This is a genomic window from Sphingomonas sp. S2M10, assembly GCF_012650175.1.
In the GTDB taxonomy this organism is placed as follows: Bacteria; Pseudomonadota; Alphaproteobacteria; order Sphingomonadales; family Sphingomonadaceae; genus Sphingomonas.
In genome coordinates, this window is sequence record NZ_JAAILI010000051.1 from 1 (window position 1) to 56720 (window position 56720).

Annotated in this window: 52 protein-coding genes (1 of these 52 running past the window's edge); 29 read left to right on the plus strand and 23 right to left on the minus strand. The window is 66.9% G+C overall.

Features of this window, described 5'->3' with window-relative positions; translation table 11 throughout:
• The 7 genes from S2M10_RS12330 to S2M10_RS12360 all read left to right on the plus strand — a co-directional run.
• Positions 1–212: chemotaxis protein CheW (locus tag S2M10_RS12330; RefSeq protein ID WP_211091026.1), on the plus strand; the 212-nt coding region annotated here is incomplete at its 5' end.
• A 4-nt stretch (positions 213–216) separates the two neighbouring features.
• Positions 217–729 carry a chemotaxis protein CheW gene (locus S2M10_RS12335; RefSeq protein ID WP_168846342.1) on the plus strand — a complete coding sequence of 171 codons (513 nt, stop codon included), beginning with the start codon at positions 217–219 and terminating at the stop codon, positions 727–729.
• 157 nt (positions 730–886) lie between these two features.
• The gene (locus S2M10_RS12340) at positions 887–2932 is read left to right on the plus strand and encodes a methyl-accepting chemotaxis protein (protein WP_247650783.1); all 2046 of its coding nucleotides are present in this window, start codon (positions 887–889) and stop codon (positions 2930–2932) included.
• Positions 2929–3414: a chemotaxis protein CheW gene (locus S2M10_RS12345; protein WP_168846343.1), complete on the plus strand. Its 486-nt coding sequence runs from the start codon at positions 2929–2931 to the stop codon at positions 3412–3414. The genes S2M10_RS12340 and S2M10_RS12345 overlap by 4 nt, the downstream gene beginning before the upstream one ends.
• Positions 3415–3451: 37 nt before the next feature.
• On the plus strand, positions 3452–4318 hold the full coding sequence (locus S2M10_RS12350; protein WP_348770592.1) for a protein-glutamate O-methyltransferase: 867 nt from the start codon (positions 3452–3454) through the stop codon (positions 4316–4318).
• Positions 4315–5397 carry a chemotaxis response regulator protein-glutamate methylesterase gene (locus tag S2M10_RS12355; RefSeq protein WP_168846345.1) on the plus strand — a complete coding sequence of 361 codons (1083 nt, stop codon included), beginning with the start codon at positions 4315–4317 and terminating at the stop codon, positions 5395–5397. Before S2M10_RS12350 ends, S2M10_RS12355 begins: the two co-directional genes overlap by 4 nt.
• Before the next feature lie 21 nt (positions 5398–5418).
• Positions 5419–7164 carry a hypothetical protein gene (locus S2M10_RS12360; protein ID WP_211091027.1) on the plus strand — a complete coding sequence of 582 codons (1746 nt, stop codon included), beginning with the start codon at positions 5419–5421 and terminating at the stop codon, positions 7162–7164.
• A gap of 36 nt (positions 7165–7200) precedes the next feature.
• Here the strand turns inward: S2M10_RS12360 and S2M10_RS12365 are convergent, their stop codons facing one another.
• From S2M10_RS12365 to S2M10_RS12380, 4 genes are all read right to left on the minus strand, one after another.
• On the minus strand, positions 7201–8163 hold the full coding sequence (locus S2M10_RS12365) for an alpha/beta hydrolase-fold protein (protein WP_168846346.1): 963 nt from the start codon (positions 8161–8163) through the stop codon (positions 7201–7203).
• A gap of 93 nt (positions 8164–8256) precedes the next feature.
• Positions 8257–8595, minus strand: coding sequence for a hypothetical protein (locus S2M10_RS12370; protein WP_168846347.1), 339 nt, complete (start codon positions 8593–8595; stop codon positions 8257–8259).
• Positions 8592–9143: a transcriptional regulator gene (locus tag S2M10_RS12375; protein ID WP_168846348.1), complete on the minus strand. Its 552-nt coding sequence runs from the start codon at positions 9141–9143 to the stop codon at positions 8592–8594. Before S2M10_RS12375 ends, S2M10_RS12370 begins: the two co-directional genes overlap by 4 nt.
• Positions 9144–9187: 44 nt before the next feature.
• Positions 9188–9856, minus strand: coding sequence for a class I SAM-dependent methyltransferase (locus tag S2M10_RS12380; RefSeq protein WP_168846349.1), 669 nt, complete (start codon positions 9854–9856; stop codon positions 9188–9190).
• Positions 9857–9946: 90 nt separating this feature from the next.
• Between S2M10_RS12380 and S2M10_RS12385 the strand changes: the two genes are divergently transcribed.
• The gene (locus tag S2M10_RS12385; RefSeq protein ID WP_168846350.1) at positions 9947–10585 is read left to right on the plus strand and encodes a TetR family transcriptional regulator; all 639 of its coding nucleotides are present in this window, start codon (positions 9947–9949) and stop codon (positions 10583–10585) included.
• 13 nt (positions 10586–10598) lie between these two features.
• A complete protein-coding gene (locus S2M10_RS12390; RefSeq protein ID WP_168846351.1) occupies positions 10599–11030 on the plus strand; it encodes a DUF1810 domain-containing protein in 432 nt (143 codons plus the stop codon).
• Here the strand turns inward: S2M10_RS12390 and S2M10_RS12395 are convergent.
• The 5 genes from S2M10_RS12395 to rpiA form a co-directional block, all read right to left on the minus strand.
• The gene (locus tag S2M10_RS12395) at positions 11027–11836 is read right to left on the minus strand and encodes a Cof-type HAD-IIB family hydrolase (RefSeq protein WP_168846352.1); all 810 of its coding nucleotides are present in this window, start codon (positions 11834–11836) and stop codon (positions 11027–11029) included. The genes S2M10_RS12390 and S2M10_RS12395 overlap by 4 nt on opposite strands.
• Complete coding sequence (gene zwf, locus S2M10_RS12400) at positions 11833–13266, minus strand: glucose-6-phosphate dehydrogenase (RefSeq protein WP_168846353.1); 1434 nt, start codon at positions 13264–13266, stop codon at positions 11833–11835. Before zwf ends, S2M10_RS12395 begins: the two co-directional genes overlap by 4 nt.
• Entirely contained in the window at positions 13263–14249 is a 987-nt protein-coding gene (gene gnd / locus S2M10_RS12405) for a phosphogluconate dehydrogenase (NAD(+)-dependent, decarboxylating) (protein WP_168846354.1), read from the minus strand. The genes zwf and gnd overlap by 4 nt, the downstream gene beginning before the upstream one ends.
• Before the next feature lie 130 nt (positions 14250–14379).
• On the minus strand, positions 14380–16455 hold the full coding sequence (gene tkt / locus S2M10_RS12410) for a transketolase (protein WP_168846355.1): 2076 nt from the start codon (positions 16453–16455) through the stop codon (positions 14380–14382).
• A 58-nt stretch (positions 16456–16513) separates the two neighbouring features.
• Positions 16514–17212: a ribose-5-phosphate isomerase RpiA gene (gene rpiA, locus S2M10_RS12415; protein ID WP_168846380.1), complete on the minus strand. Its 699-nt coding sequence runs from the start codon at positions 17210–17212 to the stop codon at positions 16514–16516.
• Between the two features lie 305 nt (positions 17213–17517).
• Here rpiA and S2M10_RS12420 point away from each other — a divergent pair, with 305 nt between their 5' ends.
• Complete coding sequence (locus S2M10_RS12420; protein ID WP_168846356.1) at positions 17518–21207, plus strand: TonB-dependent receptor; 3690 nt, start codon at positions 17518–17520, stop codon at positions 21205–21207.
• 13 nt (positions 21208–21220) lie between these two features.
• Here S2M10_RS12420 and S2M10_RS12425 read toward each other — a convergent pair whose 3' ends face one another.
• From S2M10_RS12425 to S2M10_RS12435, 3 genes are all read right to left on the minus strand, one after another.
• A complete protein-coding gene (locus S2M10_RS12425) occupies positions 21221–21976 on the minus strand; it encodes an IclR family transcriptional regulator (protein WP_168846357.1) in 756 nt (251 codons plus the stop codon).
• A gap of 65 nt (positions 21977–22041) precedes the next feature.
• Complete coding sequence (locus S2M10_RS12430; protein WP_168846358.1) at positions 22042–23055, minus strand: LacI family DNA-binding transcriptional regulator; 1014 nt, start codon at positions 23053–23055, stop codon at positions 22042–22044.
• Positions 23056–23067: 12 nt separating this feature from the next.
• Positions 23068–24285, minus strand: a complete 1218-nt coding sequence (locus S2M10_RS12435; RefSeq protein WP_348770593.1) for an MFS transporter — start codon at positions 24283–24285, stop codon at positions 23068–23070.
• A 335-nt stretch (positions 24286–24620) separates the two neighbouring features.
• Here S2M10_RS12435 and S2M10_RS12440 point away from each other — a divergent pair, with 335 nt between their 5' ends.
• The 4 genes from S2M10_RS12440 (at position 24621) to S2M10_RS12455 (ending at position 32446) form a co-directional block, all read left to right on the plus strand.
• Positions 24621–26852, plus strand: coding sequence for a glycoside hydrolase family 3 C-terminal domain-containing protein (locus S2M10_RS12440; RefSeq protein ID WP_168846359.1), 2232 nt, complete (start codon positions 24621–24623; stop codon positions 26850–26852).
• 114 nt (positions 26853–26966) lie between these two features.
• Entirely contained in the window at positions 26967–30143 is a 3177-nt protein-coding gene (locus tag S2M10_RS12445; RefSeq protein ID WP_168846360.1) for a TonB-dependent receptor, read from the plus strand.
• Between the two features lie 69 nt (positions 30144–30212).
• On the plus strand, positions 30213–30920 hold the full coding sequence (locus S2M10_RS12450) for a SapC family protein (RefSeq protein ID WP_168846361.1): 708 nt from the start codon (positions 30213–30215) through the stop codon (positions 30918–30920).
• Between the two features lie 35 nt (positions 30921–30955).
• Positions 30956–32446, plus strand: a complete 1491-nt coding sequence (locus tag S2M10_RS12455; protein WP_168846362.1) for a tryptophan halogenase family protein — start codon at positions 30956–30958, stop codon at positions 32444–32446.
• Positions 32447–32459: 13 nt separating this feature from the next.
• Here S2M10_RS12455 and S2M10_RS12460 read toward each other — a convergent pair whose 3' ends face one another.
• Both S2M10_RS12460 and S2M10_RS12465 read right to left on the minus strand, forming a co-directional pair.
• Entirely contained in the window at positions 32460–36194 is a 3735-nt protein-coding gene (locus S2M10_RS12460; protein ID WP_168846363.1) for a LamG domain-containing protein, read from the minus strand.
• Positions 36195–36309: 115 nt separating this feature from the next.
• On the minus strand, positions 36310–36519 hold the full coding sequence (locus tag S2M10_RS12465; protein ID WP_245653543.1) for a hypothetical protein: 210 nt from the start codon (positions 36517–36519) through the stop codon (positions 36310–36312).
• 115 nt (positions 36520–36634) lie between these two features.
• On the opposite strand from S2M10_RS12465, the gene S2M10_RS12470 reads away from it, so the two are divergent.
• Both S2M10_RS12470 and S2M10_RS12475 read left to right on the plus strand, forming a co-directional pair.
• Entirely contained in the window at positions 36635–37369 is a 735-nt protein-coding gene (locus S2M10_RS12470) for an ABC transporter ATP-binding protein (protein WP_168846364.1), read from the plus strand.
• Positions 37366–38811: a hypothetical protein gene (locus S2M10_RS12475; protein ID WP_348770594.1), complete on the plus strand. Its 1446-nt coding sequence runs from the start codon at positions 37366–37368 to the stop codon at positions 38809–38811. Before S2M10_RS12470 ends, S2M10_RS12475 begins: the two co-directional genes overlap by 4 nt.
• Positions 38812–38826: 15 nt before the next feature.
• Here the strand turns inward: S2M10_RS12475 and S2M10_RS12480 are convergent, their stop codons facing one another.
• Complete coding sequence (locus S2M10_RS12480; protein ID WP_168846365.1) at positions 38827–39381, minus strand: hypothetical protein; 555 nt, start codon at positions 39379–39381, stop codon at positions 38827–38829.
• A gap of 248 nt (positions 39382–39629) precedes the next feature.
• On the opposite strand from S2M10_RS12480, the gene S2M10_RS12485 reads away from it, so the two are divergent.
• Positions 39630–40628, plus strand: coding sequence for a phosphatase PAP2 family protein (locus S2M10_RS12485; protein WP_247650784.1), 999 nt, complete (start codon positions 39630–39632; stop codon positions 40626–40628).
• A gap of 12 nt (positions 40629–40640) precedes the next feature.
• Here the strand turns inward: S2M10_RS12485 and S2M10_RS12490 are convergent, their stop codons facing one another.
• On the minus strand, positions 40641–41552 hold the full coding sequence (locus tag S2M10_RS12490; RefSeq protein WP_168846367.1) for a LysR substrate-binding domain-containing protein: 912 nt from the start codon (positions 41550–41552) through the stop codon (positions 40641–40643).
• 105 nt (positions 41553–41657) lie between these two features.
• On the opposite strand from S2M10_RS12490, the gene S2M10_RS12495 reads away from it, so the two are divergent.
• The 12 genes from S2M10_RS12495 to S2M10_RS12550 all read left to right on the plus strand — a co-directional run bounded on the left by S2M10_RS12495 (position 41658) and on the right by S2M10_RS12550 (position 52317).
• Entirely contained in the window at positions 41658–42503 is an 846-nt protein-coding gene (locus S2M10_RS12495) for an oxidoreductase (RefSeq protein WP_168846368.1), read from the plus strand.
• 465 nt (positions 42504–42968) lie between these two features.
• Entirely contained in the window at positions 42969–43898 is a 930-nt protein-coding gene (locus tag S2M10_RS12500) for an antitoxin Xre/MbcA/ParS toxin-binding domain-containing protein (RefSeq protein ID WP_168846369.1), read from the plus strand.
• The gene (locus S2M10_RS12505) at positions 43895–44434 is read left to right on the plus strand and encodes an RES family NAD+ phosphorylase (RefSeq protein ID WP_211091028.1); all 540 of its coding nucleotides are present in this window, start codon (positions 43895–43897) and stop codon (positions 44432–44434) included. Before S2M10_RS12500 ends, S2M10_RS12505 begins: the two co-directional genes overlap by 4 nt.
• A 1031-nt stretch (positions 44435–45465) precedes the next feature.
• Positions 45466–45744 carry a hypothetical protein gene (locus tag S2M10_RS12515; protein WP_168846372.1) on the plus strand — a complete coding sequence of 93 codons (279 nt, stop codon included), beginning with the start codon at positions 45466–45468 and terminating at the stop codon, positions 45742–45744.
• The gene (locus S2M10_RS12520) at positions 45728–45877 is read left to right on the plus strand and encodes a hypothetical protein (protein ID WP_211091032.1); all 150 of its coding nucleotides are present in this window, start codon (positions 45728–45730) and stop codon (positions 45875–45877) included. The genes S2M10_RS12515 and S2M10_RS12520 overlap by 17 nt, the downstream gene beginning before the upstream one ends.
• Before the next feature lie 15 nt (positions 45878–45892).
• The gene (locus tag S2M10_RS22695) at positions 45893–46168 is read left to right on the plus strand and encodes a hypothetical protein (RefSeq protein WP_247650785.1); all 276 of its coding nucleotides are present in this window, start codon (positions 45893–45895) and stop codon (positions 46166–46168) included.
• Between the two features lie 62 nt (positions 46169–46230).
• Complete coding sequence (locus S2M10_RS22700; RefSeq protein WP_247650786.1) at positions 46231–46758, plus strand: CsgG/HfaB family protein; 528 nt, start codon at positions 46231–46233, stop codon at positions 46756–46758.
• 593 nt (positions 46759–47351) lie between these two features.
• Positions 47352–48041, plus strand: a complete 690-nt coding sequence (locus tag S2M10_RS12530; protein ID WP_168846373.1) for a ParA family protein — start codon at positions 47352–47354, stop codon at positions 48039–48041.
• Positions 48038–48316: a hypothetical protein gene (locus S2M10_RS12535; protein WP_168846374.1), complete on the plus strand. Its 279-nt coding sequence runs from the start codon at positions 48038–48040 to the stop codon at positions 48314–48316. Before S2M10_RS12530 ends, S2M10_RS12535 begins: the two co-directional genes overlap by 4 nt.
• A gap of 249 nt (positions 48317–48565) precedes the next feature.
• On the plus strand, positions 48566–50248 hold the full coding sequence (locus tag S2M10_RS12540; RefSeq protein ID WP_168846375.1) for a Mu transposase C-terminal domain-containing protein: 1683 nt from the start codon (positions 48566–48568) through the stop codon (positions 50246–50248).
• Positions 50245–51168: a TniB family NTP-binding protein gene (locus S2M10_RS12545; RefSeq protein WP_168846376.1), complete on the plus strand. Its 924-nt coding sequence runs from the start codon at positions 50245–50247 to the stop codon at positions 51166–51168. The genes S2M10_RS12540 and S2M10_RS12545 overlap by 4 nt, the downstream gene beginning before the upstream one ends.
• A 3-nt stretch (positions 51169–51171) precedes the next feature.
• Positions 51172–52317, plus strand: coding sequence for a TniQ family protein (locus S2M10_RS12550; protein WP_168846377.1), 1146 nt, complete (start codon positions 51172–51174; stop codon positions 52315–52317).
• Positions 52318–52463: 146 nt separating this feature from the next.
• Here the strand turns inward: S2M10_RS12550 and S2M10_RS12555 are convergent, their stop codons facing one another.
• The 7 genes from S2M10_RS12555 to arsC form a co-directional block, all read right to left on the minus strand.
• Positions 52464–53231 carry a hypothetical protein gene (locus S2M10_RS12555; protein WP_042469218.1) on the minus strand — a complete coding sequence of 256 codons (768 nt, stop codon included), beginning with the start codon at positions 53229–53231 and terminating at the stop codon, positions 52464–52466.
• Positions 53232–53236: 5 nt separating this feature from the next.
• Positions 53237–53452 (minus strand): hypothetical protein, encoded by a 216-nt coding sequence (locus S2M10_RS12560; protein WP_183988991.1) that lies wholly within the window; start codon positions 53450–53452, stop codon positions 53237–53239.
• 40 nt (positions 53453–53492) lie between these two features.
• Complete coding sequence (locus tag S2M10_RS12565; RefSeq protein WP_042469217.1) at positions 53493–53762, minus strand: HU family DNA-binding protein; 270 nt, start codon at positions 53760–53762, stop codon at positions 53493–53495.
• Between the two features lie 207 nt (positions 53763–53969).
• The gene (arsH, locus tag S2M10_RS12570) at positions 53970–54746 is read right to left on the minus strand and encodes an arsenical resistance protein ArsH (protein WP_042469215.1); all 777 of its coding nucleotides are present in this window, start codon (positions 54744–54746) and stop codon (positions 53970–53972) included.
• A complete protein-coding gene (arsN2, locus tag S2M10_RS12575; protein ID WP_042469214.1) occupies positions 54746–55180 on the minus strand; it encodes an arsenic resistance N-acetyltransferase ArsN2 in 435 nt (144 codons plus the stop codon). Before arsN2 ends, arsH begins: the two co-directional genes overlap by 1 nt.
• Positions 55177–56463: an arsenic transporter gene (locus tag S2M10_RS12580; protein WP_042469213.1), complete on the minus strand. Its 1287-nt coding sequence runs from the start codon at positions 56461–56463 to the stop codon at positions 55177–55179. The genes arsN2 and S2M10_RS12580 overlap by 4 nt, the downstream gene beginning before the upstream one ends.
• Positions 56463–56720 carry the 3' portion of an arsenate reductase (glutaredoxin) gene (arsC, locus tag S2M10_RS12585; protein WP_042469211.1) on the minus strand. The gene runs 171 nt beyond the window's last position, so 258 of the gene's 429 nt are visible here — the last part of the coding sequence; its start codon lies beyond the right edge, outside the window; it ends in the stop codon at positions 56463–56465. Before arsC ends, S2M10_RS12580 begins: the two co-directional genes overlap by 1 nt.

The window sequence follows — 56720 nt, forward strand, 5'->3', positions numbered from 1 at the left end:
CCACCGGCGCCGAGCGCGTCGGGCTGGTCGTCGACCAGATCATCGGCAGCCACCAGACCGTGATCAAGTCGATGTCGCCCTTGCACCAGGATGTCGCCGCCTTTGCGGGTGCTACCATCCTCGGCGACGGCGGCGTCGCGCTGATCCTCGACGTCGTCCAGCTCGTGCTGGCCGGCCAGCAGCAGGAGGAGCGGCTGCGTGCCGCCGGTTGAGCCCATGCACGACACCTTACCCCAAGCCGCCGTCCCCTGGGATGACGCAGGCCGGCTCGAAGTCCTCACCTTCGATCTCGGCGAGGAGACCTTCGCGCTCGAGGCAGTGCTGGTCCGCGAGATCCTCGACCTCCTGCCCGAGACGCGCGTGCCCGGTGCCGCGCCGCTGGTGCGCAGCGTGGTCAATTTCCGCGGCAAGATCATCCCGATCGCCGATCTGCGCCAGGCCTTTGCGATGGAGCCCGCCGAGGCGACGACGCTCGACAGCCGCATCGTCGTGATCGAGATCCCGCTCGCCGGCGAGCCGCTCCAGATCGGCATCCGCACCGACAAGGTCCATGAGGTCGCCACGCTTGACCAGGCCGCCGCCGAAGAGCCCCCCGCCGTCGGCATGCGCTGGCGCCGCCAGTTCGTCCGCACCCTGGTGCGCCGCGAACACGGCATCGTCGTCCTCCCGGACCTCCACGCCATCTTCGCCGACCAGCTCGGCGAGCGCGTTGCGGGGATCGCAGCATGACGCGGCATGTCCAGTGCAGGCGCTGCACATTTCCGGCAAGCACCACGATCCCTAGGCGGATCGCACGTCAACCATCTCTCAACATGCGCACCGAAACAGGCTGAGGACACGCGACCCTTCGTCCTTATTTCGTGCCGCCGTGACTAGAGGATTTCATATGACGATCAATATCTTCAGCAATGTTTCCCACGCAACCGTGATGGCCGAGCTGTCGCGTCTTGATAATGCCATGACGCACGGCGACATTTTCGAGCGTGCCGATCTTTCCTTCGCCAAGGGGCAGACACGCGACCTTCTCCTCGCAATCAACAACCTGCTCGACAAGTCCACGCGGCCGGTAGCGGCACTGGACCGGCAGATCGCCAGGATGGCCGAGGAGCATGACAAGGGCGATATCGACGCCGTGTTGCCCGCCCGCGACTTCAACGGTTCTTTCGCCGACATCGCCAATCGGGTCAACGATCTCGTGGCCAGCCACATCGGCGTGAAGAAAAAGGCGATGGCGTGCATCGAGGCGTTCGGCGAGGGCAATTTCGACGCGAAGCTGGATCGGCTGCCCGGCAAGAAGGCGTTCATCAACGACACCATCGAAACGCTGCGTGCCAATCTGAAGGGCGTCCTCGCCGAGATGCGGCAGATGTATTCGGAACATGAGAAGGGCGACATCGACGTGTTCCTCGCCGTCGACAAGTTCCCCGGCGACTTCGCCGTCATGGCGAAGGGCGTGAACGAGATGGTGGCCTCCCATATCGGCGTGAAGAAGAAGGCGATGGCCTGCATCAAGGAATTTGGTCAGGGCAATTTCGACGCGCCGCTCGAGCAGTTCCCCGGCAAGAAAGCGTTCATCAACGATACGGTGGAGACCCTGCGCAAGAATCTCCGCGACATCACCGAGGAGGTGCAGCGCCTGATCCGCGTCTCGACCGCTGGCCAGCTCAACGAGCGCGGCGACACGAAGCGCTTCGTCGGCGACTTTGCCGCGCTGATTTCGGGCATCAATGGCATGCTGGATGCGATCGTGATCCCGGTGTCGGAAGGCAATCGCGTGCTCGGTCTCGTCAGCTCCGGGGATCTGCGCGAAAAGTTCGACATGGCCTGCGAGGGGGATCATCGCCGCATGCGCGATGCGATCAACCTTCTGATCGACAATCTCCGCGTGACCGCCGAGCTGGCCAACAAGATCGCCGACGGCAACCTGACGATCACGCACAAGCCGCTGTGCGACAGCGACATGCTGGGCACCGCGCTGGTCCGCATGATCGATCGGCTGCGTGTCATCATCGCCGATACCCGCAACTCTGCCGAGCAGGTCGCCGCGGGTAGCCAGGAGCTCTCGGCCAGCTCCGAGCAGCTCTCGCAAGGCGCGACCGAGCAGGCCGCCGCGACCGAGGAAGTCTCCGCGTCGATGGAGCAGATGGCGGCGAACATCCGCCAGAATACCGAGAACGCCGTGCAGACCGAGAAGATGGCGCGCCAGTCGGCGCTCGCCGCCGAGAGCAGCGGCGAAGCGGTGGAGCGCGCGGTGGGCGCGATGCGCACGATCGCCGAGAAGATCGGCATCGTCCAGGAAATCGCCCGTCAGACCGATCTGCTCGCGCTCAACGCCGCCGTCGAGGCGGCACGTGCGGGCGAGCATGGCCGCGGCTTCGCGGTGGTCGCCTCCGAAGTCCGCAAGCTTGCCGAGCGCAGCCAGGGTGCGGCAACGGAGATCAGCTCGGTATCGAGCGAAACCGTCAAGGCCGCGGTCGAAGCCGGCGAGATGCTCCGCAAGCTGGTGCCGGACATCCGCCGCACCGCCGAGCTCATCTCGGAAATCAGCGCCGCCTGCCGCGAGCAGGATATCGGTGCCGTCCAGATCAACAAGGCCATCCAGCAGCTCGACCAGGTGACCCAGCAGAATGCCGGTGCCTCGGAGGAGATCTCGTCGACGTCGGAGGAGCTTGCCGGCCAGGCCGACGAACTGCAGGCCAGCATCGCCTATTTCCAGCTGATGCAGGGCAGCCAGCGCGAGGCGCCCAAGCCGGTGCGCGGACGTGGTGCGGATACCGGGCGCGGCAGAGCGGCGGCGAAGGTGACGCGACCGGCCATCCGCGGCGGCGCGACCGTGGCCGAGCAGCAGGCGCGGGCGCATGGCTTCGCGCTCGACCTCAGCAACGGCGGCCCGGATGCCGACGATGCCGATTTCGGAGTGCAGGCAGCATGAGCGACGCCGCCGAGCTCCAGATCGTTACCTTCGGGCTGGGGGCGGAGGTGTTCGCGGTGCCGGTTTCGCTCGTCCGCGAAATCCTCGACTATCGCGAGACCTTCCGCATTCCCAACGGCCCCGACTATCTGCTCGGCCTTACCGACATGCGCGGCCAGGGCGTCACCACGATCGATTTCCGCCTCCGGCTCGGTCTGGCGGCGGCCGCATCCACGTCCAGCACGCGTATCCTGGTAGTGGACGTGCCGGTCGGCGATCGCGTGCTGATGCTGGGCCTGGTGGTCGATCGCGTGCTGGAAGTATGCAGCGTTGCGGTGGACCAGCTGGAGGGTGCCCCCGATATCGGCGTCCGGTGGCCGTCCGACTATATCGGCGGCGTATTCCGGCGCGATGACGGCTTCGTCGTGCTGGTGGAGATGTGCAGGATCTTCTCGGCCGAGGAAGCAGGGCTGCTCGATCGCCCGACCGCCGCGGCCGCCTGACGTGTCACCTTCACCCTGCCTCGCCCGGGAGCGTCGCGTGACCAACGTCGCGCGCGCGCCGTCCCCGGCGCCGCGCGCCGATACACTGAGCGCGCGCAACTTCACGCGTCTAGCCCAGTTCGTGTACGAGACGGCCGGCATCAAGCTGCCCGATGCCAAGAAGACGATGGTCGAAGGCAGGCTGCGGCGGCGGCTGCACGCGATCGGAGTCGAGACGCTGGATGCCTATTGCGAACAGCTGTTCGCCGGCAACCATACCCGGGCGGAGACGACGCTGCTGATCAACGCCGTCACCACCAACAAGACCGACTTCTTCCGCGAACCCGCGCATTTCGACTTCCTCGTCAAGACCGCGCTGCCTGCGCTGACGGCGCAACGGGTCCATGTCCTTCGAACCTGGAGCGCGGCCTGCTCGACGGGGCCGGAGCCCTATACGCTGGCGATGGTGCTCGATGAGTATGCGCGGCAGCATGGCGGGCCCGATTTCGGCATCCTTGCCACCGATATCGATACCGAGGTGCTGGCGACGGCGCGGGCGGGCATCTACCCGGCCGATCTGCTGCGCCCGGTGCCGCCGGCCCTGCACCGCGCCTATGTGTTGCTGTCCAAGGATCCCGAGCGTGACGAGGTACGAATCGTGCCGCGGCTGCGCAGCGCGATCGGCTTCGCGCGGCTGAACCTGATGGACGAAATCTATCCGATCGGCGAGCCCATGCACCTGATCTTCTGCCGCAACGTGCTGATCTATTTCGACAAGCCCACGCAGCGACGCGTCGTAGCGCGGTTGCTCGATTGCCTGGCGCCGGGCGGCTACCTGTTCCTCGGCCATTCGGAATCGGTGCATGGCATGGACCTGCCGCTCACGCCGGTGGGAAACACCGTGTTCCAGCGGAGTGCATCATGAACGGCAAGATCCGCGTCCTCATCGTCGATGATTCGGCCAGCGTCCGCCAGACCATGGCGACGATCCTGGGGGAAGATCCGGCGATCGAGGTGATCGGCACCGCCGCCGATCCGTTCAGCGCGGCCAAGCGCATCCAGGAACAGGTGCCGGATGTCATCACGCTGGACGTGGAGATGCCGCGGATGGACGGCATCACCTTCCTGCGCAAGCTGATGGTGCAGTGCCCGGTGCCGGTGGTGATGTGCTCGTCGCTGACCGAGAACGGCTCCGACACGCTGCTCCAGGCGATGGAGGCGGGCGCGGTCGACGTGATCCTGAAGCCCCGGGTGGGCGTGACCGATCATCTCGCCGAGCATCACCTCCAGATCCGCGATGTGGTGAAGGCGGCGGCCCGGGCCCGGGTGCGCGGCCGACCCGGCAAGCCGCTACCCAAGCTGGACGCGCCGGCCAAGAAGCTCACTGCCGACGCGATGCTGCCGCCGCCCGACAACAGGCCGATGAGCCGTACCACCGAGATGGTGGTGTGCATGGGCGCCTCCACCGGCGGCACCGAGGCGCTGCGCGAGGTGCTGGAGGCGCTGCCGGCGAACAGCCCCGGCATCGTCATCGTCCAGCACATGCCGGAGCATTTCACCCGTGCCTTCGCGCAGCGGCTCAACGGGCTGTGCGAGGTCGACGTCAAGGAAGCGGTCGATGGCGATCCGGTGCTGCGCGGCCAAGTGCTGATCGCCCCCGGCGGCAGGCACACCATGCTCGAGCGGCAGGGCGCGCGCTATTATGTCTCGGTCCGCGATGGGCCGCTGGTGTCGCGCCACCGACCCTCGGTGGACGTGCTGTTCCGCTCGGCGGCGCGCGCGGCGGGATCCAACGCGGTCGGCATCATCATGACCGGGATGGGCGACGATGGCGCCCGGGGCCTGTTGGAAATGCGCCAGGCCGGCGCGCGCACCTTCGCGCAGGACGAAGCGAGCTCGGTCGTGTTCGGCATGCCCAAGGAGGCGATCGCGCGCGACGCCGCCGAACGCGTCATCGCGCTGGCTCATATCGCAAGCGAGCTGCTTGCGGCGGCGACCCGATGACCGCGCACCAAGGATCCCAGCGTGTACGCCGCGGACTCGCCTGAACCCGACCCCCGCTCCGAACTCTCGCTTCCCGCGATCGAGGCGGCAATCGCAGGCGTGGCGGCCGGACTTGACGCGCGTTTCGTGACGGCGGGCGAAGCGCTCGCCCAGGCCTATGGCATCGTCGAAAGGCTGGTGACCGAGCTGGAAGGCGTCACCAATGCGCTCGGCGCGGATGCGGCGGGTGCGGCGATCGCCAACATGCGTGCGACGGCCGATCGGCTGGAGCGCTTGCCCGCGGTGCAGGCGACGCGCCGCGAAGGACTGGAACGGATTGCTGCCGGCGCCCAGCCGCTGCGGCATCACATCGCCCAGGTGATGCGCACGCTCGACTTCCTGCGCATCTGCGGGCTCAACATCCGCGTCGCGGCTGGCGGCCGCAACGGTTTCGCGACATTTGCGGACACCATGTCCGCGCGGCTCGATGTGGGAGAGCGCGAGATCGCCGGGATCGGTACGGAGGTCGAGCGACTGATCGCGAGCATCCCCGCGCTGATTGCCGTGGACCACCAGCTGGCGCAGGAATGCAGGCGGGTGATCCCGCAGGTGCCGCGCAAGCTCGCCGCCGATGCCGCGGCCCTGCAGTTCCGCCAGGAGGAAGACGCCGCCCGGGCGGCGCGCATTGCCGGCATCGCCCGCGACATCCGGGCAAAGGTGGGGCGTGCGATCGGCGCGATGCAGATCGGCGACATCACCCGACAGCGGCTGGAGCATATCGCCGCCGGGCTGCGCGCCGTCATCGATCTTCGCCAGCACGGCGATGCGTCTGATCCCACCGCGGTACTGCAGGCCAGTGGCCATGCGATCGCGCTGCTCGCTGCACAGGCGGCGGATACGATCGCCGGCTTTCATCGCGAGGCGCAGCTGCTCGCCGAGAGCCTGGCGGGCATCGCCCCCAGCACGGCAGCGTTGCTCGAGATCAAGGCGCAGGGCGATCAGGCGCGGCCGGGGGGCGACAAGGCCGCCTTCCTGGCCGCGCTGGAGCAGAGCGTGGTCGAAGTCGGCGCGGTGACGACCAAGCTGCGCGACGCCGATGCCCGCGCGCAGGGCCTGGCCGCCGCGACGTCGGACAGCGCCGAGCGGCTGGCGGCGCGGCTCCGCATCGTTCACCGCGTCAACGAGGACGTGCACCTGATGGCGTGGAACACGGATCTGCGCTGCCACCGGCTGGGTGATGAGGGCAAGGCGCTGGCCATGGTCGCCGCCGAGATCCGCACCTTTGCCACTACGCTGGCGCGCATTTCGCGGGCGATTCGCGACTCCGTGGAGACGCTGGTCGGGGCGGTGGCGGCGCTGCGGGACCCGGATGCCGAGCCGGGTGTCGATCCAGGCGCGGCGCTTGCGGCGTCGCTTGCCTGCATTCATGCCGGCGCGGAGCGCATGCGCGACGGAATGGCGCAGCTCGATGCACATGCCGACGAGGTGACGCGAATCCTCGACCGGACCAGCCGCACGATCGATTGCGAGGCCGAGTTCGGTGACATGCTGCGGACGGCGGCCGACCAGCTCTTGCTGCTCGGCATGCGCTGCGATGCGCCCGATGCCGAGACGACGGCGCTGCTGCTGCCGCTGCTCGACCAGTTCGCGCGAAGCTACACCATGGCGGAAGAGCGGACCGTGCACCTGCCGTTCGCGCTCCTGGAGGAGAATGACGACGACGAAGCGGGGGGCGGGACAGCGGCAGGGCCCGACACTCCCGACGAGGACGACGACGGCCTGTTCTGATGTGCGGCGCCGCGATGGAAACACAGGCGGCGGCGATCAAGCCGGGGCGCGTGTCGCAGTTCCGGCCGCCTGCGGCTGGTCGCGCCAGATCCAGCGCAGCACTTCGGGCAAGAGTACGCCGCCCTCGGCATCCGAATGGCCGCCGTCGGTCCAGGCATGGCGCACGTCGTAGCGGGGGCCGCCGCGTCGCTCGGCATCGGCCTGCGCATTGGCCCATTCCAGGCTCTTCAGCATCTGCTGGTTGGCCAGAAACCAGTTGCCATGCGCGTTGTCGAGGTCCTCGCGCCCATCCTGCAGGAACACGCGCAGCGGCCGGATCGGGCTCTTGCGGATCAGTCCCGGATAGAGGTCGCCGCCATAGGCCAGCGGGCGACCGTCTGGCGCGAGCCGCAACCCGATCGACGTGTAGCTGCCGATGAAGCTGAGGACGTTGCCGAACGCCTCCGGGTGCCGCCACGCCAGCGTCCACGACGCGATCGCGCCGCTCGACGTGCCGCCTGCCGCGCGACGCCTGGGATCTGCCGCGAAGCGCCAGCGCCGCGCCACTGCCGGGAGCAGCTCGTCCAGCGTCATCCGCGAATAGGCGTCGGACAGCGAATCATATTCCTCCTCGCGATGGTTCGGGTTCTGCATGCCCAGCGTGTCCGGATAGCGGGCCGAGCGATTGCCGGGAGTCACGAAGATGCCGAGCGTGACGGGGATCGTCCCCTCGGCGATCAGCGTGTCTAGTACCTGCGGTACCTTGAGCGAACCGGCCGGGTTCGTCGCGCGCTGGCCGTCCTGGAACAGCAGCAAATTGGGCGGGCGGGCCGGGTCATAGCCCGCCGGCACATAGACCCAGTAGCGCCGTACCGTACCGCGATAGACGCGCGAACGGAGCTCGAACGGCCCCTCCAGACGTCCGTGCAGAAAGGGCGCGGTCTGGACTTGCTGGGGCGGCGCTGCCCAGGCCGATACCGTTGCCGCCAGCACGGCGCCGGCGAGCAGGATGATCCGCATAGCTCCTCCTTCCACGATGTTCGCGGATTTCTACCAGATGCGGCGGGCAGTCGCCTCCAGCAATCATGGATGCGGGTGCGGCTAGGGGGAGGGTCAGCCGCGTCCGGCGAACCACTCGGCGTAGGGCGTGTTGTGGACCAGGTGGCGGTTATAGTCCGGCGCCCCGTCGCGCCACCAGACAGGCCCGCGCTCGCCAAGCGCGTGCTTGGTGCGATCGACATCGGCGCGGGCGGAGGCTTCGGCGGCCGGGTCGCCGGATCGCCGGGCGACGCCGACGGCCCGCCGTGCCGACATCAGCGCCGCCACCAGAGTCGCGCGGCGGTCCTCGGGGAGCGCGGGATCGGCCATGCGCCATAGGCGTCCGCGCACGATGAAATAGCGTCCGTCGGGCGTGACGGGATGCGCCGCGCGGCCGACGCCGGGGTGGGTCATGACGCGCGCTCGGCGCGTGCGCGCGCCGCATCGCGTACGGCAAGCCAGCGATCGCGCTCTTCCCGCGCATCGGCGAGCGCGCGGTGGGCCGGCTGTGCCCGATCTGCCATTGCGGCGTGGACCAGAAGGTCCTCCACGGTCGCCGCAAGCAGCGCGGACGGAATCCGGCCGGCGAGCGCGGCGTGCGCTGCTTCGCGCTGCGCCGCCTCGCTGTCGCGTAGCCGCAGGCTGTGGCGCGGCAACCCGGCGGCGCGCAGCAGCGTGCTCAACCATTTGCCGTCCCAGGAGGGCGCGCTCGCCAGCAGGTCGTGCCCGGTCAGCGCGTCGAGCATCCGTAGCGCCACCTCGCTGTGCGGGGCGCCCCGCTCCAGCAGCGTCGCGCGCGGGATGTGATGGATGGCCTCGGCGGCGGGATCCCAGTCCTGCCAGTCGGGGGCGGGGCGGATCAGATGCTCCTCGCACCGCCCGTCCTCGAACACCCAGGCCACTTCGATCGGGTAGCTGCGCTTGCCCAGCGACGAGGCCTCGAAGTCCAAAAATACCAGCATCCGGCGATAACGACAGGAAACCGACTTCGCTGCAAGGGCGTCGCTCAGCCGAGGCGAATCGACAGCTCCACCTCGTCGTTGAACGGCATCGACATATAACCGTTCTCGACGCTGCCGACCCGCTCCAGATAGTCGGGGCAGTAATCGACATTGTCGGCGATCAGGATGGCGCCCGGACGCAGCCGCGGCTCCAGCAAGGCCAAAATGTCGGCATAAAGTGCCTTGGCGCCGTCGAGCAGGACGAGATCGATCCTGTCGGGGAGATCGAGGGCCAGCGTCTCCAGTGCATCGCCCTCACGAAAATCGACCAGGTCCGCCAGACCGGCTTCGGCCAGCGTCGCCTTGGCGCGGGCGATCTTCGTCGGCTCGAACTCGGTGGCGATCAGCCGGCCGCCGCCATTGTCGCGCAGCGCCGCCGTGAGATGCACCGTCGAGATGCCGAAGGAGGTGCCGAACTCGACGATCTGCCGTGCGCCGGTTGCACGAGCCAGCATGTACAGCAGCGTGCCCACCGCCGGGGAAACGGGCAGCGCGAAATCGCCGAGGCGGCTGTAGAGCGCGGTATAGTCGGTCTTGCTGCGCATCAGCCGGTGCTGTTCCTCGGCCGTGATGCCGGCAAAGGCGGGCGCGGCCGCCGGCGGGTTGGCATCGGACTCGGCAAACAGGCGCGCGAGCAGGGGCGCCACTGGGGCGCTGGAAAGCGTGGTGGTCATGGGATGTACTCCGGTGCCGGCGGAACTTGCCGGCAGGCGCAAAATACGACTAATTCGTCAGCTTCGACTATTCGCATTGGCAGGTTTTCCATGGCGGCCTCCCGAAGCCCGCAGATTCGCGCGCGCAAGCGCCCGCAGCAGCACCGCTCGAACGAGCTGGTAGAGGCGGTGCTGGAGGCTGCTGTTCAGGTTTTGATGGCGGAGGGCGCGCGGCGTTTCACCACCGCGCGAGTCGCCGAGCGGGCGGGGGTGAGCGTCGGCTCGCTGTATCAATATTTCCCCAACAAGGCCGCGATCCTGTTCCGGCTTCAGGTCGACGAATGGCGGCGGACTACCGCGCTGCTGAGCGGCATCCTGGAGCAGCGCGACCTGCCGCCGATGGTGCGCCTGCGTCGGCTGGTGCACGCCTTTGTCCGCTCCGAATGCGAGGAAGCGGCGATCCGCCTGGCGCTTGCGGACGCTGCGCCGCTCTATCGCGATGCACCGGAGTCGGCGGCGCTGAAGGAAGAGGCAGGTCGGGTGTATCGCGAGTTCGTCGAGGAGGCGCTGCCCGATGCGCCGGAGGAGGTCCGCCACCGTGCCGGCGATCTGATCAAGATGACGCTGGGGCAGGTGGGTGCCAGCTTTTCCGCCACGCCGCAAACCGAGGCCACGATCGTCGCCTGGTCCGACGCAATGGCGGACATGTTCGTCGCATATCTGGGGGCGTTGCGCGGCGAAACCCGCTAAGCATGGCGCACTGATGCCCGATGTCCATGATCTCGAACGATTCGTTACCGCCCAGGAGGGCAGCTACGACACCGCCCTCGCCGAGATCCGGCGGGGCGCCAAACGCAGCCACTGGATGTGGTACATCTTTCCGCAGATCGCCGGGCTCGGTCGCAGCGCGATGGCGCAGCGCTATGCCATCGCCTCGCTCGCCGAGGCGCGCGCCTATCTTGCGCACCCGCTGCTCGGGTCCCGGCTGCGTGACGGCGTGTCGGCGCTGCAGGACCTGCCGAGCGGCACCGCCGAGGCGGTGTTCGGGGACATCGACGCGATCAAGCTGCGCTCGTCGCTGACCCTGTTCGAAGCCGCCGGCGGCGGGCCATTATTTGCCGCCGCGCTCGACCGCTGGTTCGGCGGCACGCGCGATCCGGCGACGCTGGCGATCCTCGAACAAGATCCCGGCTAGGCGTTGAGCATCGGCAGCAGGATCGTCTCGATCGCCTGGGCGACGCCATCGGCTTCGTTCGTGCCGGTCACGTGCATTGCCGCCTTGCGCACCGCCTCGGGCCCCTGGCCCATCGCGATCGACAGCCCCGCCCGCCGGAACATCGGCAGGTCGTTGAACTGATCGCCGATCACCGCCACCTCGGCCAGCGACACCCCGAGCGCCGCAGCGAGCGCGGCGATGCCGTCGCCCTTGTTGGCGCTTGGCGCGGTGACGTCGAGATAATAGGGCTGCGAGCGGGCGACCTCGGCCTCGTCACCGAGCGCCGCCGCCACCTCGGCCTCCAGCGCGGCGAGCATGGCGTGATCGGACGACACCGCGACGATCTTGTCGACTGCGTCGAGCAGCGCGCCGAAGTCGCCGCACAGCACCGGGTCCTGCGCCGAGGTCACGCGCTCGCGCGGCGTGTACTGGTCGTCGAGCCGATCGACATGCCACTGGCCCTTGGCGAAAACCCAGCGGATCACGTCCGGACGGGCAACCGCCTCCAGCGTGCGCGCGGCGACGGATGCGTCGAGATGGGTTGCCGACAGCACCGTGCCGTCCGGCCGCACGATCGTGCCGCCGTTGAACGCGCCGATCGGGGTGGCAAGGCCCAGTCGCTCGGCGATCCAGAGCAGGCCGCTTGGCGGTCGCGCGCTGATGATTGCGACCGGCACCCCCGCATCGACCAGCCGCTGCACCGCGGCGATCACCGGTTCGCCCAGCGTCTTGTCGGGACGCACCAAGGTGCCGTCTACGTCGGAAAGGAAGAGCCGAAGGTTCATGTGACCTCGTGCCAGTGTCGGCCGTCGCGTGCGAGCAGCGCGTCGGCGGAGGAGGGGCCGGTGCTGCCCGCGGGATAGTCGTCGGGTTCGCCGCTGCGCCAGGCATCCAGCAGCGGCTGCACGGCGCGCCAGCCACCCTCGATCTGGTCGGCGCGCTGGAACAGGCTCGGGTCGCCGATCAGCACATCGTAGAGCAGGGTCTCATAGCCGGTTCGGTGCCCGAGATCGAAGGCGTCGGCATAGGCGAAGGTGAGGCTGGCCGGCACCATCTGCACCAGCGGCCCCGGCTGCTTCACTGCCATTTCGAGCGTTAATGCCTCGCCGGGCTGGATCTGGAGGATGAGCCGGTTGGGCGGCAGTTCGGTGTTGGGCGTGTTGCGGAACAGCGTCGGCGGCACCTCGCGAAAATGGATGACGATCTCGGTGTCGCGTGCCGCCATCGCCTTGCCGGTGCGCAGATAGAAGGGGACGCCGTGCCAGCGCCACGTCTCTACCGCGACCTTCATCGCGACATAGGTTTCGGTGCGACTGTCCGTGGCCACGTCGGGTTCGTCGCGATAGGTCGGTACCGGCTTGCCGCCCGCCTCCCCGGCGAGATAACGGCCGCGCACCGCATCCTCGGGCGGGATCGGTGTCACCGCGGCGATCACCTTGGCCTTTTCGCTGCGCACCGCCTCGGCATCGAAGCTGTTGGGCGGCTCCATCGCGACGAGCGCGAGCAGCTGAAACAGATGGTTGGGCACCATGTCGCGCAGCGCCCCGGTCTCGTCATAGAATTTGCCGCGGCTGCCGACGGCCACCGTCTCGGCGGCGGTGATCTCGACATGGTCGACATAGCGGTTGTTCCATACCGCTTCCGTCAGCGCGTTGCCGAAGCGCGCGACGGTGATGTTCTGCACCGTTTCCTTGCCGAGAAAATGGTCGATCCGGTAGATCTGCGCTTCGTCCGCATGGCCGAGCAGCTGCGCGTTGAGCGCCTGCGCCGAGGCGAGATCGGTGCCGAACGGCTTTTCCACCACCAGCCGGCGAAACCCCTCGGCCTCGTCGAGCAGCCCGGCGGTGCCTAGCTTCTCGCCGATCGTGCCGAAAAAGCTCGGTGCGGTGGCAAGGTAGAACACGGCATTGCCCCGCAGCCGTTCCTTGAGCGCGGCGTACAGGGCATCGTCGGCGAAGTCGCCGCGAAGGTAGCGGATGCGCGATTGCCAGCGGCCCCACGCATCTTCGTCGCCTTCGACAAAGGCGCCGAGCTTCTCGCGCAGCGCATCGTCATTCCCTTCGCCGTGACTGATGCCCAGCAATTGCGTGTCGCCGTCCAGCAGCCCGTCGCGCTCCAGATGGACCAGCGCCGGCATCAGCAGGCGGCTGGCAAGATCGCCCATCGCTCCAAAGAGGACGAGCGTCGCGGCGGGTGCTGGCGGCGCGTCGTTCACTGCGGCATCTCGACATGCCCGCCAAAGCCGAACCGCATCGCGGAGAGCAGCTTGTCGCCGAAGGTGTTCTCGGTGCGGCTGCGATAGCGCGCGAACAGCGCCGCGGAAAGGACATAGACCGGCACGGCCTCTTCCATCGCCGCGTCGATCGTCCAGCGGCCCTCGCCCGAATCGGCGACCTTGCCGCTGAAGGCGTCGAGGGCATGGTCCTTGGCGAGCGCGGAGGCCGAGAGATCCAGGAGCCAGGACGAAATCACCGAGCCGCGCCGCCACACCTCGGCGATGTCGGTCAGGTGCAGGTCGAACCGCTCGTCTTCCGGGAGCCGCACCGACGCCTTGCTCTTCAGCACGTCGAACCCTTCGGCATAGGCCTGCATCAGCCCGTATTCGATGCCGTTGTGCACCATCTTCACGAAATGGCCCGCGCCGGCCGGGCCGCAATGGATATAGCCTTTTTCCGCGCGCGCGTCGCAATCGGTCCGGTCGACCCGCTCGGGCGTCCGCGGGATGGTGCCGATGCCGGGTGCGAGCGCGTCGAAGATCGGATCGAGCAGGTCGACCGCTTCCTTCTCGCCACCGATCATCATGCAGAAGCCGCGCTGCAGACCCCATACGCCGCCCGAGGTGCCGACATCGACATAATGGAGCTGCCGCTCGGCCGCGGCCTTGGCGCGGCGAATATCGTCCTTGTAGAAGCTGTTGCCGCCGTCGATGATGATGTCGCCGGGCTCGGCGGCGGCCATCAGCGCCTCGACGGTGCTTTCGGTCGGCTCGCCCGCCGGCAGCATCACCCAGAAGATGCGCGGCGCCGCCATCTTGGCTACGACATCCTCAAGCGAACCGGCGGGGGTGGCGCCGTCCTTGGCCATCGCTTCCACCGCTTCGGTGCTGCGGTCGAACGCCACGATTTCATGGCCATGCTCCATCAGCCGGCGCCCGATTCCGGCACCCATGCGGCCGAGGCCGATCATCGCAAGACGCATCCGCATTATTCCTTTCAAATCTTCAGAGGGCCGCAAGCACGGCCGATAGCAGCGCCTGTAGCCCGCCGCTGTCGCGCTTCAAATGGGATCAAAGCATTCGCCTCCCCCAGCGCCGCCGCGGCGTCGCCGCTCAATCGGCCTGCTCCAGCAGGTCGCGCGCGACCTTCACCACATTCTCGACCGTGAAGCCGAATTTCTCCTGCAGCTTGGCGAGGGGGGCGGAGGCGCCGAAGGTCGACATGGTGATCATGGCGCCATGGCTGGTGACATAGCGATCCCAGCCCATCGACCCCGCCTGCTCGACCGCGACACGCGCCGTCACCGCCGGCGGCAGCACGGATTCGCGATAGGCGCGGTCCTGCTTCTCGAACAGATACCAGCTCGGCAGCGATACGACGCGTGCGCGAACGCCCTCTGCCGTCAACCGCTCGTGCGCTTCCACCACCATCGGCAGCTCGGAGCCGGTGCCGATCAGGATCAGTTCCGGCGCGCCGCCTTCCGCATCGGCAAGCACATAGCCACCGCGCGCCAGCCCCTCGGCCGAGGCATATTTGCCGCGATCCAGCGTTGGAATCGCTTGCCGCGACAGGATCAGCGCAGTCGGTTCGTGGCTGTGCTCGAGCGCCACCTTCCAGGCGACGGCGACTTCGTTGGCATCCCCCGGACGGATCGTGTCGAGACCCGGGATCGCGCGCAGCGTGGCGAGATGCTCGATCGGCTGGTGGGTCGGCCCGTCCTCGCCGACGCCGATCGAGTCGTGGGTGAACACGAAGACCACCGGCAGCTCCATGATCGCGGCGAGGCGGATCGGCGCGCGCATGTAATCGGCGAACACCAGAAAGGTGCCGGTGTACGGGCGCAGGTAGCTCAGCGCCATGCCGTTGGCGATCGAGCCCATCGCATGTTCGCGCACGCCGAAGTGCAGGTTCTTGCCGCCGTACTGGTCAGCCTCGAACGAATCCGCGCCCTTGATGTCGGTCTTGGTCGAGGGCGAGAGGTCGGCGGCGCCGCCGAGCAGCGCGGGGAGGTGCGGGGCGACCGCGTTGATCACCTTGCCGCTGCTGTCGCGCGAGGCGAGGCCCTTGGCATCGGCATCGAAGCTCGGGATCGCCGCCTGCCAGCCGCTGCGCAGCTTGCCACGGCGGAGATCGTCTACCTCGGCGGCCGCATCCGGGAAGGCTTCGCGGTAGCGGGCGAACATCTGCTCCCATGCTTCCCGCGCCGGCCTGCCGCGCTCGGCGACGGCGGCGCCGAAGCGCTCGGCCACGCCCTCGGGGACGAGGAACTGCGCGTCCTCCGGCCAGCCATACGCCCTTTTGGTCGCGCGGACATTGTCCTCGCCCAGCGCTTCGCCATGCGCCTTCTCGCTGCCGGCGCGCGGTGAACCCCAGCCGATCACCGAATGGACGATGATGAAGGTCGGCGCATCGCTGGTCGCGCGGAAGGTGGCGATCGCCTCTGCGATGGCGGCGGTGTCGTTGGCATCGTCGACATGCAGCACGTTCCAGCCATAGGCCTGGAAGCGCTGACCGACATCCTCGTCGAAGGCGAGATCGGTGCTGCCCTCGATCGAGATGTGGTTGCTGTCGTAGATCCAGCAGAGATTGGAAAGCTTGAGATGCCCCGCGATCGACGCCGCCTCGCCCGAGACGCCCTCCATCATGTCGCCGTCGCCGCACAGGACATAGACGTCATGGTCGAACAGGTTGAAGCCGTCGCGATTGTAGCGGGCGGCCAGCGCGCGCTCGGCGAGCGCCATGCCCACCGAATTGCCGCAGCCCTGGCCGAGCGGACCGGTGGTGGTCTCGACGCCGGTCGTCATCCGATATTCGGGATGCCCCGGGGTCTTGGAGGAGAGCTGGCGAAATTGCTTGATATCGTCCAGGCTCACCGCCGGATGGCCGGTCGGCTGGCCGTCCGCATCGATTTCGCGCACGCCGGCGAGGTGCAGTACCGAATAGAGCAGCATCGAGGCATGGCCGACCGACAGGACGAAACGGTCGCGGTTGGGCCAGTCGGGCGCGGCGGGATCGTAGCGGAGGAATTGAGTCCACAGCGTATGGACCACCGGGGCGAGCGCCATCGGCGTGCCGGGGTGGCCGCTGTTCGCCTTCTGCACGGCGTCCATGCTGAGCGTGCGAATGGTGTCGATCGCCAGGCGATCGGGTGAGCCGTCTTCGTGGATGCGCTGGTCGGGTTCGGACATGGGTCAAGCAACTCCGTTCTTGGCGGTGCAACGGGTGGGCGGCCAAATCGCTGCACGCTCATGCATCCGCCGGCCGCTCCTGCCGGCTCAGCCCGTCGGGACCCGCGCAGTACAGCGCGTCGATCTCGGTGACGAACAGGCCGTGGCCGAGCGCGCCGGGGATTCCCGATAGCGACCGGGCGAGGGCGGAGGGGTCGGGAATCGCGCCAAAACGGGCGTCGAGGATGGCGTGGCCGGAATCCGTCAGCACCGGGGCGGCGTGAGCGGTACGCAGGCTCGCGCTGCCGCCGAGTGCGGCGACCGCCGCGGTGACGAGGCCTTGCGCAGCGGGCAGGATCTCGATCGGGACGGGACGGGCCCCCAGCCGGTCGACGCGCTTGGCGGCGTCGGCGATGGCGATATTGCGACGGGCGAGCGTCGCGACGATCTTCTCGATCAGCATCGCGCCGCCGCCGCCCTTGATCGCGCGCAGCCGGGGATCGATCTCGTCCACGCCGTCGATGCACAGATCGATGGCGGTGAGGCCATCGGGCGCCCGTAGCGGGATGCCGGCCGCGCGCGCCGCATCCGCGGTGGCGCGCGACGTCGCCACGGCGGTGATCCGCAAGCCACGCGCGACGCGCGCACCCACCAGCAGCACCGCATGTGCCGCGGTGCTGCCCGTGCCGAGTCCAACGGTCATGCCATCCTCCACCTCGGCGACCGCCGCAGCGGCTGCGGCGCGTTTCCAGTGCTCGGGATCGGCGGAGACGTCCATGGCGTCCGAACGGTACAACGCCGCACGCGTTCCGGCTGCTATACGCGGGTTTAGTCCGGCCGCACGCCTAGTGGCATGGCGCCGAGCCCCGTGTTCCGCCCGGAGTGTCACCATTTTGCAGCAATGATTTGTCGGCGCAGATCGCCGCCTCTTGCGCCCTCCCGCAAAACTGATACTGTTGCATTAAGTGAAGCGTAGATTCACAATGTGGGAATAGCGGGCGAAGAGCCGCATTCCCCGGGGACGGAGGCGGTCAGGGAAGCGCCCGTGCAAGGTGCCGCCGCCCAATTAGGAGAGGGAACGGGATGGACAGGGGACTTCGTGCACGCCGTCATGTCTTCGCGACGGCAAGCTGGGCAGCCTTGGCAACGATGCTGGGCGGCGGCATCGGCACCGCGACGGCGCAGACCAATGCTCCGGCGCAGACCAATGCTCCGGCGCAGACCGATACGCCGGCACAGGCCCAGCCCGCGCCGGACATGAGCAGCCAGCTCACCACCGCGGAGGAAGAGGCGATCCTGGTTGTCGGCTCACGTGCCAGCCAGCAGTCTTCCAACAGCCGCAAGAAGAACGCGCGGACCGCAACGGATTCCATCGTCGCCGACGACATCGGCTCCTTCCCGGATCGCAACGTCAACGAGGCGATCTCGCGCATTCCCGGCGTGGCGCTGGGGCGCAACGAATTTGGGGAAGGCGAGAGCGTCGCGGTGCGCGGTAACGGGCCGGACCTCACCCGCGTCGAGCTGGACGGCATTGGGGTGCAGAGCACCAACGGCCTCGCGATCGGCGCCAACAACGGCCGCAGCGCCGATCTGCGCGAGCTGCCCGCCGAGCTCGTGAAGAGCGTCGACGTCGTCAAGGGCTCGACCGCGGACATGACCGAAGGCGGCCTGGGCGGCACCGTCCAGATCAAGACGCGTACCGGGCTGGATTTCAACAAGCCCTATCTGTCGCTGCGTGCGGGCGTCGGCCAGAACTCGCTGGGCCGCGACTGGACCCCCGATTTCAACGCCGTCTATGGCCGCCGGCTGTTCAACGATCGCGTCGGCATGATCGTGAGCGGCAGCTATTCCAAGCTCCAGAACAACGGCCATGGCTTCGAAACCACGACGAGCAACAACCGCGGCTATTCGCGCCTGTTCGATTTTGACCAGTCGCCCGAGAAGACCTTCGCCTTCAACCCCGCGACGGTGGGCACCGATGCGGCCGACGTGGCCTTCGCCAACAGCACGGCCCCAGGGGGCGGGGCGCTGACGCCGCGCCAGCTGGTCACGCTGTCGGCCGGCGCCAAGTCCAAGGCGGAATGCCTCCAGATCTTCCCGAACAATCCGACGGGGACCGCGGCGCAGCGCGGTCAGCGGATCCTGGAGCAACAGACCTGCCTCAACCAGTGGAACGACTATACGCCGTCGCTGATCCGCAACTTCATGAATACCCAGACCGATCAGCGTTCGGCCTTCGACGCCCGGTTCGACTACCGGGTCACCGACCAGCTGACCGTCTTCGCCAAGGGCACGATCGCCAACCGCAAGGTGCACGACCAGAATCGCAGCCGCACGCCCGTCACGCTGTTCGGCCAGAACATCGTGGGTACCTTCGCGGACAGCACCACCGGCTATCCGCGCACCCGCACCGTGTCGCCCAATGCGCCGGCCGGCTATTATCTGTTCGACGGGCTGAACAACGTGGGCAACAATGCGACGACGGGCAATGTGCTCAACGTCGTGCCGGGCAGCGTGAAGGTCGACAGCGCGCACAACGTCACCGAAATGACGCTGACCAACAACTCGGTCAATATCGACCAGATCGAGAACACGATCGATACCAAGACGAAATATTTCCAGGGTGGCGCCGAGTTCCGCGGCGAACGGGTCGACATCGATGCGATGGCGGGCTTCACCCGTGCCACCACCAGCCGGGGCGACATGCGCACGGCGCGCTCGTACAGCTACGGCACCTCGACGCTCAAGCTGCAGCAGAACGGCCTTTGGGACGTGGAACTGCCAAGCAATTATGACGAGAGCAATCCCGCCAACTACGTCCAGCTCTCCGCGCCGGTGTGCATTGGCGGCGGCACCGCGCCCACCTGCACCGGGCAGACCGCGGTGGCCGCGGGGCCCAACGGACCGGCGACGCCGCTCTACACGGTGGGTCAGATGCCGCTCACCACGCCGAGCTTCAGCGTCCAGTACACGCCTGCGCTCGGCGAGGCTTCCGAGAAGATTGCCAAGTTCGACCTGACCTATCGCACCGAAGGCATCCTGCCGTTCCTCAAGCGGATCAAGGTCGGCGGCCAGTATCGCAAGAACAATCTCGATCGCTGGGGCAATGGCGGCTACACGGTGAAGAGCCAGGTGGGGACCTTCGGCCAGCCCGGCTATCAGGCGGCGGTGGTGGTGCCGGCGGCGATCGTGCGCGGCACCTATCGTGCCTGCCAGCCGACCGCGACCTCCACGCTGTCGTGCAACTATGGCTATGTGCCGAGCACCAACCCGGCGACCGCCCGCTCGGGCGTCGACACGCTGACCCCGCAGGCGCTGCAGGATCTGTTCGCGCGCACGCTGGAGCCAAGCGACAGCGCGTATTTCGGCGATCTGCCCAATCGCGGCAATCTGCCGCCGGCATGGCAGGGTCTGCGCACCGATGAACTGTTCGCGGCGCTGGGCGCGCAGGATTATATGAACTTCGACTGCCTCAAGACCTGTGTCGGCAGCGACGGCAATACCTACGATCAGCCGGTCAGCCGCACGCGCGAGACGATCAAGAACGTCTATGCGATGGCCGATTACGACCAGGACCTGCCCTGGGGGCTGCGCGTGGACGGCAATGTCGGCGTTCGCGGCGTGTTCGCCACCACGCGGGGCTCGGGACTGCTCACGCTGACCTCGATCCGGGTGACCAACCTCTACAACCCGAACGATCCCAACAATGCATCCGGCATCAACAGCATCTCGTTCAGCCAGAACGTGACGCTGGATGCCAAGACGACCGACTGGCTGCCGAGCTTCAACGTCAATCTCTGGGGCTTTCACGACCGGCTGGTCCTGCGCTTCTATGCCGGCAAGACCGTCGCGCGGCCCAACCCGACGCTGATGTTTCCGGGGGGCGCGTGCAGCATCGATCAGCGCGTCGAGCTGGATAGCAATGCCGACGACGTCTATGGCTGCTCGGGCCGCGTGGGCAATCCGGGGCTGAAGCCGTTCACCGCGTGGAACTACAATACCAGCCTCGAATGGTATCCGAACGTCGATACGGTTTTCTCGGTCGCTTATGGCAAGCTGGACGTGCAGATCGGCAGCCCGATCAACATCACCGAAAACCGCCGGCCGTTCGCGGGCACCGATCTCAAGGATCCGGTGACCGGCGCGGCGCTCGCCGATCTCGAATTCGGCGTGCCTACCTATACCAACGGCCCCGGCTACAAGCGCGACATCTGGGAGTTCCAGGCAAAGACCGCCTTCACCTTCCTGCCCTGGTTCCTGAAATATACCGGTGCGGACGTGAACTTCTCGATCCTCGCATCGTCGGTCACCAGCGGCCAGCAGGACCCGCTCACCGGCGACGTGATGCTGCCGCCCAACGAATCCAAATACTATACCAACGCTTCGCTCTGGTACGATGATGGCAAGTTCAACTTCCGCGTCGCCTATCAGAAGCGCAGTTCGCTGTTCACCTGCATCACCCCTTGCGGCGGCAATACCACCGACATCAACTATCCGGGCGAGCAGTGGACCAATGTCCGTCTGGTCGCGCCCGGCTATAATCCCGGTGTGCCGCGCTTCCAGGATGGCACGACCTTCATCGACGCCAAGATGTCGTACAACATCACGCGCAACTTCCAGGTGTATCTGGAAGGCCGCAACATGCGGCGCGCCGCGCAGACGCTGTCGACCGGCGACTATGTGCGGTTCGCCGACGGCACGCCGCGCGTGATGCGGCTATCCTATGGCGGCCGGCGGATCATGGGCGGCGTGCGCGTCCAGTTCGGCCGCTGAGCTGCTTACGGGGTCATCCGGCCGGCGTCGGATGACCCAGCGCGGCGCTGATCTCGGCCGCGGCCGCACGGACTTCTGCGACGATGCCGTCCAGCGCAGCATCGTCGACATATTGCGCCGGGCTGACCACGCTGATCGCGGCGACGATCCGCCCGGCGGCATCGCGGATCGGCGTCGCGACCGCGCGGAGATCGTCGGGTGGAGGGCTGCGGTGCACCACCGCCCCGCGCCCACGATCGGCGGCCAGGTCGGCGAGGAAATGCGGCTGCGGCGCCGGTCGGCGCGCGAGCAGCGCCTCCAGTGCGGCGGGCGGCTCGTCGAGCAGCAGCGCCTTGCCCAGGCTGGTCTCCGGCAGGGGGCGCCTGGTGCCCACCGGCGTCGTCACCACGACCCGCTGCCCGCCGCCGACGCGGTGCAGATGCACCGAATGGTCGCCGTCGCGCTCGCCGAGAAAGGCCGGCATGTTGGTCGTCTCGGCCAGACCGCGCAGGCGATCGCGTGCCAGTTCGACGATGTTGAGCCGTTCCTGCGCGCGGACGCCGAGCTGCATCAGCTTCGGGCCGAGGCGGAGGCTGCCGTCGCGCTCGCCGACCGCGAAGCCGCGGTCGATCAGCGCCAGCGCCAGCCTTCGTGCCGTCGATACGGTTAGCCCGGCGCCGGCCGCCAGCTCGCGCACATTGTGCGGGCGTTCGGCCAGCAGATCCAGCAGGTCCAGCCCGCGTTCGAGCGTCTGTGTGCCGGCGCGGGGCGCGGCCTTGTCGTCGGTCATCGGGTTCCCATCGGTGCGCTCAACCGCCAAAGGACTAGGGGGGCGGGCGCACCGGGTAAAGTGGCTTACCGGGCCGGACCGGTGCTGTCGCGCAGCGTCAGCCGATGCGGTAGCCGGCGCAGCGGCATGCCACGCCCGCTCGTGCTGATGCCCTGGGTGAGCAGCTCCACCGCTGCTGCCGCCATGTCGACATGCGGCTGGTGGACGGTGCTGAGCGGCGGCCATGCCATGCGGGCAATGGCAGCATCGTCGAACCCGGCGATCGAGAGCTGATCGGGCACCGCGATGCCGGCGCGCATCGCCGCCACCAATACACCCAATGCCATTTCGTCGTTGGCGGCGAAGATCGCGGTGGGGCGGTCGGCGCCGGTCAGCAGCCGTTCGCCGGCGGCGAGGCCCGCGCGGAAGGTGAAATCCCCCGGCAGCGTGCGATCGGGGCGTATCGGCAGTCCCGCTGCCGCCATCGCCGCTTCGAACCCCTCCTGCCGGCGCGCCGCCGCATGGTGTTCGGGGTCGCCCTGGATGAAGCCGATGTCGCGGTGGCCTAGCGCGATCAGCGCCTCGGTCAGCTCGCGGGCGGCGCCCGCCTCGTCCATCTCCACCGCCGCGGTGCGATCGCGAAAATCGCCGGGCGAGATGCGCACCACCGCCACGCCCATGCGTGCGAACAGATCAAGCAGCTCGGGCCAGTCGCACAGCGGCGGGGTCAAGATCGCGCCGCCCAGCCGCATCGCGCGCAGGGACGCTTCACACTGCGCCAACCAGTCGGGCTGGTCGCGCGTCACCTGCTCGACGACGAGGTGGTAGCCCAGCGCCCGGCAGCGGGTCAGCGCGCCGCGCTGCAGATCGGCGGCATAGGTGGAGGCGGGATCGTCGAAATACAGGCCGAGCAGGAAGGAGCGCGCGCTCGAAAGTTCGCGCGCGAAGGCATTGGGCCGATAGCCGAGATCGTCGACCACCTTCTGCACCGCCGAGCGTACCTCGGGCCGGACATAGGCTTCGCCGTTGATCACCCGCGACACCGTCTTGGGGGAAACCCCGGCATGCCGGGCAACGTCCTTGAGGGTAAGCGGCTTCATGCGCGCGCAGTCTTATCGCGTTGCGCGCGATAGCGCTATCATCAACGCGAAGCCGGCGATCCCCAGATAGCACAGCAGCGGCAGCACCAGCGCGGCGGGCAGGCCGATCCGATCGGCCAGTGCGGCGGTGCCGAGCGGCACGATCGCGCCGCCCACCACCGCCATGCACAGGATCATCGAGGCATAGGGCGCAAGGCCGCGATCCTCGGGCAGCGCCAGCGCGAAGATGGTGGGGTACATGATCGCGTTGCACAGCCCCACCGCGATCAGCGCGGCAGCGCCCGCCATGCCGTGCAGCTGGCTCGCCGCACCGACGAGCAGCACTGCGCCCAGCGCCACGCCGGCCAGCAGCCGCGCCGGCGCGATCCGCGTCAGCCCCGCCGCGCCGGCGAACCGCCCGAGCATCGCCCCGCCCCAATAAAGGCTCACCAGCCGGCCCGCGGTCGCCGGATCGGCGGCGAGGATGGCGGGAAGCGCAAGGTAATTGGCGAGCAGGCTGCCGATCGTCACCTCCGCGCCGACATAGCCGAACATGGCGAGGCTGCCCCAGGCGAGCCGGCGGTCGCGCAGCACCCGGCCGAGCTGGGCCAGCGGCAGTCGCCGAGGTGCCGGGTGCGCCGCCAGCAGATCGCGCGCGCGCCAGAAAACCAGCGCCAGGCAGGCCAGCACCGCCGCGCAGGCGAGGAAGGGCAGCGCGAGCGGCAGGCGTTCCAGCCTGCCGAGCTGGAGCAGGAAACCGGCGCCGGCGAGCGGCGCCAGCACGGTGCCGATCGCATTGAAGCCTTGCAGAAGCGTCAGCCGCGCCGCGCCGCCACCTTCGGTTGCGACCAGCGGCTGCACGACATTGGCGGCGATCTGCAGGAAGGTGATGCCCGTCGACAGACAGAGCAGCGCCAGCAACAGCAGCGGATAGCTGCCGATCCAGGCGGCCCCGCCCAAGGCCAGGCACGCCAATGTCATCACGCCCAGCCCGGCGGCGATCGCGCGCATATAGCCTGTGCGCACCAGCAGCGTCGTGATCGGCAGCGCGAACAGCAGATAGCTGGAATGGAAGGCGAACTGCACCAGCGCCGCCCGGGTATAGTCGAACCGGTCGATCAGCGTCAGCCGCGGTACCAGCAGACCCACCAGTGCGGTGACGAATCCCCCCATGAAAAAGATGCCGATCGAGCGGCGGAACAGCTGCGCGACCATGTTCGACGACAGGGCGGGGGAGGGGGGAGACTGCACGCGCGCAGCTTAGCGCGCATGCGCGAGGTGGCAATGCAGCCGCGCGTTTGTGCTTGACATCGATGTCAGATCGCATCAGACATCGCTGTCAGAAAACAAGCCCGCAAAAATGCGGAGCAAGCAGGGGGAGAGGACATGCCGGGCATTGCTGCCGTTCGCTGCGCAACCGCGCCGACGCCTCTTTTTCCTGACGATCGCTTTCCGGTTCCGGCCCCCTCCTCAAGGGCGGATTACCTGCGGCCGTCGCCTTCCCCGATGGGCGGCGGCCGCATTTTTCGGAACGACTCCAGGGGCGCCATCGCGCCCGTCTCCCAGCAACAGGAATCCCCGCGCCGATGAACGCCGCCCGTGCCCTTGCCCTTGTTCTCCTCGCCGGAACCGCGCCCGCGGTCGTCTGCGCCCAGACGGCGGCGCCCGTCTGGCAGGACACGCGCCTGGCGCCCGAAGCACGTGCCGACGCGCTGGTCCGCGCGATGACGCATGCCGAGAAGCTGCAGCTTGTCCACGGCCTGTTCCCGCCACGTGCAAACCCTGCGCCGGCGGACATGATTCCGTCGGCGGGCTATGTGCCCGGCATTCCGCGGCTCGGCATTCCGACGCTGCGGGAGAGCGATGCCAGCCTCGGCGTCGCCAATCAGGTGGAGCAGCGCAAGGGCGACGTAGCGACCGCGTTGCCCTCCGGCCTCGCCACCGCCGCGACCTTTGACCTGGACATGGCCCGCGCGGGCGGCGCCATGATCGGTGCCGAAGCGCGTGCCAAGACCTTCAACGTGCTGCTCGCCGGCGGCGTTAACCTTACCCGCGATGCGTGGAACGGCCGCAACTTCGAATATCTCGGCGAGGACCCGCTGCTCGCGGGCTATATGGCGGGCGCGGCGATCGACGGCGTCCAGTCGAACCACATCGTCTCGACCGTGAAGCATTTCATCCTCAACAGCCAGGAGACCGGGCGCACCGCGCTGAATGCGCGGATCGACGAGACGGCGCTGCGCGAGAGCGACCTGCTCGCCTTCGAACTGGCGCTCCGCACCGGCAAGCCCGGCTCGGTGATGTGCGCCTATAACCGTATCGAAGGCGATTATGCCTGCGAAAGCCACCGCATGCTGACCGGGGTGCTGCGCGGCGACTGGCGCTACACCGGCTGGGTGATGAGCGATTGGGGCGCCGTCCACTCGACGGTCAAGGCGGCGGCGGCCGGCCTGGACCAGGAATCGGGCCAGGAACTTGATCGCGAGATCTATTTCGCGCCCGAAAAGCTCGACGCCGCAATCCAGACCGGCAAGCTTTCCGAAGCGCGGCTGGACGAGATGGTGAAGCGCATCCTCACCGGCGTCATCGGCAGCGGGCTCTACGATCATCCGACGCCGACCACCGCGCAGCCGATCGACTATGCCGCGCACGCACAGGTGGCGCAGCGGGTGGCGGAGGCGGGCATGGTGCTGCTCCGCAACGAGCAGGACGTGCTGCCGCTGGCGAAGACGGCCCGCAAGATCGTGCTGATCGGCGGCCATGCCGATGTCGGCGTCCTGTCGGGCGGCGGCTCCAGCCAGGTCCGCTCGGTCGGCGGCGCACCCGTCGAGATCCCGCTGACCAGCGGTGCGGCTGCCTCGTTCGCACGCGTCACCTGGCATGCGTCCTCGCCGCTCGCGGCGATCCGCGCCAAGGCGCCGCAAGCCGAGCTGTCCTATGTCGACGGGCGCGATCCCGCTGCCGCAGCGGCGGCCGCCCGCAGCGCCGACATCGTGGTGGTGTTCGCCACGCAATGGACAACCGAGGCACAGGATGTGGAGACGCTGGCACTGCCCGACCAGCAGGACGCGCTGATCGCCGCGGTCGCCAAGGCCAATCCGAAGACCGTGGTTGTGCTGGAAACGGGCGGTCCGGTGCTGATGCCGTGGCTGACGCAGGTGCCTGCGGTGTTGCAGGCCTGGTATCCAGGCCAGCGCGGCGGCGAGGCGATCGCGGACATCCTGTTCGGCGATGTCAATCCGTCCGGTCGGCTGCCGATCAGCTTCCCGAAGAGCGCCGACCAGCTGCCGCGTCCCAAGCCGGTGGTCCCCGCCGGGCTCAATTCCGATGCGGCGAGCGATGCCGGTGCCGGCGACGGCAGCACGCTGCCGAGCTGGGACGTGACGTACCAGGAAGGCGCGGAGGTCGGCTATCGCTGGTACGCCGCGAAGAACATCAAGCCGCTGTTCCCGTTCGGCTACGGCCTCAGCTACACAAGCTTCGCGTTCGACGGCGCGCGCTTTACGGGTGGCGCCGCGCCGACGGTGACCTTCACCGTCCGCAATACCGGCAAGCGCGCCGGTGCGGTTGTGCCGCAGCTCTACGTCACCGGCCCCGACAAGGGGACGCCGCGCCTCGCCGGCTGGAAGCGCCAGTGGCTGAAGCCGGGCGAGTCCGTGCAGCTGACGCTGGCCGCCGATCGCCATGCGCTGGCCAGATGGCAAGGCGGCCGCTGGAAGATTCCCGCGGGGCGCTACGCCCTTGCGCTCGGAACGGATTCGGCAAGCGCTGCCACGATGCAGGCCGTCGACATTCCCGCAGGAGAAATTTCCAATTGAAAACAAGAGGAAAGGAGTGAATGCAGCGTAAAAGCTAGACAACGTTGTCGCCGGCGATGGCCGGTATGCAGCGCATAAAATGGCCCAAGGGCCGGTTCAGGAGGGGAGAAACCCATGCGTATTCGTTCGTCATCGCGCGTCCGCGCGGTATCCATGCTCGCCGTCGCGACGGCACTCGCCATGCCCGGCATCGCCGCGGCGCAGACCAGCACCGCAACCGACTCGCCCGCCGCGCAGGATGCGCCGCAGGACAGCGGCGAGATCGTCGTTACCGGCATCCGCGCATCGCTTGAACGCTCGATCGCGATCAAGCGAGACTCCAACGGCATCGTGGATGCCATCTCGGCCGAGGATATCGGCAAGTTCGCCAACACCAACCTTGCGGAATCGCTGCAGCGCATCACCGGCGTGTCGATCGACCGCGTCAACGGCGAAGGCTCGACCGTCACCGTCCGCGGCTTCGGCGCGCAGTACAATATGGTGACGCTGAACGGCCGCCAGCTCGCCGCCTCGAACATCGTCGCGGTCGGCGGCGACCAGGGCGGTGACGGCGCCGGCGGCTTCGGTCGTTCGTTCGACTTCGCCAACCTCGCCTCGGAAGGCGTCAAGACGCTGGAGGTCTACAAGACCGGCCGCGCCGCGATCCCCTCGGGCGGCATCGGCGCCACCATCAACATCGTCGGGGTGCGTCCGCTCGATCGTCCCGCCGGCTTCTCGGGCTCGGTGGGTGCGAAGGCGAGCTACGACACCTCGGCCGACGACTGCATCAGCTGCGGCAACCATGTGACCCCGGAATTCTCGGGCGTGGCGAGCTGGAGCGACCAGGAACAGCGCTTCGGCGTCACCCTGTTCGGCAGCTATCAGAAGCGCAACTTCAGCTTCCCGAGCCAGGCGAACAACTATTGGAACATGCCCCGCCTGTCGGACTTCCTGGATCCGTCGAAGGGCTACATCACCGCCAACACCAAGATCAACAACCGCCCGACCGACCCGAACACGCTGGTCGCGGTTCCCGACGACTTCCGTCATCACTTCTCGGAAGCAAGCCGCGAGCGCATCAACGGCCAGGCCGTGGTGCAGTATCGCCCGTCGGACAGCATGACGTTCACGGTCGACGGCCTGTTCGCGCAGCTGCGTTCGTCCGAGCGCCGTTCGTCCCAGTCCAACTGGTTCTCCAAGCCGTTCGATGAAGTCACTTTCGACGATTCGAGCAACGGTATCGCCACGACCAAATATCTCCACGAGACGCTCAACGGCGTGAAGGACGAGGGCTTCGAGAACGCCTATCGCGCGCAGAAGAACCGGCTGTGGGACGTCGGCGGAAACCTGAAGTGGGAACTGGCAGACAATTTCACGCTGAACTTCGACGGCCATATCGGCAAGGCGGAGAGCCTGCCCGACAATCCCAACGGCCAGACTTCGACCACGGTGGCGTTCAACGGCAACATCGTCACGTCGCACGGCCTGAACTGGGACGATGACGGCTTCCCGACCCAGACGCTGACGATCAACGACTGCTTCTCGCAGACCACGCCGACGGGGACGCCGTTCAAGAACGGCAACTGCAACGGCGTGTTCGACGCGGGCGATCTGTCCGCCGCGGTGCAGCGCCAGTTCGCCTCCACCCAGTCGCAGAAGATCAAGGAAGGCCGCATCGACGCGGGCTGGGATCTCGGCGGCGGCAGCCGCTTCGATTTCGGCGGCGACTATCGCACCACCGACACCCGACAGACCCAGTACAACACCCGCCAGGTGCTGGGCGACTGGAACAATGCGCTGCCGCCCGACGTCGCCGCCTTCGCGCCGGGCACGGTGCAGCAATATTGCCTGGTCTGCCAGTTCCACCGCAACAATGCGACCGCCGACGCGGTGGGCAAGGTCGCCTGGCGTGCCGAAGACGCGACCAAGCTCTACAACGCGCTCTACAACCACTATATCGGCATCACCAACGACGGTATCGACCATCAGAACTTCATCGACGCGAACAACGACAACCGCGTCAAGGAAGACATCTGGGCAGCCTATGGCCAGCTGACCTGGAAGGGTGAAGTGGGCGGCCGCGCGGCAACCCTCGTTGCCGGTATCCGCTACGAGCATACCAAGGTGAAGGCCACGTCGCTGCAGACCGTGCCGCTCGCCGTGGTGTGGCAGGCCGACAACGACTTCACCGTGCTCAACTCGGCGGATCGTCAGGCCGTGTCGGGCAGCGGCAGCTACGACAATCTGCTGCCGCAGATCGACTTCCAGGTCGAAGTCGCCAAGAACCTGATCGGCCGCGTTTCGTACAGCAAGACGATCTCGCGTGCGCCGTTCGGCAATCTGTTCGCATCGACCGGCGCGGGTGCGCTCAACAACCCGACGTCGCTGGGCGGGGTTGCCACCGGCAACCAGAACAACCCGGCGCTCAAGCCGCTGGACTCGGATAACTTCGACGTATCGTTCGAATGGTATCCGCGCCGCGACGTGTACCTGTCGGTCGGCTTCTTCGACAAGCGGGTGCACAACTTCATCGGCAACTCGGTGGTGCAGCGCAACCTGTTCGGCCTGCGCGACCCAACCGCGGGTCCGCTGGCGCAGTCGGCCCGCAACATCGTGACCGGCCTGGGCGGCGACATCAGCAACGTGAACCTGTTCACCAGCACCGCCGTCCTGCAGAAATATAACGGCAACGTGGCCCAGGCGACCGCCGAGCTGCAGGCCAACTACGTGCCGACGACGCGGACCTTCGGTTCGACCTATATCAGCAACACGCTCGCCGCGATCGACGTGATGCCGACCTCGGCCGACCCGCTGCTCAACTTCGCGGTGAACACGCCGATCAACAACAAGGACGCCGAGATCTACGGCGTCGAAATCGCCGGCCAGTATTTCCTCGGCAATACCGGCCTCGGCATCGCCGCCAGCTACACGCTGGTGCGCGGCAATGTCGGCTTCAACATCACCGCCGATCCGAATGCCGACCAGTTCGCGCTGGTGGGTCTGAGCGATACCGCCAACGCCACGCTGATCTATGACAAGCACGGCATTTCCGCCCGCCTGTCGTACAACTGGCGCGGCAAGTTCCTCGCCGAGACCAATCGCGGCGCGGCGCGCAATCCGGCGTTCAACGATCCGTATGGCCAGGTCGATCTCAGCATCAACTATGACCTGACCAGGAACATCGCGCTCAGCTTCGAAGGCATCAACCTCCTCGAGGAAGGTGTCCGCAGCTACAGCCGCGACTATATCAACACCTGGTACGAGTCCGAGGGCTCGGCCCGGTATCTGGTTGGCGCGCGCTTCCGCTTCTGAAGCCCGCCTGTACACTAGGGAAAGGCCGCTCGCCTCGGGCGGCCTTTCTCGTTTAAGGTTCCGCCTGTCATGCCCCGCGCCCTGCTCAACAATATCGACCATGCCGATCTGCGGATCCGGCTCGACCGTGGCGCCGCGTTCGGCGACGCGGTCAATCAGATGACCGTCTTTCCCACCGAGTTTGAGGCGCTCCAGCGCGACTATGTGCTGATCTTCCGTCGCGACGAAGACGGACACTGGCGCTCGACCGTGCTGCTCGGCCTCGACGCCGACGAGAATCTCTATCTGGACGGCGATCGCTGGGATGCCGACCAGATCCCCGCGCTGATGGAGATCGGCCCCTTCTCGATCGGTCTGCCGCGCCCCGGCGAAGCGGGCGAACCGATGATCCATATCGACACCGATCATCCGCGGGTCTCCACCGGCGAGGGCGCACCGCTGTTCCTCGACCAGGGCGGCAACGCGCCCTATCTGGAGCGGATCGCGGCCACGCTGCAGGCGGTCTATATCGGCGACCAGCTCTCGGCCCCGATGTTCGCCGCCTTCGAGGCGGCCGGGCTGCTCGAGCCGGTCACCTTCGACATCGAGCTGACCAGCGGCCGGCGCTACAAGGTGCCCGATTGCTGGGTGGTCGACGGGGGTCGCTTCGCAGCGCTGGGCGCCGAGGCACTGGCGGCGCTGCACGCGCAAGACTTTCTGCGCTGCGCGGTGTGGCAGCTCTCGTCGCTCGGAAATCTGCCGCGCCTGATCGCGCGCAAGGAACGCCGTGAAGGCTGAGGACTGAACAGGTCAGATTCAGGAGGGGACAGGCGATGGACGCGCAGAAGTTTCGGGTGGTGATCGCCGGCGGCGGTACGGCAGGCTGGGTGGCCGCGGCGGCGCTGGTACGGCATCTGGGACCGAACCTCGACATCACTCTCGTGGAATCCGATGCGATCGGCACGGTCGGCGTCGGGGAATCGACAATTCCCACGGCCTGGACGTTCCACAAGCTGCTCGGCATCAACGAGCAGGTCTTCCTCCGCGAAACCAACGCCACCTTCAAGCTCGGCATATCGTTCGAGAACTGGCTGCGCGAGGGCGAGCGATATTTCCATCCTTTCGGCTCGGTCGGACGCGCGCTGCCCTTGTGCGATTTCCAGCATTTCTGGCTGGAGGCGCAGCGGCGCGGCTTCGGCGGCGCGCTCGGCGACTATTCGCTGGAGACCCAGGCGGCGCTGTCGGAGAAATTCGCCACCGGCGATCCGATGCCGCTGGCCTATGCCTATCACCTTGATGCGACCGCCTATGCCGCCTTCCTGCGCGGCCTTGCCGAGCCGGCGGGCGTGCGCCGGGTCGAGGGGCGGATCACGCAGGTGGAGCAGGCGGCCGATGGCGACATCGCCGCGCTGATGCTGGAAGACGGGCTGCGCGTCGAAGGCGATCTGTTCATCGACTGCACCGGCTTCCGCGCGCTGCTGATCGAGAAGACACTGAAGACCGGCTTCGACGACTGGAGCCACTGGCTGCCGACCGATCGTGCCTTCGCCGTCCAGTCCGAGACGACCGAGGCGCCGGTGCCCTATACTCGCGCGATCGCGCACGGTGCCGGCTGGCGGTGGCGGATTCCGCTGCAGCACCGGATGGGCAACGGCTTCGTCTATGCGAGCGCCTATCTGTCCGACGAGGACGCCAAGGCGCAGCTGCTGGCGGCGGTGCCGTGGCGCGCGCTGTTCGATCCGCGGCTGATCCGCTTCACCACAGGCATGCGCAAAAAGGCGTGGAGCCGCAACTGCGTGGCGCTGGGGCTAGCAAGCGGGTTCATCGAGCCGCTCGAATCCACGAGCATTCATCTGGTGATGATCGCGGTCACGCGGCTGCTGCAGAACTTCCCCTTCCGCCGCGACATGGCAGCGCTATCCGAGCGCTTCAACGCCCAGTCGCGGGCGGAGTCGGAGCATATCCGCGACTTCATCATCCTCCACTACAAGTGCAACGACCGCCCCGAACCCTTCTGGCGCGACCATGCCGCGCGGGCGGTACCGGAGAGCCTGGCGGCCCGGATCGCCCTGTTCGAGGAAAGTGCCTCGGCCTATCAGGAAGGCACCGACCTGTTCCGCGTCGACAGCTGGAACGCGGTGATGCTGGGCCAGGGCGTGCGCCCGCGCCATCACCACCCCATGCCGGCGCAGATCCCCGACGCGGACCTGGAGCGCGCGCTCGGCGACCTGCGCGCGGGGATCGCCGCACAGCTCGCCAAGCTCCCGGGCCACGCGGCATTCATCGCGCGCTACGCCGCCGCGCGGGTGCCGGCCGCCGCATAACCGCGCCGTATGACTACCGCGGGGCCAGCCGCACGCGGTTGTTGTGCAGCGTCACCTCTGCCGCATCGCCGGGCAGCGCCACTTGGACCTCGGTGGGCGCGGCGCTGCCGGCCAGCCGCATCCGCACCTTCGCCGTGCGTGGCCGAAGGTTGTCTGGTGCCGCAAGCGCGGGAATGGTCGCCCGTCCCAGTTCGCCCTGTGCGCCGGACACGATCACCGTGCCGCCGGGCGTGGCGACATGGCCGAGGCCGTGGACCGTGACCGTCACTGTCCGCCTCTGCACGGCCACATCGTCGCGGCCGATGCCGAGGTCGGGGCGCATCTCCACCGGATCGCCGGCCTGGTCCAGCGCGAACACCCATTTGCCCGCCCCGACAGGGAAGCGCAGCGCCACGTCGCTCGATCGGCCGAGCTGGAGCGTTCGCACCGCGCCGTCCGGCCCGCGCATCGTCCAGCGGCCGGCGGTGACGTTCCAGGTGGTCATCGTCGCGTCCTGCGGTACCGGGCTGGTGTTGAACGCCTCGACGGTGAAGCCGGTGGGCGTGGCGCCGGGCACCAGCAGCGCCACCTGCTCGGCCGCCCCGTCGTCGGCGAAGCGCCAGCTCACTGCATTGCCGGGATAGGTCTGGTTGCGGCGGAGCGCGATTCCGCCCAGCCGCTCGCGTTGGAGCCATTGGTTCTCGCTCTCGACCCGGTCGCTCCACCAATGCCCCTCGGTCATCATGTAGAGACGCGCCGTCTTCTCGCGGATCGCGGCTTCGTGCAGCGCGGCCAGCGGAGCGGGATCGCCGTTTCGGGTCCAGGCGGCAATGCGCGCGGCGTCGCTATCGCCCTTGGGCGTGACCAGCGCCCGCGTCTCGGGAAGCAGCGCGCCATTCTCGTTGATCTCGCCGACCGAGCCGGGACGGGCCTGGAGCGGCCGGAGATATTTGGCGTCGCCGGTGAAGCGCCAGGCGGACCAGGTGGTCTGGAGCGGGGTGCTCACCCCGCCGCCGTCCCCGGCACGGGTGGCATCGGTGCGCCAGTTGATCTCGTTGGGGAAGCTCCAGCGGCCATCCGCATCCTGCTTGCCATGGGCCAGCCAGCCATCAGCCAGGCCGGTCACCAGCCCGCGCGCCTGGGGGCCTGCGTTGAATACCCCGAGCAGGATCGGCGCGTGCATCACGACATAGCTATAGGGTTTTTGCCACTCGAACGCGCCCTCGCGGTACATCCGCCTCGCGCCATACCAGTTGCTGGCGAAGTGGAGATGCCCGGCGGGGTTGGGCAGGATCACCGTGCTGAGCGCCCGGGTGGTGGCGAACAGCCGCTCGACCGTCTTGGGCTCGCCCCAGTTGAGGTAGAGCCGTGCGGCATCGGCGTTCAGCCCCTCCTCATAGGCATGTAGTTCGTCGGTGGTGATATAGCCGAGGCCATCGACGATCATGCCGTTGCGATAGGCGGCATCGTCGAGCGCGCGGAGCGAGGCGTTGACCTTGTCCGGGATCACGCCCATCAGCGCCAGGCCCGGCCATTGCTGCAGCAGGTCGGAATCGTCACTGATCCCGCCGCCGAAATCGCCATAGGGCACCTGGCGGTTGTCGATCCACCATTCGACGAAGCGGCGGGTGAGCGACAGATCCTGCAGCTGCCGCGCCGCCCAGGCCGGAACGCCCGCGGGGATTGGCGGCAATGCCTCGACCGGCATGTTTTCCGGGCGATAGTCGATATCCGCCCAATAGGCGCGCATCTCCCGATTCTCGGGATCGACGCGGAGCAGGTCGCTCGCATCGGTGCGGACCCGGCGGTAGAGCGCGGCGCGTTCAGAGGACGTGTGCTCCTCTACCAGAAAGCCCCAATTGTCCTTCACCTGATCGAAGCGATCGGCGACGTGCTCCTTCAGAGCGTCTGCGCGCGGCTTGAAGACCAGGCGGATTTCGGCGCCGTCGAGGGACTGTGCATCGAAATCGGGCGCGGCCGAGGCGATGGTCAGGAACAGGCTGTCGTCGCTCAAGATCCTGTCGCGCAGGTCGAGCCACAGCGTGCGCGCCTCGCCAGGGCGGACCGACACCGACAGGTCGAGCATGTCGCGCTGCGGCCAGATCGGGTCGTGCACGCGGATGTTGAGCGGGATCAGCCCGTCCGCATTCGGTTTCGCCTTGAGCACGGGCAGGTCGATTGCGATGCCGTCCAGCCCGTCATGCAGATTGCGCCATCCATAGTTGAACGCGCGGGCGAGCGGCTGGTCCGCATGCGCCTCGTTGAGGTTGGACGGGATGAGGATGTGGACGATCGGCTTGGGATCGGCGGGTCGCACCGCCGCGCCGCTGTCGCCGGCCGCCCCGGCACCGACCGCGGCGCGAACCCCGGACTTGGGCAGGGCCAGCACCGTGCTCCGCTCGTCCGGGGCGAAGCGGCCGGCGATATAGGCGTTGAGGCCGTCCAGCGCGGCCAGGTTCGCCGCAGTCTTGGCGTTGACCCGGTAGCTGAGCTTGAAGCTGCCCTCGGGCTCGGGCGCGCCGTCTATCTGATAGGCCCATATCTCCTGGATCGGCTGTTCCTGCATCAGGTTGGTGAAGCGCAGCACGCCGCTCTGCTGCTCGGGAAGGGCATGGACCGAGCGGACCACGCCCCTGGCCCGATCCGCGAGCCTGGTGAATGATCGCCCGTCCTTGGCCCAGGCGAGGTCGCCATAGGCGGCGCCGCGAATCTCCACCCGGTTGAACGTCTCGCCCGCCGGTACGGTGAGCGCATAGGCCTTGCCGCCCTCGACATAGGTGTTCCAGTCGGGCAGCTCGAAATAATCGTCGCGCCCTGGCAGGCGCGAGCGGTTGTAGACGCCGGGCCAGGTCGTCTCGGCGATGCCGTCCACGCCCTTCCACATCCATTGCTTCTGGTCGCGCGCATCGGCGAACTCGATCTTGCGGACCCGCGTCACCTTGCTCGCGAGAACCGGCGGCGGGCCCTTGTCCCAGCCGTAGCGATGCAGCCAGGCGGTGCGCTCGGCGGCGGCATCGCGGGGCGGCGGGGGGCCGGGCAGGCGGCGGTCGGCGAGCGCGGCGACATCGGCTGCGTCGAGCATGTGGTCATAGATGCGGATCTCGTCGAGATCGCTGCCGCGCATGAAGTTGTAACGGCTCTGCACCTGGTGCGGGCTGATGACGCGCCCGGCCATGCCGAACTGGTCGAGCCCGGAGTCCAGGTCGGCGACCTGGTTGCGCCGCGCAACTTCGCGTCCGTTGCGGAACAGGCGCACGCCCTGCGTCTCGTCCCAGGCGAAGGCGAGGTGCTGCCATTCCTCAGGCGCCGGCACCTGGTCCAGGCGGAACGACACGCGGATCCGTGACAGGTTGGCGTCGGTCACGAAGGCGTCGAAGCCATGGCCGTTCCAGTCGATCCGCAGGAACGCCATGTCCCAGCTCGAATGGTCGGCGAAACCGGCGCGGAAGATCACGAAGGGCGCTTCACCCGGCGGCGTCCGGGCGCGCCAGAAAAAAGCGAGGGTGCCGCGCGCGGCGCGCATGTTGCCCGGCGCGTTCCAGGCGACATAGCCTTCGTCCGCCCAGCGCGCGGCGCCGCCCATGGCACCGTCCGGCGTGAGGGTGACGGCGGATCGGAAATTGGGCACGGGATCGCCCTGAGCGACATCGGCGGTCAGGCTGCTGTCGGCGGAAAGATGGAAGAGCAGGCCGTCATCCGTCGGCGCGGGCTGCGCGATCGCGGGGACGGCAACGAGAAGCGCCCAAGCCGAGATGCCCCAATGCCGCATGCGATCCTCCCGAGCGTCCTGTCCTCGGGTCGCATGCGATTCATCGTCCCATGCGTGCCCTCCGTGACACCGGTAGCAATTCAGGACCGTGCTGCCAATGGTGTACCGGAAGGCGTTAGCGACGGCTGCCGAGCAAGGCGATTTCCGCGACCCGCAGGCTGAGCTGGTCCGCAGCGGCGGCGTCTGCATCGCCCCATGCGAAAGCGGGGCGTGCATTGCCCAGATCCGCGCGTACGCGCTGCGCCACGCGCTCCAGTTCATGTGGTGTGGGCGGCCGCCCTTCGGCGATGCAGGCGATCACTTCGGGCGCGATCGTGCTTGGCATTGCGAACATCCTTACCCCTCCCGGTCCATGGCGGAAGCTGGGGACGAACGAGAGAGAAAAAAGGTCCATGGCGGGGCGCTTGCGACGAACCGCGCGGGCGCTAGGATCGGCACCGATGTCCATTCCCGCGCTTCGCATCGCCGGCCTGCAAAAATCCTTTGGCAAGCCCGTCATCACCGGCCTCGACCTCACCGTGGGGGCGGGGCAGCTCTATGCGCTGCTGGGACCCAACGGCGCGGGCAAGACGACCACGCTGCGCATGGCGGTGGGGCTGACCGAGCCGGATGCGGGCAGCATCGAGATCTTCGGCGTCGACGCGCGAGCACGCCCACAGGAGGCAAAGGCGATCACCGCCTGGCTGCCCGACGAACCGATGCTCTACGACAAGCTGACCCCGGCGGAATATCTGGGCTTCGTCGCGGGGCTCTGGCGGATCCCGCCGGACCGGGCGGCTCCCGAAGCCGAGCGACTGCTGCGCTGGCTGGAGCTGTGGGAGGTGCGCGACACGCGCTGCGAGGGCTTCTCGCGCGGCATGCAGCAAAAGGTGGCGCTCGCCGGCGCGCTGATTCACGATCCGCAGCTGCTGATCCTCGACGAGCCGCTGACCGGCCTTGACGCCGCGATGGCGCGCGCGGTGAAGGACGCGCTGCGCGCCGCGGTCGACCAGGGCAAGACGGTGATCGTGACGACCCATATCCTGGAAGTGGCGGAGCGGCTGGCCGACCGCATCGGCATCATTGCCGGCGGCAAGCTGCTGGCCGATGGCACGCTGGAGGATTTGCGCGCGCTCGCCGGATCGGACGAGGCGACGCTGGAAGATACCTTCATCCGCCTGACGAGCCGCCCGTGATCGGCTGGGCGATGCGGCGCCTGCCGCCCGGTAGTCTCGTCTGGCTGACGCTGCACGAACTGCGCGGCAATCTGCGTGCCACCGGCCGCAGCCGCATGGGGCAGATCCTGCTCGCGCTGGTGCTGCTCGGCTATACCGCGCTCGGCGTGGGGCTGGGCCTGTTGCTGGCGGGGGAGCAATGGCGGGTGGACGGGGTCGCGCGGCTGGTTGCGCTGATCGCCTCGATCCTGCTCTTCACCTTCATGACCACCCAAGCGCTGCTCGCCAGCCAGCGGACGCTGTACGAGGCGGGCGACCTCGACCTGCTATTCTCCGCGCCGCTCGATCCGCGCACGGTGGTGTCGGCCAAGCTGCTGGGCATCGCCGGCGGGGTGATGCTCACCTTCTCGATCTTCCTGTTGCCGATCCTGTTGCCGGTGGCGCTGCTCGGCCATCCCGAGCTGCTCGGCGCCCTGGCGCTGCTGGTGGCGCTCGCCTGCACGGCGGCGTGCCTGGGCCTGGGGGTGACGCTGGTGCTCGCGCGGACCGTGGGGCCGCGCGCCGCGCGCACGCTGGGGCAGATTCTCGCGGCGCTGACCGGTGCGAGCCTCTTCCTCGTCACCCAGATCCTGAACCAGCAGGACGATCGCCGCGAGTCCGGCACGGTGCTGCTGTTCGAAGCCCTGCGCGACCGCGGCTATGGCAGCAGCGGACTGAGCAGCCTGCCGGGCCGCGCCGTTTTCGGCGATCCGCTGGCGATCCTATTGCTGCTCGGTGGCGCGCTGGGGCTGTTCGCGCTGGCGGGCTGGGGAATGCGCAACGCCTTTCTTCGCAGCTATCGGGCGGGCGGCGCGCGACCCGCATCGCGGCGCGTGGCCAAGGGCGGCATCGCACGGCACTTCTATCGCGGGCTGTTCGCCACGATCTTCTCGAAGGAATTGCGGCTGCTGCTCCGCGATCCGGCGCTGATCTTCCAGTTGCTGCTGCGGATCGTCTATCTCGCCCCCATCCTGCTGATCGCCTTTCGCGACGGCCGCACGCTGCCGCTGGCGCCGACATTGGCCTTTACCAGCGTGGTCATTGCCGGGCAGCTCGTCTCCAGCCTCGCCTGGCTCGCCGCCTCGGCGGAGGATACGCCCGACCTGCTCAAGGTCGCGCCCGTCGCCAAGGACGATCTCGATGTTGCCAAGCTGCTGGCGGCAATGGCGTTGGCGGCACCGCTGGGGCTGCTGCTGCCGATCGCGATCGCGCTGGAGACGGTGGCGGGCGCGCTGGTCACGTTGCTGTTCACCGCGGGCGCGGGCGGTGCGGTGGGCTATCTGGAGGTCGCCCATGCCCAGCCGGCGCCGCGCGCCACCTTCCAGCGCCGGCAGAAGGGCGGCGGGATCGTGCGCAACCTCGTCGAGTTCGTGATCGCGCTGATCCTCGGGCTGGTCGCCGGCGTGGTCGTCTATTTCCTCTAAGGGAGACCGTGCCGCTCAGCCGCTCGGCTGGAGCGCGCGCCGCGCCTCCTCGGTCACCGCATAGACGGCGTGGCGCTGCGCCCCGCGATTGTGGTGATCGACGCGGAACCCCTGATAGTGCCGCCGCACCAGCCCGGCGCGTACCAGCTCGGACACGGCGCGGCTGACATTGGTGCGGCCGGAAAGGCGGATGCGATGCTGCACTTCGGCCTCGATCGCTGCCTGCGCTGCCGACGGATCCGCGGGCAGGGTGCCGGCCTTCTCCAGATCGGCGCGGGCGCGTGCCGCCAGGCCCAGTCGCCGGGGGTCGCGCCGTGCCACCGGCGACAGCGCCTCGCTCAGCCAGTCGCGGACCAACAGGCGACGGCCTTCGCGCTCGATCCAGGGACCGGCCCAGCCGGTGCGATCGCTCGCCTGGGCGATCAGCTGGAGCACCATGAAGCTGTAGCGCGGCCGCTCGCAGGTGGCGCTGAGCCGATCGAGCACGGCAGGCAGGTCCAGCGCTGGGGCGGGGGAGGCCGCGTCCGGCCGGACGCAAGGGGCGGCGGCAAAGAGATCGGGCTGGAACATAGCGGGAATCTAAGCACATCGCGATTCGCCTGTGAATCCCTTGCGTGCGCTGCGGTGCAGTTGGACCAGCCATGGCACTTTGCCGTCGGCCGGCAAATCGCCAGCCGTGACACTTTACCCGGCGGCAAAGTGCCATACGTGGCAGACTTTGGCGGGCTAGGCGCGGCCATTAGGGGGCGCTAGGGTCGGTGACGGCGCGCGGACAGCAATGGCAGGCGGGTCGTCCCGCATTCTCGACGAGCATGTCCTTGACCGATCCGCACCGTTTTCTCGCCCTTGTCGCACCGACCGCACTGCTGCCTCAGGCGTGTGCCGATCCGCACGCCGCCATCGGCTTCTCGGGCGGGCAGGTCCGCGCGGCGGTGGTCGCTGCAGTAGCGGCCTGCGCATCGTTGCTATGGATGGCGGGGCTGACGATCGATCCCTTCGCGCGCAGCAACATTCCCTATTACAGCATTCTGGCGATGGCCCCCCTGCTGCGGCTGGGGTGCCTGCGCGATGGCCGGCGCTGGAGCATCGTGCTGGCCCAGCTGGTGGAATATTACACGCTGTTCATGGCGATGGCGCTCGTTGGGGCGATCAGTTCCTACCCGATCGCGGCAATGAGCCAGGGCTTCGCCGATGCGGGCCTGCAGCGGGTGGACGAAATGCTTCAGTTCGACTGGCTGGCCTGGTATCGGCTGGTGGCGGCGCATCGCACGCTGCAGCTGCTCGGCATCGCCGCCTATCAGAGCATCTTTCTGACGCCTGCGCTGCTGCTTGGCTGGTTTGCCGTCACCGGGCAGCGGCGGGAGGCGCATCGCTTCCTTGCCGCCTTTGCGATCGCGGCGGCGCTGACCCTGGCGATCTACAGCCAGATGCCGGCGGTGGGGCCCTTCTCCTATCTTTGGCGCGGGCCCATCCCCTATATGCCGGTGAGCGAATTGTGGCAGCCGGACCTGATCCCGGCGCTACGGGCGCACATGCCGACCGTCATCGATGTGGGTCAACTGCGCGGATTGGTCTCGGCGCCGAGCTTCCACGCTGCCTCGGCGACGCTCTACATCGCGGCCGCCCGGCGCTGCGGCCCGCTGCGCTGGTGGCTGACCGCAATGCCCTGCGCGATGCTGCTGTCCACGCCCGTGGAAGGTACGCACTATCTGATCGACCTGCTCCTCGGCGCGGGCGTTGCGCTGGTCGCCTGGTACTTCGCGGCGCTGCTCATGCGCTGGCGGGTGCGGACCGCGCACGGCAGGGAGTCGCAATAGGTCCGGGGCACGCTATCGGGGGAGCGGCGTCACGTTGGACCGGATCAGATCGATGACGGTACGCAGGGCGGGTGCCATCTGGCGCTGCTGCGGGTAGCAGAGATAATAGCCGGGAAAGGGGACCGACCATGTCTCCAGCAGCGGAGTGAGCGCGCCGCGAGCGACTTCTTCGGCGACCGATTCCTCCTTGAGGAAGGCGATCCCGATACCGGCAAGGGCGGCCTTCATCATCACCGCGCGGCTGCTGGTGATGAGCGGCCCCGTCACCGCCACCGAAAACCAGCGCCCCTGATCGAAAAATTCCCAGGCATAGGGCTGGGGCTGCCCCGGCCAGCGCCAGCGGATGCAGCGATGCTCGAGCAGATCTCTGGGTGTGTCCGGAGCGCCATGCGCGGCGAGATAGGCAGGCGCGGCCACCGCAAGTTGACGGATGTCGCCGCCCAGCCGGACGGCGACCAGATCCCGTTCGATCACCTCCCCGATCCGGATACCCGCGTCGAAGCCGCTGCCGACCAGGTCGACCACCGTGTCGTCGACCGTCAGATCGAGCGTGATGTCGGGAAAGTCGTGCGCCAGCTTGGGCAGCATCGGTACCACAAAGCTGTCGGCGGCGGCATGAAAACAGTGGAGGCGCACCGTGCCCGCCGGCCGGCGGGCGGCGCTGCGTGCCTGGGCGAGCGCGCCGGTGAGGCTGTCGATCGCCGGGCCGACCTCGGCGAGCAGCGTGTCCCCGGCCTCCGTCACCGCTACGCTGCGGGTCGTGCGGTGTAGAAGCCGGATGCCGAGCCGCGCTTCGAGACCGCGGATCAGCTGGCTCAGTGCGGAGGGCGAGACGCCCAGCTGCTCGGCCGCCCGACTGAAGCTGCGATGCTCGGCCACCGCGGCAAAGGCACGTAGCGCGCCGAATTCGCTCGGATGAATCATGCCGCCCACCCAAACATTATGAAGCCTACCTTACAAGCCCGGGTAGCAGCCCGGCGATGATGATGCCGAACCCGCAGACTAGATCGGCGCTGAAGGAGAATGGCAATGAAGACATGGTTCATCACCGGCATTTCGCGCGGACTGGGCAAGGCGTTGGCCCAGGCGGCGCTGTCGCGCGGCGACACCGTCGTGGGAACGGTGCGGGAAGGCGCGCCGGAACTGGCTACGGGGCAAGGCAAGCTGCACGTCCTCACCGTGGACCTGACCGACGCGGCGGCGATCACGCCGGCCGTTCGCGCCGCGTTCGAACGTGCGGGGCGCATCGACGTGCTGGTCAACAATGCCGGCTACGGGCTGCTGGGGGCACTGGAGCACGCCACCGATGCCGAGTTCGAGCGGCTGTTCGCGGTCAACGTCTTTGCGCCGTTCGCCGTTATCCGCGCGGCGCTCCCCCAGCTTCGTCGGCAGGGCAGCGGTCATATCCTCAACATCACGTCGATCGCGGGCCGCGCGCCGGCAGGTTCCTCCGGCCTTTATTCCGCGACCAAAGCGGCGCTGGAAGGGCTCACCCAGAGCCTCGCACAGGAAATCGCGCCCTTCGGCCTCAAGGTCACCGCGATCGCGCCCGGCGCCTTCCGCACCGACTTTCTCAGCGATCATTCGATCCAGCGCAGCCGGGGCGGCGAGGATTATGCGCAAAGCGTCGGCACTGCCGTCGCGCGGCTCGATGCAATGGCCGGGCGCCAGATCGGCGATCCCGACCAGGCGGCAGCGGCGATCCTCGCGTTGGTGGATGTGGAAAATCCGCCGCTCCACCTGCTGCTCGGCAGCGACGCGCTGCGACGGGCGCGCGAGAAGCTCGACGCGGTGATTGACGAAATCGATCGCTGGGAGACGATCACTCGCTCGACCGACCATCGTGAGGCCCCATCCGCCGTTCGCACTGGCTAACAGAACCAGATGGACGCTCTGGCGCCGGGGCGTCCATCTGACACGATCGGTTCAGTGAAGGCATGGCTGTGCCATTTGTACGTTGCGCTTACACCCCCACGGCCCGCGCCGAATTGATAATATATCTTATGTTAAATCAATCACTTACCAGATTTAGTGGCGAGGCATCTGGCTGGTTGACCTAAGCGGCACCCTGACCATCGTCATCTAACGGTGCCAAAGGCGCAGACGGATTGTGGAGTATGCCACGCGCGATCGCAACCTTCGTGATGCGCCTCGCCAAAGGCTACCCTCAGCGGCCCCAGCGAGCGACGCTACAGTTTTTGGGAGGGCTCAGATTGACATGGTGCCATCTGGCACTAGGTCTCAATGAGAGATCTGGAGCGTGACATGAGGAAATTACCGAACGAGCCAGTGCGGGTTGCGACCTGGACCCCGGGGGCCAGAGCTTTCCACGGGGGTCCCTTGATCTTGTTCGTCCCGCCCGATGCTTCGCAATCCGAGGTTCTGCGGCGATCCATCGCAGTATGCGAAGCCGACGGCACCTTTGGCGGATGGCTAGAGCCCGATTGTCAGCCTGGTCGAGCATCCTACTGCATGTGGGTTGCAAAACCGGCCGGTTCCCCACGAGGCAAGCAGTTCGAGCACCTGGAGGAGGCGGTCCGCCATTTGAGCCCCAAGCATGCGCTTGGCGGGAGCACTCTTGATGTCGACGTCCTCTCCTTATGGACTCACCTGTCCTCCAGCCGTCATTTTACGCCCCGTGTGGCGATCGATAAGCTGATGGCCTCGCTCGACGGGGCTGCCGAGACTGCCGAAACAAGCGGCAACGAAGTTATGAGGCCGCCTGATGAAGAGCGGTTCGCTTCGCCGGAACCGATCCCGGAAGAAAGCCGGCTCGCGCTTCTGGAGAGGGCAGCGCGTGCGCCGAACGAAAGTCAGGACCCGATGACCGCCTTAAAGGTCAAGGTTCGTGATGATGCGATCGCTCTCCTAGGTGGCGAGGCCGTGCTAGGCCGGGCAGTGCGGAGCGACGAGGATTTAGTCCAGGCAATCGCAAGCGGGTTCCCGTCCCAAGTCTTGCGTGCCCTCCAAGATGCCGGTCTTCCGCACAAGGCTCTTGAGCAGGTCATAGCACCTAGACGCACCCTCATGCGTCGACGCGGCCAGGAGCAACGCCTCACCCGGCCCGAGTCCGATGCTGCTTGGCGTCTCTCGCACGCGCTTGTGCTCGCACGGGACGTGCTGAACGGCACGAAAGCTGCGGTGGCTTGGCTTTCCCGGCCCAAGACAGCTCTGAATAACCGAACACCACTCGATCTGCTCGAAACGTCGGTCGGTTCGGCGCATGTGGAGCGGTTGCTTCGCCAGCTGGAATGGGGTGACGTCGCGTGACCCCAACTCTACCGTCAACGGTTTACCGTGTTACCCGCGTGTCCTACGCGCGGTCGACGGCTGAGGCGCTGTCGGGGGTCGGTGGCCTGCACGATGATGGGCGTTGGCATAGCCAGGGCCATCGGATCGTTTACACAGCGCAATCTTCGACGCTCTGTCTGCTCGAGCGTTTGGTGCATGCCGACGAATGGATCGCCGATCGGCACCCCGATCGTGTGGTGCTGTCCATCTCGGTCCCGCCTATCAGCTGGACGGGTTTCACCGCCCAGGAGCTGGCAGGCCGTGATCCAAACTGGCGATCAGAAGGCAGCGTATTGTGCCGGTCGCTGGGGGACACCTGGCTTCAATCAGCCTTGTCCTGTGCCTTGATGGTCCCGTCAGCCGCAAACCCTGGCGACTACAACGTGCTTTTCAATCCAGATCATTCCGAGTTCGTTACGGTGCTAAAAGCGAATACAACGCTCGACAGCGCCCCGTTGGAGCTCGACGAGCGTATCGTGTCTTTGGCAAGAGCACGCCGGGCAGCAGGCGCATAGACAGACCTACCTTCAAGCAGTGCGGCTGACTAGTTCCCCGTTTTAGCGCAAAAGCTCATGTAGCCATCGAGCATCGGGCCTCCTCCATGGCGCGACCGGGTTGGCCACGACCAGATTCATAGACCTGCGGTTTCGTCCAGCGACGATCACACGGCATCAGCGACGGCCGGCGCCATATACCTGCGCCCGGCGATCAAAGGCTACACGCGATCCCTCCAGGATAGCACATGCAAGCTCGCAGGTCGGCGGATGATCGATCGAGCGGCGACTGATCAAAGGCCGCAAGACATGGCGTTGCTAGCGCCGCTTAACCCTACAAAATGCCAGCGCGTTAATAGGTGTGTTAAATCAATGACCTATTAGGTATCGGACGATATATCTATCCTGCGGCCTGAGCGCCAGCCCGATCTTCTGCTCGGACACGACAACCATCGGCGCCTCGTGCCGGGCGACGCGTTGCTCAGATCAAGCCCCTACCGTCCCATTTGCGCAGCCCTTTTGACGTCCGGCACCGATCGAACCGAATTCCACTCGCTATCGGCGATACGACAAGCCAGACTGATCGGATATGACGACCAAAGGACGCATCTCTCCTACACTGAACATCCACGGTCTCGTTCGAACGGGTCCGGTCAGGATCAGCCGACGCAAGCAGTCGCTCATCCTCGCGATGATCAACGCTGGCTTTCTCGACCAGCAGATCCACGCTTTCTTCAGCCAGCCGGGCGGCGACTTCAATCACAACAAGGTCGCAACGTTGACGGAAGCGCCTAGACGGACGCTGCCTCGACGACCTCCGCCGCGGTCGGACCACCCCGCCCTTCCGCCGTCGTCCAGTAGCGCGGCGGCAGGCTCGCCTGCTGCATGACCGCGGTCAATCGTGCGTCGGGTCGCCTGGTTCGCCCTTGCGGTTGGGCTATTCACATTCGCTTGGGCGATCGGGTGCGCGATCGTGGGATCGGAATGGGCGGGCAAGGGCCCAGTGTTCGAGCCGCCGGCATCAACGCCCGCGTCGAAAGGGGAATCGTCCTATGTCGCTCGATAGCCTTCCAGACGCGCTGGCCTCGCCGGAGTTTGCCGACACCCTGCGCAGCAAGGCAGGTGAACTGATGGTCACGCATCCCGCCGCGGCGACCTACCTCGTACTGGCGGCGGCATCGATCGCGCCGACCTGCCCCGACGAGCAGCTGGTCGCCGATCATTATGCCGAGGTGGCTGCCCCCCTTACCGAGCAGCTTGCCCGCCTTCACCACCGGCGCACGGCCGTCGCGCGCTGGCCTTTGCGGAGGCGGCGTGATGGGGCTCTATGATCGTGATTACATGCGCGAGCGCTACCGCCAGCGGCAAGGGCTAGATCCGGGCAAGGTCCAGTGGAACGACCGCGCCGCCCGCGCCGACCTGCCGACCCGATCAGACCTGTTCAATCCCAACCCCCTTCGTTGACCTTGGAGATCGTCAATGCGCACTACGTTTTCGCTTCTTCTCACCGGCCTCGCTGTCGCAGCGGCCGTCTGCCCGGCCACAGCACAGCGTCTCGGCAAAGGTGGCGTCGGCGTTGACGAAACGACGGAGGTGCCGCGCTGCGACCGGCCGACCGGCACGATCGTGCTGGTAGAGGAGCAGAGCGCGGCGACGCCCAGTGATGAGCTTTCCCCAGGAATGCGGGCCTTGGTGCGCCTTGCGGAAGCCCAGAACGGTGGAGGTGGTGAGCGGATCGACCCCCTTCCCTCCTGAAGCTCCTCACGGCCCAATCGAACTGCTTTCAGGTTCTGGATCGCGGTCGTGGCTTCGACGCTTTGCAGCGGGAGCGGGAGCTGGCCGCAGGCGGCTCGGATGCGGGAGCGTCCAACCAAGCGACATTGAAAAGCGCCGATTACCTCCTGACAGCGAAGGTCCTCTACACAGACGGCAACGCAGGCGGACGCGGTTTCGGCGCTGGCAGTCTCCTGCCAGGCGCGTTCGGTCTGAAGCAGAAGACCCTCGAAAGCCAGACCATGCTGACGCTGGTCGAGGTTCGTACCGGCATCCAGCAGGCGATCGCGACCGGCTCCGCCCGTAAGAAGGACCTCTCATTCGTCGGTGGCGGTGCGCTGACCGGCGCAGGCATCGGTGCGCTCGGGGGTACTTATACCAGCACCGACGTGGGCAAGATTACCACGCTTGCGCTTCTGGACTCGTTCCGGAAGCTCACGTCCGATGTGAGGGCGCGCTTGGAGCATCCTGTTTCGATGAACCAAGGCGCGCAGCCCGTGCAGCCGCGGATGGGGGCGGTCCCTTCTACTCCGGATCCAGCCTTGGAGCGCGCCACGGTCCCGCATCGATAAAGAAGAGGGGGAGGATGGAGGCGGGGGCTTGCGAGGTGCAGGTCCTCCCCTGCCCCCGGAGCCCGGCTATGAATGTCCAGACAGACCTATTCGGCGAGCGAGAGATTTCATCAGAGCGGCTCGCCGAGCCCCCTGCCCCTGCCAGCGCGTCCGTTCGCACCCTCGCCATGCCGTGCGGGTTCATGAACAACAAGAACAAGCCCTGTCGCAGATTGGGTGGAAGAGCCGTGATCCTCGATGGCTCGCCGTATGTCTGCCGCGGCATCGCTATGGTTCATTGCGACCCAGATTGCTTTCGTACCGACTCGATCCCCGTTACCTCGTACAGCGACGACGACATTGAGTGGGATCGACCGTAGGTCTAGCAAAGGCTAGCCCATGCTAGCACCTCATACCCAATGATATGCCAGCCTAGCATAGCATATCTAACGATATGCTATCCTATCGTATTGTGCCATAGCGAAGCTTACGCTAGAGAGGCATAGCCTATCATACGCCTTGATAAGCTAGGATAGGATGCCGTATTCTACGGCACGGTAGGGCATCATCGCGATTGCTAGCCTTGGCTAGCTGTTGCTACAAAGGAATGGCGTGTGGCAGTCGTTACGTTTGCAAACTCAAAGGGCGGTTCGGGGAAGACCACATCGGCCCTGATCCTTGCTTGCGAGCTGGCGGAACACGCCAGCGTATGCCTGATCGACGCTGACCCGCGCCGGCCTCTCACGACGTGGGCGAAGCTGCCTGGGAAGCCCGAACGCCTGACCGTGGTGACCAACGCGTCGGAGAAGACGATCCTCGACGAGATCGACGCGGCAAGGGCCGACAACCAGTTCGTGATCGTCGACCTGGAAGGGACCGCATCTCGCCTAACGAGCTACGCAATCAGCCAATCGGACATGGTCGTCATTCCGATGAAGGAGCAGCAGCAGGATGCGCTCGCCGCGATCGATGTCATCCAAGAGCTCAAGCGGGACATGAAGGCGGTACGCCGTACCATCCCATTCGCCGTCCTATTCACGCAAACCAAGGTCGTGGCGAAGTCGCGCACCGCCAGGTTCGTGTCCAACCAGTTCAAGGCGAATGATGCGACGCCCGTGTTCGCCACAGAGATCCATGAGCGCGACGCCTATTCGGCCCTCTTCTCGGTTGGCGGCGGCCTGCGGAGACTGTCGGGCCGGGACGTCAATAACCTCGAAGCCGCGATCAGAAATGCCGCCGATTTTGCGGCCGAGGTCGTGACAATGCTCCGCGCCAACGGCGCCAATCAGAAGAGGGTGGCATGACTGACTCCGCTCGCAAGGCGCTCGACTTTGGCGGCTTGGACGATTTCCAGCCGACACGGCCGGCCGAACGACCTCAAGCCACGGCGGAGGAACAGCGCCGCGTGGTGGACCGTGCTTCGACGTTTCCGAGCCGCGAGCCCGAAGCGGAAGGCCAGCTCAACATTCGCGCGCCCAACGACATGCTCACGAGGTTCAAGGCGGCCGCGAAGAAGGACCGCTACACCTACGGCGCTTTCCTCGAGATCCTGCTCAACAGTTACGAGGAGCGGGCTTAGCCGGTCCGGTCCGGTCCGGTCCGCGCTCGAGTTCACTGGATCGTGTCCGCCAAAACCGGTTGGTAGTAGCGATAACTATGATTCCCGCTAAAAAGATGCTGGCCGAAATTCGGGGGCTTTGTCGGTTCTCCTGAAAGGGTGGACTCGCGGCTAGATTACCGCTGGGCGACGACCTGCACCTGAAACAGTGGACATTGTTCTCGAAACAGCGGACGATCGCCCAGCTGGGACCAGCCGAGGCGTCGTGCCATGCGAACCGCGGACCTGAGGACGGCGAGCGACGCCGACTGGGCGGAGGCGCATCGCCGCGAGAAGATCATTCGCCCGCTCGCCTTGATGACGCGCGTGCCCGGCGATGTGGCCGCCAAAGCCATGGTCCAGCTGGAACTCGGCCGCGCTCGCTTCCACAAGCTCCTGCAACTCTACCGAGCCTCGCCCGCTGCGGCGTCACTGCTGCCGCGACCGCGAGGAAGGGAGAAGGGGGAGCAGCGGCTCTCGGCCGCGACTGAGCAGCTTATCGCTCGCGGCATCGCTGATTTCCACCTCACGCTCGAGAAGCCCAGCGTTCAGGCGCTCCGCCGCTGGCTGCGACACGAAGGAACGAAGATCGGGGTCAAGGTGCCCAGTACCAAGGCGATCCAAGCGCGGTTGGACCGGCTCTCTCCCCAGATCGTTACGGCCCGCAGACAGGGCGCCAAGGCAGCCGCTGACAAGTGGGAGCCAACGCGAGGCGTGCTCGAGGCGGCCTACGCGCTTGAGCTCGTCCAGTCGGACCACACGCTGGTCGACGTGATCGTTGTCGACGACCTGTACCGCAAGCCTATCGGCCGGCCCTGGCTCACGCTGATGATCGACGTGGCGAGCCGAACCGTGCCCGGCTTCCACCTCGACATGCTGGCGCCGTCCGCTGTTTCGGTCGGCATGTGCATGCGACACGCCGTTCTCCCCAAGCGGGACTGGCTGGCCGAGCGGAGCATGAAGGCACCGTGGGACAGCCAGGGGCTCATGGATCGGCTGCACGTCGACAACGCGCGTGAGCACCGCTCAGACGCGCTGAAGCGCGGCTGCCGAGCTCATTCGATTGCGCTCGAATATCGGCCGGTGCGTCGGCCGCACTTCGGCGGTCACATCGAGCGGCTGATTGGCACGATGATGGGGGCCGTCCACCTCCTACCCGGAACAACCTTCTCTAACGTCGCCGAGCGTGGCGACTACGATGCGGAAGGTGAGGCCTGCATGACGCTGAGCGAGCTGGAAGTCTGGCTCGCCGCGCAGATCATCGGCCCATATCATGCGGAGCGGCACCGCGGGATCGGCATTCCGCCCGCCCTTGCTTGGGCCGAGGGGGTGGAACGACGCCCGGAGCTGGTCCGCCTTCCGGCCGACGATGCCGCGTTCCTGTTGGACTTTTTGCCCTGCGAGCTGCGCGCCGTGACACCACACGGCATCGAGCTGTTCCGCACACATTACTGGGATGATGCCCTATCCTGCTGGTACACGCGGCCGGGGCAGACGATGCCGGTGCGCTGGGATCCCCGCGACCTTTCGCGCATCTGGCTCGAACTGCCGCACGGCGAGCACCTCGAGGTGCCCTACCGCGATCTGCGGCGCCCCGCGATCACCCGATGGGAACAGAGGGAGGCGGTTCGCACCCTGCGAATGCGCGGCCAGCAGGCTGTCGACGAGGCGCTGATCTTCCAGGCTGTAGAAACGCAGAGGCTGATCGTCGCAGACGCGGCGCACAAGACCAAAGCCGCGCGGCTCGCGCTTCAGCGGACCAAAGCGGCCCTGCGCGACGCTCGACGTGCGAGGGATGGCAGCGAGCTACCGCTCGAGCAGGTAACCCCCGCCGTTGGTTTATCTGCGGTCCAGGAGAGGACGGGCGGCGATCAGCAGGCGCTTCCGTATCTTGTCGAGGAGATGCCCCGATGAGCAACCTCTCCCACCTCGCCGATGGTTATCGCGATCGTGCGCTTTGGCCCGACGCCGACCGGATCGCCTGGATCCGCAAGGACCGGTGGCTCGGCTTTCCGAAAGCGGAGACGGTGCGCAAGACGCTGGACGCGATGCTGCGCTATCCGCCGCGCACGCGCATGCCGTGCCTGCTGATCTACGGCCAAACCGGCATGGGCAAGTCGCGCATCGTGGAGCGCTTTGAGGCAGAGAACCCGCGCGGGTTCAACGAGGCGATCGGCGTGGCGACGATGCCGGTCGTGGGCGTCCAGCTTCCACCGCAGCCGACCGACGGCGAGTTCTACGGCGAGGTGCTCGAGAAGCTCGGCGCCGGCTTCGCCGGTCGGGGGGACACGCAGCGTGCGCGCCTCCTGACTCGCCGGCTGATGGGGCAGGTGGGTGCTCGCATGCTGATCCTGGATGAGATCAACCACATGCTGGCCTGCACGCCGCGCCAGCAGCGCATCTTCCTCAACACGCTCCGCTACCTCGCGAACGACCTGCAGATCCCGCTCGTCTGCACCGGCAACCACGAGGCGCAGGCTGCGCTGCTCACCGATGCGGCGCTCGCCGAGCGGTTCGATGCGGTCGAGCTGGCTCGGTGGCAGAACGACGAAGCGTTCCGCCTGTTGATGGTCACGCTGGCTGCGATCCTGCCGCTTCGGAGACCTTCACAGCTGGAAGAGGAGCGTTGCCGCACGTCGGTACTCGATCTCTCCGACGGCAATACCGGGCGCATCTTCCGCCTCGTCGAGACTTTGGCTGTTCGTGCGATCGAGAACGGCAGCGAATGCATCGAGGCCAGCGACCTCGATGCCGACGACCTCATGCTGCCGTCGGTCAGCATGAAGGTGATTGCTCAGCGCCGAGGGCGGGCACGGGCCAGGGAAACGGTCTGAGCCGTGCCGGGCGCGCTGCCGATCGCTCCACGGCCTCATTCTGACGAGCTCATCTCCTCCTGGCTGGCGCGCATCGCCGCTTGTTACGAGGTGTCCATCACTGAGTTGCGGCAGGAGCTATCCCCGGACAGTCCAGGCACCAAGGTCAGAGCGGACGTAGGATGGAAGGGGTCGGAGGCGAATTCCGCGGCGCAACGGCTCCGCGTCGATCAGGATGCGATCATGCGCCTCAACCTGAAGCGCCGCTGGCCGTGGCTGGTGACCGCCTGGTTGCCACGAACCGACGGAAAAGGGCGAGCGCGAGGCGAGCTCGATCTCGCCTGGTGCCATGTCTGCCTTGCCGAGGGCCACGCCACCGGTGGCGCCTACCTCGATGCCGAAGCGGCGCTCCCGCTCATCTTCTGTCACCGGCACGGCACCTGGCGGCAGGACTTCTGCCGCCGCTGTCAGCCCCACCATGAGCCCCGCTTCAGCTGGCGGAGCCGGATCGAGTTCACCTGTGCCGACTGCGGCGTACCCCTCAGAACAAACTATTGGAGCGGCCCGAGACCCGCGTCCGACTGTGGGTCGGAGGAGGTGTCCGGCGCCTTGAACCTGCTGGTCGCCTTCGATGGCGAGTTGCGGAAGGCGCTGCTCCGCAGGTCTGCGTCGCTGACCGGGATAGGGCAGGTCTCGGCTCGGCAGTTCCTCGCCGTGTTGGACGGGCTCACGCGAGCTTTGCTCGCGCCCGACATCAACCGCACCAGCCGCATCAACTTGTTCAACAGCCCGCTGCTGCCGAACATGCCAAATCACGAGCCGCAAACCTGGGAAGAGCAGCCCTTTCACGAGCTGTCGCCTGCATATCGTGCTCACGTCTCATCCGCTGTCATCGGACTGCTGTCGGACGAGCCGGTCAGCCGCCTGATGTCGGGCGTCAGGCCCGCTTACAAATGGCAATCGCTCGAATGGCTGCTCTCCACCACGCCCAAATGGGTCCAAGCGATGTTGATCCAGAACTGCAAGGACTGGCCGGCACCGCTGCGCGTTCGCGTTGGCCTGCACCATAGTCGAACTGGGCTGGACGTTGCCGACATTTTGGCGCAGTTTCTCGCGTGGCTCGCGGAGGAAGAGCAACGCCAGCGCGAGCGGGTGTCGCTGATCGGGTGAAGGCGCCGGAGGGGCCTAAATGCTTACGCCGATTAGCAAATCTGGTAGTTCGATAATAAAGATTATGTTAAATGCAGAGCTTTTTGGATTTAGACTTTATGGATGGAGACAGGTCTGACGGACGTCTGACGATCTCGAACGCCGCGTTATGAACCCGCGTCTTCAGCCTCGATTGCCGCAACATCCATGTCTGGCGCCCGTACTACCTCAAGCGCGACGTTGGCGATCTCGACCGCGGTGATCTGAAGCTGCGTGATCGGCGTCGACGGCGCGTCCACACGCTCGAGGCCGTTCTCAGATATCTTGACGAGGAATCGGTCGACGTCGTTCAGGACGACGAACCTGATCGATTGTTCCTCGTCCAGCGCGAGCTGCTGGACGGTGCCCTCGTATGCGATCGTGAAGCACTCGTGGCTCGTCTTTGTCAGCACATAGGCGACGACAAACGAGTCTCCCTTCTTGACCGCTTGGACGGCCGGGTTGAGCCAGCCGAACGCGATCGCGTCGGTCTTCCCGCTAACTGCTTCCCGCTGCACCAACCAGTGCGCGATCGAGCCCGTCGCGGCTCCGATGAGGAGCATCGCGAAAAGCCACATTTCCAGCGCGAGGTCGGACGCATCGCGTGCCCCAGCGCCGCCGCGGGCGAGCGCGCGATAGATATTTGGATCGAAGCCGGGGTCGAAACAGACGCTTGTCGCCCGGCACCATGCCGCCTGGGCGGCGAAGAAGCCGGTTCCCAGAAGGTGCCCTGCGATGGTGCCGAACACCACGATGAACAGCGTCACCGTAGAGTTCGGCCGGTCCGGGGTTGGGCTGAGGAAATCGGTGCGCTCGCCGACGCGCCACCCTGCCCAGAAGCAGAGCCCCAGGAAAAGCAGCAGCAGTGCGAGGAACAGCGAGTAGCTGAACGTCACGGCCGTTACGCCGTGGCGGGAACCGCTACATCCTTGCTGTCGCGGTCACCGCCAGCGCTTGGATCGACCACATATACGCCGTTCTCGACGCGCGAGGCCTGACGCACGGCCGCCCACGTGCCGAACCTCCCCTTCACCTGCCGGGCCAGCCGCATAGATTTGGCAGTGTTCACGCGCCTGTCATTCTCCAACGCCTTAGATAGCGAATAATTCGTGAACATCCAACACGTGGCCGGGCGACGCCGGCCGGTGCTGTCGAGCCTACAGTCGGTCCTTAAGCGCCTTGGCCGGCGTGAATGTGATTTTCTTCGACGCCGCGATCGTGATCGCCTCGCCGGTCGACGGATTGCGCCCGGAGCGCTCGGGCGTGTCCTTCACCTTGAATTTGCCGAAGCCGGGAAGCGATATCTCCTCACCCTTGGCGGCCGCCTCCGCGATACCCTCGAGGAGCCCAGCCATGACCTCGAGGGCCTGCTTCTCGGTGACGCCCCGCTTGGCGGCAACGTCCTTGGCCAGATCCTTGGTGTTCATCGTCAAGCACGCTCCCCTTCATCTGTCGCTGTAGCGACCTGAAGCGATAATCGCGTCAGCGCAAGACAGGTAGCGCTCGACGATCCAGCTGACGCCTGGGGAGGCCGGCCACGCAGGTTGAAACCCGTAGGTTTCTCAAAGCGCAGAGCACAAGCCGGATTAGCCGGCGGGACCACATTAGCGTGGCTCGCTTCGGCAAACGTCGCATCAGCCGCCTGCCTTGACGGCGTGCCGGCCACGCGGTTTGGCCGCAATCGCTATGCTCGACAGATCGGTCGCGCGGTCGATTGGCACGCCCGCCGCTTTCCGCTCTGAGTAGCGATCAACAAGCTGAACCGCGTGCGGGCGCAGCAGCACCGTGAACCGCACCAGTTCCTCCATCATATCCACGATCCGGTCATAGTAGCTGGACGCCTTCATGCGCCCCGCGTCATCAAACTCGTTGAACGCCTTGGCAACGCTCGATTGGTTCGGGATCGTGATCATTCGCATCCAGCGACCCAGCACGCGCAGCGTGTTGACGCTGTTGAACGATTGCGATCCGGCCGACACCTGCATGACCGCCAGCGTGCGCCCCTGTGTCGGACGCATCCCGCCCATAGAAAGCGGCAGATGATCGATTTGAAGCTTCATAATGCTCGTGATCTGGCCATGCCGCTCCGGGCTGCACCACACCTGCCCTTCCGACCATAAGGACAGCTCGCGCAGCTCGTGGACGGCCGGATGGTCGTCGCCAGCATGTTGGTCAGGCAGCGGCAGGGTCGATGGATCAAAGATGCGCGTCTCGCAGCCGAAGAACCGGAGCAGGCGTGCCGCTTCCTCAACGCACAGCCGGGAGAAGGACCGTTCGCGCAGCGAACCGTAGAGCAGAAGGATACGCGGCGCGGGATCGAGCGGGCCGAGCCTCACGGCGGGTCGCTGGATGGCATAGGCCGGATCGAGCGCCGGCATGATATTGGGATCGGCGAGCGTGCGGAGCGGCATCAGAGGGCTTTCACGAGGTAGGCGGCCGACGCGGGGCACAGTGCGGTGAATTCGCGCGATGCGGCGATGGCCGAGGGAGCAGCGCCGCGATCGGCATCGGCATAGCCGAGCGCCCGGAAGAATGGTGCGGCCGTGGTCGTCAGGAGGTGCAGGCGCTCCACCCCGAGGTCGTGCGCCTGTCGTTCGAGGGCGGCGACCAACACCCGCCCGAGGCCATGTCGACGTCGATCGGGGACGACGACGATCGAGCGGAGCAAGCGGTCGGACCCTTCTCCCTCGAGCCCACCGAAACCGACGAGGCTATCGGCCTCAATCCGGATGATCAGGCGGCCGGGATCGGCGATATCGGCACTCGGCAGGTCCGCGGCATCGAGCAATTGTGCCAAGCCAGCCAGACCGGCAGGTTCGAGCAACGTGGCGACCGTTCTGGTCATGCGATGCTAATCCTGATTGCAAGCGCCGCGAGCGTGATGAGCAGCACCGGTACGGTGAGCGTGACGCCGACACGGAAGTAATAGCCCCATCCGATCCGCACGCCCTTTTGCCCGAGGACATGGAGCCAGAGCAGCGTCGCGAGTGAGCCGATCGGCGTCAGCTTGGGGCCGAGATCGCAGCCGATCACATTGGCGTAGATCATCGCTTCCTTGATCGCGCCGCTCGCGTGCGTGGCGTCGATCGAGAGCGCGCCCACCAGCACCGTCGGCATATTGTTCATAACCGACGACAGGACCGCTGCGATGACGCCCGTTCCTAGCGCCGCGCCCCACACGCCGCCTTGCGCGGTGCGATCCAGCAGTGCTGCCAGATGGTCGGTCAGGCCGGCGTTTCGCAGGCCATAGACGACCAGGTACATGCCGAGCGAGAAGATCACGACCTGCCAGGGTGCGCCGCGCAGCACCTTGGCCGTTGGGATCACATGGCCTCGCCCCGCGATCACCAGCAGCAGGATCGCGCCGGCAGCGGCGACGGCGCTGACAGGGACGCCGAGCGGTTCGAGCAGGAAGAAGCCGGCGAGCAGCAGTGCAAGAACGATCCAGCCCGCGCGGAATGTCGCGGCATCGCGGATCGCGTCACGCGGCGCGCGCAGCGCGCCTACGTCATAATCCGCCGGTATGTCGCGCCGGAAGAACAGCAGCAGCGCGCCAAGCGTCGCTGCGATCGACACCAGGTCGACCGGCACCATCACGGACGCATAGTCGCCGAACCCGATCCGGAAGAAGTCGGCCGACACGATGTTGACGAGGTTCGACACGACCAGCGGTAGGCTGGCGGTGTCGGCGATGAACCCCGCCGCCATGACGAACGCCAGCGTCGCCTTGTCGTTGAAGCCCAGCGCCCGCAGCATGGCGATGACGATCGGCGTCAGGATCAGCGCCGCGCCGTCGTTGGCGAACAGCGCGGACACCGCCGCACCGAGCAGCACGATCAGAACGAACAGCCGGCGACCATGCCCCCTCCCCCAGCGCGCGACATGGAGCGCCGCCCATTCGAAGAATCCGGTTTCATCGAGGAGTAGGCTGATAACGATGATCGCGACGAACGCGGCTGTTGCGTTCCAGACGATGCCCCACACCACCGGCACGTCGGACAGCGTGACGACGCCTGCAAGCAGCGCCACGACGGCCCCGCCCATCGCGCTCCACCCGATCCCGAGGCCTTTGGGTTGCCAGATGACGAGCGCGATCGTCGCAACGAAGATCAGGACAGCAAGGAGCATCAGGCGACGCGCTGGCCCGATGCGTCCACCACTTGCTCGCCGTCTTCCTTTGCGAACGCTCCGAGCTGATTGGTCGGCAGCAGGTCGAGCACGGCTTCGGAGGGCCGGCAGAGCTTCACGCCGAGCGGCGATACGACCAGCGGCCGGTTGATGAGGATCGGATGCGCCATCATCGCGTCCACCAGCGCGTCGTCGGATAGCGACGTGTCGCCCAAGCCCAACTCCGCATAGGGCGTCCCCTTCTCGCGCAGCAGTTC

What these genes read in the sequence shown, in the direction of transcription:
- S2M10_RS12560 (WP_183988991.1), bottom strand. Translation starts at nt 53,452, where the DNA reads ATGTTCACGAATTATTCGCTATCTAAGGCGTTGGAGAATGACAGGCGC.
- S2M10_RS12395 (WP_168846352.1), bottom strand. Translation starts at nt 11,836, where the DNA reads ATGAACCTTCGGCTCTTCCTTTCCGACGTAGACGGCACCTTGGTGCGT.
- S2M10_RS12335 (WP_168846342.1), top strand. Translation starts at nt 217, where the DNA reads ATGCACGACACCTTACCCCAAGCCGCCGTCCCCTGGGATGACGCAGGC.
- S2M10_RS12440 (WP_168846359.1), top strand. Translation starts at nt 24,621, where the DNA reads ATGAACGCCGCCCGTGCCCTTGCCCTTGTTCTCCTCGCCGGAACCGCG.
- S2M10_RS12375 (WP_168846348.1), bottom strand. Translation starts at nt 9,143, where the DNA reads ATGCTGGTATTTTTGGACTTCGAGGCCTCGTCGCTGGGCAAGCGCAGC.
- S2M10_RS12455 (WP_168846362.1), top strand. Translation starts at nt 30,956, where the DNA reads ATGGACGCGCAGAAGTTTCGGGTGGTGATCGCCGGCGGCGGTACGGCA.
- S2M10_RS12580 (WP_042469213.1), bottom strand. Translation starts at nt 56,463, where the DNA reads ATGCTCCTTGCTGTCCTGATCTTCGTTGCGACGATCGCGCTCGTCATC.
- S2M10_RS12460 (WP_168846363.1), bottom strand. Translation starts at nt 36,194, where the DNA reads ATGCGGCATTGGGGCATCTCGGCTTGGGCGCTTCTCGTTGCCGTCCCC.
- S2M10_RS12340 (WP_247650783.1), top strand. Translation starts at nt 887, where the DNA reads ATGACGATCAATATCTTCAGCAATGTTTCCCACGCAACCGTGATGGCC.
- S2M10_RS12515 (WP_168846372.1), top strand. Translation starts at nt 45,466, where the DNA reads ATGTCGCTCGATAGCCTTCCAGACGCGCTGGCCTCGCCGGAGTTTGCC.
- S2M10_RS12425 (WP_168846357.1), bottom strand. Translation starts at nt 21,976, where the DNA reads ATGACCGACGACAAGGCCGCGCCCCGCGCCGGCACACAGACGCTCGAA.
- tkt (WP_168846355.1), bottom strand. Translation starts at nt 16,455, where the DNA reads ATGTCCGAACCCGACCAGCGCATCCACGAAGACGGCTCACCCGATCGC.
- S2M10_RS12495 (WP_168846368.1), top strand. Translation starts at nt 41,658, where the DNA reads ATGAAGACATGGTTCATCACCGGCATTTCGCGCGGACTGGGCAAGGCG.
- S2M10_RS12430 (WP_168846358.1), bottom strand. Translation starts at nt 23,055, where the DNA reads ATGAAGCCGCTTACCCTCAAGGACGTTGCCCGGCATGCCGGGGTTTCC.
- S2M10_RS12490 (WP_168846367.1), bottom strand. Translation starts at nt 41,552, where the DNA reads ATGATTCATCCGAGCGAATTCGGCGCGCTACGTGCCTTTGCCGCGGTG.
- S2M10_RS12445 (WP_168846360.1), top strand. Translation starts at nt 26,967, where the DNA reads ATGCGTATTCGTTCGTCATCGCGCGTCCGCGCGGTATCCATGCTCGCC.
- S2M10_RS12535 (WP_168846374.1), top strand. Translation starts at nt 48,038, where the DNA reads ATGACTGACTCCGCTCGCAAGGCGCTCGACTTTGGCGGCTTGGACGAT.
- S2M10_RS12470 (WP_168846364.1), top strand. Translation starts at nt 36,635, where the DNA reads ATGTCCATTCCCGCGCTTCGCATCGCCGGCCTGCAAAAATCCTTTGGC.
- gnd (WP_168846354.1), bottom strand. Translation starts at nt 14,249, where the DNA reads ATGCGTCTTGCGATGATCGGCCTCGGCCGCATGGGTGCCGGAATCGGG.
- S2M10_RS12420 (WP_168846356.1), top strand. Translation starts at nt 17,518, where the DNA reads ATGGACAGGGGACTTCGTGCACGCCGTCATGTCTTCGCGACGGCAAGC.
- S2M10_RS12480 (WP_168846365.1), bottom strand. Translation starts at nt 39,381, where the DNA reads ATGTTCCAGCCCGATCTCTTTGCCGCCGCCCCTTGCGTCCGGCCGGAC.
- S2M10_RS12380 (WP_168846349.1), bottom strand. Translation starts at nt 9,856, where the DNA reads ATGACCACCACGCTTTCCAGCGCCCCAGTGGCGCCCCTGCTCGCGCGC.
- arsH (WP_042469215.1), bottom strand. Translation starts at nt 54,746, where the DNA reads ATGCCGCTCCGCACGCTCGCCGATCCCAATATCATGCCGGCGCTCGAT.
- rpiA (WP_168846380.1), bottom strand. Translation starts at nt 17,212, where the DNA reads ATGGACGTCTCCGCCGATCCCGAGCACTGGAAACGCGCCGCAGCCGCT.
- S2M10_RS12370 (WP_168846347.1), bottom strand. Translation starts at nt 8,595, where the DNA reads ATGACCCACCCCGGCGTCGGCCGCGCGGCGCATCCCGTCACGCCCGAC.
- S2M10_RS12390 (WP_168846351.1), top strand. Translation starts at nt 10,599, where the DNA reads ATGCCCGATGTCCATGATCTCGAACGATTCGTTACCGCCCAGGAGGGC.
- S2M10_RS22695 (WP_247650785.1), top strand. Translation starts at nt 45,893, where the DNA reads ATGCGCACTACGTTTTCGCTTCTTCTCACCGGCCTCGCTGTCGCAGCG.
- S2M10_RS12545 (WP_168846376.1), top strand. Translation starts at nt 50,245, where the DNA reads ATGAGCAACCTCTCCCACCTCGCCGATGGTTATCGCGATCGTGCGCTT.
- S2M10_RS12345 (WP_168846343.1), top strand. Translation starts at nt 2,929, where the DNA reads ATGAGCGACGCCGCCGAGCTCCAGATCGTTACCTTCGGGCTGGGGGCG.
- S2M10_RS12385 (WP_168846350.1), top strand. Translation starts at nt 9,947, where the DNA reads ATGGCGGCCTCCCGAAGCCCGCAGATTCGCGCGCGCAAGCGCCCGCAG.
- S2M10_RS12450 (WP_168846361.1), top strand. Translation starts at nt 30,213, where the DNA reads ATGCCCCGCGCCCTGCTCAACAATATCGACCATGCCGATCTGCGGATC.
- S2M10_RS12465 (WP_245653543.1), bottom strand. Translation starts at nt 36,519, where the DNA reads ATGCCAAGCACGATCGCGCCCGAAGTGATCGCCTGCATCGCCGAAGGG.
- S2M10_RS12355 (WP_168846345.1), top strand. Translation starts at nt 4,315, where the DNA reads ATGAACGGCAAGATCCGCGTCCTCATCGTCGATGATTCGGCCAGCGTC.
- S2M10_RS12540 (WP_168846375.1), top strand. Translation starts at nt 48,566, where the DNA reads ATGCGAACCGCGGACCTGAGGACGGCGAGCGACGCCGACTGGGCGGAG.
- S2M10_RS12365 (WP_168846346.1), bottom strand. Translation starts at nt 8,163, where the DNA reads ATGCGGATCATCCTGCTCGCCGGCGCCGTGCTGGCGGCAACGGTATCG.
- arsN2 (WP_042469214.1), bottom strand. Translation starts at nt 55,180, where the DNA reads ATGACCAGAACGGTCGCCACGTTGCTCGAACCTGCCGGTCTGGCTGGC.
- S2M10_RS12565 (WP_042469217.1), bottom strand. Translation starts at nt 53,762, where the DNA reads ATGAACACCAAGGATCTGGCCAAGGACGTTGCCGCCAAGCGGGGCGTC.